The 55,839-nt window shown below is 67.4% G+C and carries 53 protein-coding genes and 1 riboswitch (2 of these 54 running past the window's edge); of the genes, 27 read left to right on the forward strand and 26 right to left on the reverse strand.

Translation table 11 applies throughout. The features are described 5' to 3' along the window. From G474_RS0102310 to G474_RS0102360, 11 genes are all read right to left on the reverse strand, one after another. Nucleotides 1-75, reverse strand: the 5' portion of a protein-coding gene (locus G474_RS0102310; protein WP_043462972.1) for a GNAT family N-acetyltransferase. Its footprint begins 771 nt before the window's first position; 75 of the gene's 846 nt are visible here — the first part of the coding sequence; its start codon is at nt 73-75; the stop codon falls past the left edge of the window. Nucleotides 76-169: 94 nt separating this feature from the next. Further along, the gene (locus tag G474_RS0102315) at nt 170-769 is read right to left on the reverse strand and encodes a NapC/NirT family cytochrome c (protein WP_026685575.1); all 600 of its coding nucleotides are present in this window, start codon (nt 767-769) and stop codon (nt 170-172) included. Between the two features lie 51 nt (nt 770-820). Then, nucleotides 821-1,267 carry a nitrate reductase cytochrome c-type subunit gene (locus tag G474_RS0102320; protein ID WP_026685576.1) on the reverse strand — a complete coding sequence of 149 codons (447 nt, stop codon included), beginning with the start codon at nt 1,265-1,267 and terminating at the stop codon, nt 821-823. Beyond that, nucleotides 1,264-2,127 (reverse strand): quinol dehydrogenase ferredoxin subunit NapH, encoded by an 864-nt coding sequence (gene napH, locus G474_RS0102325; RefSeq protein WP_026685577.1) that lies wholly within the window; start codon nt 2,125-2,127, stop codon nt 1,264-1,266. Before napH ends, G474_RS0102320 begins: the two co-directional genes overlap by 4 nt. Beyond that, nucleotides 2,124-2,921: a ferredoxin-type protein NapG gene (gene napG, locus G474_RS19155; RefSeq protein WP_245589296.1), complete on the reverse strand. Its 798-nt coding sequence runs from the start codon at nt 2,919-2,921 to the stop codon at nt 2,124-2,126. Before napG ends, napH begins: the two co-directional genes overlap by 4 nt. 114 nt (nt 2,922-3,035) lie before the next feature. Beyond that, a complete protein-coding gene (gene napA / locus G474_RS0102335; protein WP_026685578.1) occupies nt 3,036-5,576 on the reverse strand; it encodes a nitrate reductase catalytic subunit NapA in 2,541 nt (846 codons plus the stop codon). After that, nucleotides 5,573-5,830 (reverse strand): chaperone NapD, encoded by a 258-nt coding sequence (locus tag G474_RS0102340; protein WP_026685579.1) that lies wholly within the window; start codon nt 5,828-5,830, stop codon nt 5,573-5,575. The genes napA and G474_RS0102340 overlap by 4 nt, the downstream gene beginning before the upstream one ends. A gap of 2 nt (nt 5,831-5,832) precedes the next feature. After that, the gene (gene napF, locus G474_RS0102345; protein WP_026685580.1) at nt 5,833-6,351 is read right to left on the reverse strand and encodes a ferredoxin-type protein NapF; all 519 of its coding nucleotides are present in this window, start codon (nt 6,349-6,351) and stop codon (nt 5,833-5,835) included. Between the two features lie 179 nt (nt 6,352-6,530). Continuing rightward, nucleotides 6,531-7,217, reverse strand: coding sequence for a Crp/Fnr family transcriptional regulator (locus tag G474_RS0102350; protein ID WP_026685581.1), 687 nt, complete (start codon nt 7,215-7,217; stop codon nt 6,531-6,533). Between the two features lie 86 nt (nt 7,218-7,303). After that, on the reverse strand, nt 7,304-8,950 hold the full coding sequence (locus G474_RS0102355) for a bifunctional diguanylate cyclase/phosphodiesterase (RefSeq protein ID WP_026685582.1): 1,647 nt from the start codon (nt 8,948-8,950) through the stop codon (nt 7,304-7,306). 29 nt (nt 8,951-8,979) lie between these two features. Then, nucleotides 8,980-9,312 carry a hypothetical protein gene (locus G474_RS0102360; RefSeq protein WP_026685583.1) on the reverse strand — a complete coding sequence of 111 codons (333 nt, stop codon included), beginning with the start codon at nt 9,310-9,312 and terminating at the stop codon, nt 8,980-8,982. Nucleotides 9,313-9,473: 161 nt separating this feature from the next. Here G474_RS0102360 and G474_RS24365 point away from each other — a divergent pair, with 161 nt between their 5' ends. After that, entirely contained in the window at nt 9,474-12,014 is a 2,541-nt protein-coding gene (locus tag G474_RS24365; protein ID WP_051281705.1) for a C13 family peptidase, read from the forward strand. Between the two features lie 40 nt (nt 12,015-12,054). Here the strand turns inward: G474_RS24365 and mutL are convergent, their stop codons facing one another. After that, nucleotides 12,055-13,971 (reverse strand): DNA mismatch repair endonuclease MutL, encoded by a 1,917-nt coding sequence (gene mutL, locus G474_RS0102370; protein WP_245589289.1) that lies wholly within the window; start codon nt 13,969-13,971, stop codon nt 12,055-12,057. 54 nt (nt 13,972-14,025) lie between these two features. Here mutL and G474_RS0102375 point away from each other — a divergent pair, with 54 nt between their 5' ends. The 8 genes from G474_RS0102375 to G474_RS0102410 all read left to right on the forward strand — a co-directional run bounded on the left by G474_RS0102375 (nt 14,026) and on the right by G474_RS0102410 (nt 21,347). Next, entirely contained in the window at nt 14,026-14,676 is a 651-nt protein-coding gene (locus tag G474_RS0102375) for a DedA family protein (RefSeq protein WP_043463046.1), read from the forward strand. Then, nucleotides 14,661-15,380: a hypothetical protein gene (locus G474_RS0102380; protein WP_156919113.1), complete on the forward strand. Its 720-nt coding sequence runs from the start codon at nt 14,661-14,663 to the stop codon at nt 15,378-15,380. Before G474_RS0102375 ends, G474_RS0102380 begins: the two co-directional genes overlap by 16 nt. Continuing rightward, complete coding sequence (gene purN, locus G474_RS0102385) at nt 15,377-16,027, forward strand: phosphoribosylglycinamide formyltransferase (protein ID WP_026685587.1); 651 nt, start codon at nt 15,377-15,379, stop codon at nt 16,025-16,027. Before G474_RS0102380 ends, purN begins: the two co-directional genes overlap by 4 nt. Before the next feature lie 6 nt (nt 16,028-16,033). Further along, the gene (locus G474_RS0102390) at nt 16,034-17,071 is read left to right on the forward strand and encodes a DUF3108 domain-containing protein (protein WP_026685588.1); all 1,038 of its coding nucleotides are present in this window, start codon (nt 16,034-16,036) and stop codon (nt 17,069-17,071) included. Nucleotides 17,072-17,090: 19 nt separating this feature from the next. Next, nucleotides 17,091-18,359: an RsmB/NOP family class I SAM-dependent RNA methyltransferase gene (locus tag G474_RS0102395; protein WP_026685589.1), complete on the forward strand. Its 1,269-nt coding sequence runs from the start codon at nt 17,091-17,093 to the stop codon at nt 18,357-18,359. A gap of 2 nt (nt 18,360-18,361) precedes the next feature. Next, nucleotides 18,362-19,657, forward strand: coding sequence for a mechanosensitive ion channel family protein (locus G474_RS19165; protein ID WP_043463048.1), 1,296 nt, complete (start codon nt 18,362-18,364; stop codon nt 19,655-19,657). 186 nt (nt 19,658-19,843) lie between these two features. Next, nucleotides 19,844-20,614, forward strand: coding sequence for a helix-turn-helix transcriptional regulator (locus G474_RS0102405; RefSeq protein ID WP_156919114.1), 771 nt, complete (start codon nt 19,844-19,846; stop codon nt 20,612-20,614). A 91-nt stretch (nt 20,615-20,705) separates the two neighbouring features. Further along, nucleotides 20,706-21,347: a LysE family translocator gene (locus G474_RS0102410; RefSeq protein WP_026685591.1), complete on the forward strand. Its 642-nt coding sequence runs from the start codon at nt 20,706-20,708 to the stop codon at nt 21,345-21,347. 92 nt (nt 21,348-21,439) lie between these two features. Here the strand turns inward: G474_RS0102410 and G474_RS23110 are convergent, their stop codons facing one another. From G474_RS23110 to G474_RS0102425, 3 genes are all read right to left on the reverse strand, one after another. Next, nucleotides 21,440-21,589: a hypothetical protein gene (locus G474_RS23110; protein ID WP_156919115.1), complete on the reverse strand. Its 150-nt coding sequence runs from the start codon at nt 21,587-21,589 to the stop codon at nt 21,440-21,442. A 121-nt stretch (nt 21,590-21,710) separates the two neighbouring features. Further along, nucleotides 21,711-23,135: an ATP-binding protein gene (locus G474_RS19170; RefSeq protein WP_043462977.1), complete on the reverse strand. Its 1,425-nt coding sequence runs from the start codon at nt 23,133-23,135 to the stop codon at nt 21,711-21,713. Continuing rightward, nucleotides 23,122-23,826 (reverse strand): winged helix-turn-helix domain-containing protein, encoded by a 705-nt coding sequence (locus tag G474_RS0102425; RefSeq protein WP_026685592.1) that lies wholly within the window; start codon nt 23,824-23,826, stop codon nt 23,122-23,124. The genes G474_RS19170 and G474_RS0102425 overlap by 14 nt, the downstream gene beginning before the upstream one ends. A gap of 172 nt (nt 23,827-23,998) precedes the next feature. Here G474_RS0102425 and G474_RS0102430 point away from each other — a divergent pair, with 172 nt between their 5' ends. The 3 genes from G474_RS0102430 (at nt 23,999) to dnaB (ending at nt 27,148) form a co-directional block, all read left to right on the forward strand. Then, nucleotides 23,999-25,162 carry a DesA family fatty acid desaturase gene (locus tag G474_RS0102430; protein ID WP_043462981.1) on the forward strand — a complete coding sequence of 388 codons (1,164 nt, stop codon included), beginning with the start codon at nt 23,999-24,001 and terminating at the stop codon, nt 25,160-25,162. Further along, the gene (locus G474_RS19175) at nt 25,149-25,670 is read left to right on the forward strand and encodes a disulfide bond formation protein B (protein ID WP_043462982.1); all 522 of its coding nucleotides are present in this window, start codon (nt 25,149-25,151) and stop codon (nt 25,668-25,670) included. Before G474_RS0102430 ends, G474_RS19175 begins: the two co-directional genes overlap by 14 nt. A gap of 65 nt (nt 25,671-25,735) precedes the next feature. Further along, nucleotides 25,736-27,148: a replicative DNA helicase gene (dnaB, locus tag G474_RS0102440; RefSeq protein ID WP_026685594.1), complete on the forward strand. Its 1,413-nt coding sequence runs from the start codon at nt 25,736-25,738 to the stop codon at nt 27,146-27,148. Between the two features lie 15 nt (nt 27,149-27,163). Here dnaB and G474_RS0102445 read toward each other — a convergent pair whose 3' ends face one another. From G474_RS0102445 to G474_RS0102465, 5 genes are all read right to left on the reverse strand, one after another. Beyond that, complete coding sequence (locus G474_RS0102445; RefSeq protein WP_051281707.1) at nt 27,164-28,420, reverse strand: transglutaminase-like domain-containing protein; 1,257 nt, start codon at nt 28,418-28,420, stop codon at nt 27,164-27,166. Between the two features lie 81 nt (nt 28,421-28,501). Then, nucleotides 28,502-29,920, reverse strand: a complete 1,419-nt coding sequence (locus G474_RS0102450) for a PhoH family protein (protein ID WP_026685596.1) — start codon at nt 29,918-29,920, stop codon at nt 28,502-28,504. A gap of 20 nt (nt 29,921-29,940) precedes the next feature. Then, on the reverse strand, nt 29,941-30,396 hold the full coding sequence (locus G474_RS0102455; protein WP_026685597.1) for a peroxiredoxin: 456 nt from the start codon (nt 30,394-30,396) through the stop codon (nt 29,941-29,943). A gap of 65 nt (nt 30,397-30,461) precedes the next feature. Beyond that, complete coding sequence (locus G474_RS0102460) at nt 30,462-31,337, reverse strand: polysaccharide deacetylase family protein (RefSeq protein WP_026685598.1); 876 nt, start codon at nt 31,335-31,337, stop codon at nt 30,462-30,464. Next, on the reverse strand, nt 31,334-31,711 hold the full coding sequence (locus tag G474_RS0102465; protein ID WP_026685599.1) for an Mth938-like domain-containing protein: 378 nt from the start codon (nt 31,709-31,711) through the stop codon (nt 31,334-31,336). The genes G474_RS0102460 and G474_RS0102465 overlap by 4 nt, the downstream gene beginning before the upstream one ends. Nucleotides 31,712-31,915: 204 nt before the next feature. Here G474_RS0102465 and G474_RS0102470 point away from each other — a divergent pair, with 204 nt between their 5' ends. From G474_RS0102470 to G474_RS0102490, 5 genes are all read left to right on the forward strand, one after another. Continuing rightward, a complete protein-coding gene (locus G474_RS0102470) occupies nt 31,916-33,148 on the forward strand; it encodes a pyridoxal phosphate-dependent aminotransferase (RefSeq protein ID WP_026685600.1) in 1,233 nt (410 codons plus the stop codon). Nucleotides 33,149-33,199: 51 nt separating this feature from the next. After that, nucleotides 33,200-34,510, forward strand: coding sequence for a homoserine dehydrogenase (locus G474_RS0102475; protein ID WP_026685601.1), 1,311 nt, complete (start codon nt 33,200-33,202; stop codon nt 34,508-34,510). Between the two features lie 229 nt (nt 34,511-34,739). Further along, nucleotides 34,740-35,903, forward strand: a complete 1,164-nt coding sequence (locus G474_RS19180; protein ID WP_156919117.1) for a hypothetical protein — start codon at nt 34,740-34,742, stop codon at nt 35,901-35,903. A gap of 33 nt (nt 35,904-35,936) precedes the next feature. Further along, a complete protein-coding gene (gene thrC, locus G474_RS0102485; protein ID WP_026685602.1) occupies nt 35,937-37,370 on the forward strand; it encodes a threonine synthase in 1,434 nt (477 codons plus the stop codon). 116 nt (nt 37,371-37,486) lie between these two features. Beyond that, nucleotides 37,487-37,582: riboswitch (cyclic di-GMP riboswitch) on the forward strand. 66 nt (nt 37,583-37,648) lie between these two features. Continuing rightward, nucleotides 37,649-38,572 (forward strand): HDOD domain-containing protein, encoded by a 924-nt coding sequence (locus G474_RS0102490; protein ID WP_026685603.1) that lies wholly within the window; start codon nt 37,649-37,651, stop codon nt 38,570-38,572. A 62-nt stretch (nt 38,573-38,634) separates the two neighbouring features. On the opposite strand, the gene G474_RS0102495 is transcribed toward G474_RS0102490, so the two are convergent. Next, on the reverse strand, nt 38,635-39,342 hold the full coding sequence (locus tag G474_RS0102495; protein WP_026685604.1) for a Crp/Fnr family transcriptional regulator: 708 nt from the start codon (nt 39,340-39,342) through the stop codon (nt 38,635-38,637). Between the two features lie 64 nt (nt 39,343-39,406). On the opposite strand from G474_RS0102495, the gene G474_RS19185 reads away from it, so the two are divergent. The 7 genes from G474_RS19185 to G474_RS0102530 all read left to right on the forward strand — a co-directional run bounded on the left by G474_RS19185 (nt 39,407) and on the right by G474_RS0102530 (nt 46,375). Further along, complete coding sequence (locus tag G474_RS19185) at nt 39,407-41,560, forward strand: TonB-dependent receptor (RefSeq protein ID WP_051281711.1); 2,154 nt, start codon at nt 39,407-39,409, stop codon at nt 41,558-41,560. Between the two features lies 1 nt (nt 41,561). Next, entirely contained in the window at nt 41,562-42,641 is a 1,080-nt protein-coding gene (locus G474_RS0102505) for an ABC transporter substrate-binding protein (RefSeq protein ID WP_026685605.1), read from the forward strand. After that, nucleotides 42,641-43,657, forward strand: a complete 1,017-nt coding sequence (locus G474_RS19190) for a FecCD family ABC transporter permease (RefSeq protein ID WP_051281713.1) — start codon at nt 42,641-42,643, stop codon at nt 43,655-43,657. The genes G474_RS0102505 and G474_RS19190 overlap by 1 nt, the downstream gene beginning before the upstream one ends. 1 nt (nt 43,658) lies before the next feature. Further along, a complete protein-coding gene (locus G474_RS19195; protein ID WP_051281716.1) occupies nt 43,659-44,447 on the forward strand; it encodes an ABC transporter ATP-binding protein in 789 nt (262 codons plus the stop codon). Then, nucleotides 44,444-45,055 carry a hypothetical protein gene (locus G474_RS0102520; RefSeq protein ID WP_026685606.1) on the forward strand — a complete coding sequence of 204 codons (612 nt, stop codon included), beginning with the start codon at nt 44,444-44,446 and terminating at the stop codon, nt 45,053-45,055. The genes G474_RS19195 and G474_RS0102520 overlap by 4 nt, the downstream gene beginning before the upstream one ends. A 3-nt stretch (nt 45,056-45,058) precedes the next feature. After that, nucleotides 45,059-45,667, forward strand: a complete 609-nt coding sequence (locus tag G474_RS0102525; RefSeq protein WP_026685607.1) for a hypothetical protein — start codon at nt 45,059-45,061, stop codon at nt 45,665-45,667. A gap of 69 nt (nt 45,668-45,736) precedes the next feature. Further along, on the forward strand, nt 45,737-46,375 hold the full coding sequence (locus G474_RS0102530) for an SAM-dependent methyltransferase (protein ID WP_026685608.1): 639 nt from the start codon (nt 45,737-45,739) through the stop codon (nt 46,373-46,375). Nucleotides 46,376-46,381: 6 nt separating this feature from the next. On the opposite strand, the gene G474_RS23735 is transcribed toward G474_RS0102530, so the two are convergent. Then, the gene (locus G474_RS23735; protein ID WP_169729483.1) at nt 46,382-46,519 is read right to left on the reverse strand and encodes a hypothetical protein; all 138 of its coding nucleotides are present in this window, start codon (nt 46,517-46,519) and stop codon (nt 46,382-46,384) included. A gap of 134 nt (nt 46,520-46,653) precedes the next feature. Then, the gene (gene nadC, locus G474_RS0102540) at nt 46,654-47,517 is read right to left on the reverse strand and encodes a carboxylating nicotinate-nucleotide diphosphorylase (RefSeq protein ID WP_043462985.1); all 864 of its coding nucleotides are present in this window, start codon (nt 47,515-47,517) and stop codon (nt 46,654-46,656) included. Between the two features lie 54 nt (nt 47,518-47,571). Between nadC and G474_RS0102545 the strand changes: the two genes are divergently transcribed. Then, nucleotides 47,572-49,056, forward strand: coding sequence for an FMN-binding glutamate synthase family protein (locus G474_RS0102545; RefSeq protein WP_026685610.1), 1,485 nt, complete (start codon nt 47,572-47,574; stop codon nt 49,054-49,056). Nucleotides 49,057-49,092: 36 nt separating this feature from the next. Here the strand turns inward: G474_RS0102545 and G474_RS0102550 are convergent, their stop codons facing one another. From G474_RS0102550 to G474_RS0102560, 3 genes are read right to left on the reverse strand one after another with little or no spacing between them, the layout of a single operon-like run. Beyond that, the gene (locus G474_RS0102550; RefSeq protein WP_026685611.1) at nt 49,093-50,439 is read right to left on the reverse strand and encodes a Vgb family protein; all 1,347 of its coding nucleotides are present in this window, start codon (nt 50,437-50,439) and stop codon (nt 49,093-49,095) included. A gap of 11 nt (nt 50,440-50,450) precedes the next feature. Further along, nucleotides 50,451-52,397: a TonB-dependent receptor gene (locus G474_RS0102555; protein WP_026685612.1), complete on the reverse strand. Its 1,947-nt coding sequence runs from the start codon at nt 52,395-52,397 to the stop codon at nt 50,451-50,453. 24 nt (nt 52,398-52,421) lie between these two features. Further along, nucleotides 52,422-54,677 carry a TonB-dependent receptor gene (locus G474_RS0102560; RefSeq protein WP_026685613.1) on the reverse strand — a complete coding sequence of 752 codons (2,256 nt, stop codon included), beginning with the start codon at nt 54,675-54,677 and terminating at the stop codon, nt 52,422-52,424. A 166-nt stretch (nt 54,678-54,843) separates the two neighbouring features. Here G474_RS0102560 and G474_RS0102565 point away from each other — a divergent pair, with 166 nt between their 5' ends. Further along, the gene (locus G474_RS0102565; protein WP_026685614.1) at nt 54,844-55,350 is read left to right on the forward strand and encodes an RNA polymerase sigma factor; all 507 of its coding nucleotides are present in this window, start codon (nt 54,844-54,846) and stop codon (nt 55,348-55,350) included. 10 nt (nt 55,351-55,360) lie between these two features. Beyond that, nucleotides 55,361-55,839 carry the 5' portion of a FecR family protein gene (locus G474_RS0102570; RefSeq protein ID WP_169729484.1) on the forward strand. It continues 463 nt past the right edge of the window, so the window shows 479 of its 942 coding nt (coding positions 1-479); the start codon lies at nt 55,361-55,363; its stop codon lies beyond the right edge, outside the window.

The following is a 55,839-nucleotide window of genomic DNA, read 5'->3' on the forward strand; positions in this document are numbered from 1 at the left end:
GCCTTCCCGGGCGGCCTGTTCGATGGCCCATTCCACCTGGGCCGGGGTCATGGTCTGGATCTGCAGGGCGGACATGGAAGGCTCCCGGAGCATGGGGGCCCCATGAGAGCAGAGAAACTACCGGGGAGCAAGGGCGGCTGCCCCGGTCCGGGAGCCGCCGCCCTGGCCGTCAGGGTTTGGCGGCGGGGGGATGGAAGGTTTCCGGCGTGGTGCCGTCCTGATTCACGTAGCCGATGTGCTGATCCACCCGGGGCAGGTTGTGGGCGATGCCCTTGTGGCAGTCGATGCAGGTCTTGCCCTCGTTCAGGCCGGTCTGGTGCATGTGGCTGGAGCGGCGGCCCTGGACGGCGTAGTCGAAATACTCGAAGTTGTGGCAGTTGCGGCACTCCTGGGAGTTGTTGGCCTTCATCCGCCGCCACTCGTTCTCGGCCAGTTTCTGGCGCTTGGCGTTGAACTTTTCCGGGGTGTCGATGGAGCCCAGGATCTTGTGCCAGACCTCGTTGGAAGCCTGGATCTTGCGGATCATCTTGGGGCCCCACTCCTTGGGCACGTGGCAGTCGGGGCAGGTGGCCCGGACGCCGGAACGGTTCGAGTAGTGGATGGTGTTCTGGTATTCCCGGTACACGTTGTCCTTCATCTCGTGGCAGGAGATGCAGAAGTCTTCCCGGTTGGTCCACTCCATGACCGTGTTGAAGCTGCCCCAGAACAGGATGCCGGCGGCGAACAGGCCGACCAGAAGCAGGGGCCCGGCCAGTTTCAGGCGGTCCATGAAGTTGGCGGGCTTTCTTGTCTTTTCCATGATGGCTCTCCCCGTTTCGGCTTACTGCAGGCCCTGGGCGCGCTGGAAGGTGTTACCCACCAGGGGCTTGGCGTCGGCCTGGGGCACGTGGCACTGGAGGCAGAAGTAGCGGCGCGGCGAGATGTTGGAGAGTTCCTGGCCGTCCCGGGTCTTGAAGTGGGTCAGGGAAACCTTGGTGGCGCCGCTCTCCTTGTAACGGGTCCAGGAGTGGCAATCCATGCACTTGTTGAAGTTCTTGGTGATGGCGTAGCCCTCCACCTTGTGGGGTACCAGGGGCGGCTGCTGCACGTAATCCCTGGGGATAGGGGCGCTCTCCTTGCTCATCTTGAAGGCGTCGTTGGACTCGGTCTCGCTCCCCTGGATGGGGGCGCCGCGCAGGGTGTTGAGGCCGTCGCCGCTGGCGAAGCCGGGCAGGGAAACCAGCATCAGGCTGGCCAACAGGGCGGCCGGGAGGAAGCGGCTTTTCATGATGTACTCCTTTGATCAAACCGGTGGGTCAACTTGAAGACCTGCTTGCCGCAGACATCGATGCAGCGGCCGCAGGTGGTGCAATCGGGGCTGTAGATCACCGGGCTTTCCTGACCCACGCCCTTGAGGGCGGGGCGGATCACCTGGGGTTCGGGACAGACGTTGAAACAGTCCATGCAATCGTCGCAGGCCGCTCGGCGGGGTGCGGCGACACGCAGCAGGGCGGTGCGGCCGAGCAGGCCGTAGAAGGCGCCCATGGGGCAGAGATGGCCGCACCAGCCCCGGCTCACCAGCAGCAGGTCGTAGAGGAAGATGCCGAGCAGCAGCCAGATTCCGGCGCCCATGCCGAAGATCAGACCCCGGTGGGCCAGGGAGACGGGGTTCACCCATTCCCAGGCCAGGGTGCCCGTGGCAGCGGCGGCCACCAGGGTGCCGGCCAGGAACCCGTAGCGGCTGCGGGAATCCGGACTGCGGCCGGACTTGAGGCCCAGCCGGCGGCGGCCCCAGGCGGCCAGGTCGGTGATGAGGTTCACCGGGCAGACCCAGGCGCAGAACACCCGGCCGCCCACCAGCAGGTAGAAGCCCAGGACGATGGCGGCGCCCAGCAGGGCGGTGCCGGCCGGAAGGATGCCGGCGGCCAGGGACTGGAGCAGCAGGTAGGGATCGGTGAGGGGCAGCACCCCCAGGGTCAGGCTGGAGGACAGGTTGCCCTTGACGAGCCACAGGCCGAACCAGGGGCCGGCCAGGAACAGGGCCAGGATGCCGCTCTGGCAGAGGCGGCGCAGCAGCAGCCATTGGTGGGCGCGCAGCCAGCCCTTGACGGCGATGGCATCCTGGCCGGGACGGGTAGGCTGGCTCATGGCTTCCACCTCGAGTTGAGGCCGCCGGGAGCGTTGTCCGGGGCGGGGGCGGTTTCCGCCGGGGGCGGCGGCGTGCTGACCCGGGAATCCCCGTAGGCCTTGCCTTCCAGACCGCGCACGGGCATTTCCACCTGTTCCCCGATCAGGGAGCCCCCGTGTTTTTCCTTTTCTTCCCAGCCCTTGCGGTAGTGTTCCGGCAGCCGGCCCTGGGCCAGCCCCTGGGGCAGCACCTTGATGGCCGCTTCGGGCAGGACGCAGGCGGCCTCGCATTTGCCGCAGCCGGTACAGTGCTCCGAATGCACCGTGGGCAGCAGCATGGCGTGCCGGTCGGAGCGGGGGTTGTGCAGCTTTTCCAGGGTGATGGCCTGGTCGATCACCGGGCAGACCCGGTAGCAGACGTCGCAGCGCAGACCCAGGAAATTGAGGCAGGTTTCGTGGTCGATGAGCACCGCCAGGCCCATGCGCGCCTGGTGGATGTCGGTGAGTTTCGGGTCCAGGGCCCCCGTGGGGCAGGCCTTGAGGCAGGGAATGTCCTCGCACATTTCGCAGGGAATGGCGCGGGCGTTGAAATAGGGGGTGCCCGTGGGCACCGGGTCCCCGAGGGGGGCAAGCTTCAGGGTGTCGTAGGGGCAGTCCCGCACGCACAGGCCGCAACGGATGCAGGCCGCCAGAAAATCCGCCTCGGCCAGGGCGCCGGGCGGGCGCAGGGCCTGACCGGGCAGGGCCCGGGCCTGGCCGGCGTAGAGGCCCATCCCCAGGGCCAGCAGACAGCCGCTGCCGGCGGCGCCGGCCATCCCGGCGAGGAACTTCCGGCGCGCCTGGGAGGTTTTATCTCCCGAGGGCGCACCGGGGTTCCCGGGGGGCTGCTTGGCGGTGGGGTGGCGGACCATGGCGGTGTTCCCTCAGGCTCAGGCCCTGACGATCTTGACGGCGCACTTCTTGTAGTCCGTCTCCTTGGAGATCGGACAGGTGGCGTCCAGGGTCAGCTTGTTGACCAGCTTGCCTTCATCGAAGAAGGGGATGAACACCAGACCCACCGGCGGCTTGTTGCGGCCCTTGGTTTCCACCCGCAGCTGGATTTCGCCCCGGCGGGACGCCACCTTGACCTTCATGCCCCGCTGGATGCCGCGTTTTTTGGCATCGTCGGGGTGCATGAACACCACGGCTTCCGGCACGGCCCGGTGCAGTTCCGGCACCCGGCGGGTCATGGAGCCCGTGTGCCAGTGTTCCAGCACCCGGCCGGTGCACAGCCACAGGTCGAACTCCTTGTCCGGCATTTCCGGGGGATCCTGGTAGGGCAGGGCGAAGATCACCGCCTTGCCATCCTTGTGGCCGTAGAACCGGAAGTCCTCGCCCTTCTTCACATAGGGGTCGTAACCTTCCCGGAAGCGCCACAGGGTTTCCTTGCCATCCACCACCGGCCAGCGCAGGCCCCGGGCCTTGTGATAGGTCTCGAAGGGGGCCAGGTCATGGCCGTGGCCGCGGCCGAACAGGGCGTATTCCTCGAACAGGCCCTTCTGCACGTAGAAGCCGAAATACTCCGACTCGTCGTTGCTGTAGCCCTTGATGGCGTGTTCGTTGGCCTTGGCCAGATCAGCCTTGGAGAACTTGTTCACCACCTTGTTGGCGTAGAGCACGTCGTAGAGGGTCTTGCCCTTGTACTCGGGCTTCCTGGCGATCAGCTCGGCGGGCCAGACCTCCTCCACCTTGAAGCGCTTGGAGAATTCCAGGTATTGCCACAGGTCGGACCTGGCCTCGCCGGGGGCCTTGACCTGCTGGCGCCAGAACTGGGTGCGGCGCTCGGCGTTGCCGTAGGCCCCTTCCTTTTCCGTCCACATGGCGGAGGGCAGGATCAGGTCGGCGGCCAGGGCGGAGACCGTCGGGTAGGCGTCGGAAACCACCACGAAGGCGGCGGGATTGCGCCAGCCCGGGTAGATTTCCTCGTTCACGTTCGGGCCCGCCTGCATGTTGTTGGTGGTGCTGGTCCAGTAGCACTTCAGCTTGCCGTCCTTCAGGGCGCGGCTCTGGGCCACCGCATGCAGGCCGATCTTGTCGGGAATGGTGCCTTCCGGCAGCTGCCAGAGTTCTTCCGTGTGCTTCCGGTGTTCCGGGTTGGTGACCACCATGTCGGCGGGCAGCCGGTGGGAGAAGGTGCCCACTTCCCGGGCGGTGCCGCAGGCGGAGGGTTGGCCGGTGAGGGAGAAGGGGCCGGTGCCGGGGGTGGAGATCTTGCCCGTGAGCAGATGCACGTTGTAGATCATGTTGTTCACCCAGGTGCCCCGGGTGTGCTGGTTGAAGCCCATGGTCCAGAAACTGACCACCTTCTTCTTCGGGTCGGCGTACAGCTCGGCCATGCGCTTCAGCCGTTCGGCGGGCACGCCGGAGAGCTTGGCAGTCTTCTCCAGGGTGTATTCGGAGACGAACCTGGCGAACTCCTCGAAGCTGATCACCTCGGCCTTGCCCGTGTCGCCCTTGGGCTTGCCGTCGGCCCCCGGGTAGCCGTTGCTGGCAGCCTTGGCTTCCAGGGGGTTGTTGGGCCGCAGGCCGAAGCCGATGTCGGTTTCACCCTTCTTGAAGTTCACGTGCTTCTTGACGAAGTCCGTGTTCACCTTCTTGTTCTGGATGATGTAGTTGCAGATGTAGTTGAGGATGGCCAGGTCGGTCTGGGGCACGAACACCATGGGGTTGTCGGCCAGCTCGTAGGAGCGGTGCTCGAAGGTGGACAGCACATGCACCTCGCAGCCCTCGTGGGTCAGGCGCCGGTCGGTGATGCGCGACCACAGGATCGGGTGCATCTCGGCCATGTTGGAGCCCCAGAGCACGAAGGCATCGGCGTTCTCGATGTCGTCATAGCAGCCCATGGGCTCGTCGATACCGAAGGTGCGCATGAAGCCGGCCACGGCGGAAGCCATGCAGTGGCGGGCATTGGGGTCCAGGTTGTTGGAGCGGAAGCCGGCCTTCCACAGCTTGGAAGCTGCGTAGCCCTCCCAGATCGTCCACTGGCCCGAGCCGAACATGGCGATGGAAGCGGGCCCGGTGGTCTTCAGGGCCTCCTTCCACTTCTGTTCCATGATGTCGAAGGCCTGGGTCCAGCTGATCGGGGTGAACTCCCCGTTCTTGTCGTACTTGCCGCCCTTCATGCGCAGCAGGGGCTGGGTGAGCCGGTCTTCCCCGTACATGATCTTGGAGAGGAAGTAGCCCTTGATGCAGTTCAGGCCCCGGTTCACCGGCGCATCCGGGTCCCCCTGGGTGGCCACCACCTTGCCGTTCTGCACCCCCACCAGCACCGAGCAGCCGGTGCCGCAGAAACGGCAGGCCGCCTTGTCCCAGCGGATGTCGGTGCCGCCGCCCTTGGCCGGGGCCGCCACCACGGGTATGGAAATCCCGGCGGTGGCAGCGGCGGCCGCCACGGCCTGGGTCTTCAGGAAATCACGTCGATTCATGGTCATGCTGATGCCTCCTCAAGCGCGTGCGCTTCATCCGAGTATTCGTAGGAAAGGGTGACGGACATCACGTGGGCCACCCGGTGGACTTGCAGAATGGCGTCGGAAACGGCGTAACCGGGGCCGTCCTCCAGGAGGACGATCATGCGTCCGTCGCCGGTGTCCAGGGCGACGCTGGCGCCCGGCACCGCCTCCACGCCGGCCCGGACGGCGGCGGCATGGAGGGGCAGGAATTTGAGGACGAGGCTGACGATCTTCATGGTCAGTTTCCTTGCAGGGGGGAAGAAGAAGGAGGGGCCAGGCGGATGGCCCGGGTCGGGCAGTCGGCGACACAGGCGCCGCAGCCGTTGCATTGCAGGCTGTCCACCCAGGGCAGGGCGGGGCCGCCCAGGCGGGGAGAGAAACGGATGGCCCCGACCTCGCAGCGTTCCTCGCAGCTGCGGCAGAGCACGCCCTGGCGGGGTAGGCAGTCCTCGCCCATGTGGGCCAGCAGCTGCCAGGGGCGTTCCTGGCGTCGTGGGTTCAGGGCCAGGGGCTTGCAGGCCCTGGCGCAGTCAGCGCAGAAGTTGCAGTAGCCGGCCAGGAAGTCGGCTTCGGGATAGTTGCCGGAACCCGGGCTCAGGAGGCCGGTGGGACAGGCGGCGACGCAATCGCCGCAGCGGCTGCAGAGATCCAGGAACTCAGCCTCCGCCACGGCCCAGGGCGGCCGGAAGGGCTGGGGCAGGGTACGGGCCCGGGATGGGCTTTGCCCCAGCAGAAAGGCTCTGCGACCTGTCTCCACGATCTCTCCCCATGTCCATTGCTGTTGTGGGGGATTCTAGGAATTGCCCCGGGCCGGGGATTTGATGTGTGCAAAAAAATGAAAATATGACCAAAGGCGGGGAGGCGGCATGGCCTCCAGGGGGGATGTTTGCCTGTGATCATCCCGGGTGGCCGGTCGGAACCGGGCCCGCCGGGCCCTCAGTCGAAGCGCAGCAGCCGTTCCAGGTCGGGGATGTGGATCTGGCGGCCGTCCACCCGGATCAGGCCGGCGTCGGAGAGCTCGTGCAGGATGCGGGAGAAGTGTTCCTGGGTCAGGTTGAGGCGGGAGGCGATGGTGCCCTTGCTGGTGGGCAGGCTGACCACGACGCTGTTGCAGCCTTCCTGGGGTTCCGGCGCCTCGCGCAGCAGGTAGCCGATGATGCGCTGCTTGCCCGAGTGCAGGGAATAGGATTCCACGTCGGCAATCAGGTGGTGCAGGCGGCTGGAGAGGCTGGCAATCATCTTGCGGCACAGGCCCTGGTCCCGCTCCAGTTCGGAGAAGATCACGGTTTTGGAGATCAGCAGCAGCTGGCTGTCGGCCAGGGTTTGGGCGAACACCGGGTAGGGGCGCTCCATGAACATCACCGCTTCGCCAAAACTCTGGCCGGGGCGGATGATCTCCACCACCTTCTCGTTGCCCTGGGGGGAGGTGAAGGCCAGCTTGACCTGGCCGTAGAGCACCAGATGCATGCCCGGGCAGGGGTCCCCCTTGTTGAACAGCACCTCTCCCTTGGCGGCGGCAAAGAGCTTGCTGGCCTGGCTCAGGCGTTCCAGCTCCCCGGGTTCCAGGCCGCTGAACAGGGGCAGGCGGCTCAACAGGGCTTCGATGTTCAGGTTCAATTCCATGGGTGGGCTCAGGCGTGGGGTTCGGACGGATTCTTCCGGCAGTCTAGCAGCCTGCCGGACTTGATGAGGGGCTCAGCTCCGGGGGGCTAAGCCGGGCCAGGAGGTTCCTGGTAGAAGGCGAGCCCGTTCTTGCCGGCCCGTTTGGCCTGGTACATGGCCATGTCGGCCTGGGACAGCAGATGGGAAACGGACACCTCGCCGCCCCCATGCACGGTGATGCCGATGGAGATGCCCAGATGCAGCTCCAGGGCCTGGACCGGGAAGGGACGGCGGATGCCGGCCAGGCATTGCTCGGCCACGGCCCGGGCTGCCTGTTCTGGCCGCTCCAGGCCGGTGAGCAACAGCACGAATTCGTCGCCCCCCAGCCGGGCCACGGTGTCGCCGCTGCGCCGGCCGTCCAGGAGGCGTTCCGCCACCTGGATCAGGATGCTGTCCCCCACCTCGTGTCCGTACTGGTCGTTGATGGCCTTGAAGCCGTCCAGGTCGCAGAACAGCAGGGCTAGCCGGTGGCCCGGCCGGGCCGACTGGGCCACCGCCAGCTGCAGGCGGGTTTCCAGCAGGGTCCGGTTGGGCAGTCGGGTGAGGGGATCATGGTGGGCCATGAAAGCCAGATGGGCTTCGCTGGCCTTGAGGGCGGCCTCCTGGGTCTGCAGGCGGTCCACCAGCAGGTTGAAGCCGCGCACCAGCTGGCCCACCTCGTCCTGGCGTTCCAGGGGCAGGGGCGCCAGAGGCTGGCGGCCGTCGGCCATGGCGCGGATGGCGGAGCTGGCCTGGTCCAGGGGGCGCAGCAGGCGCGGCAGGAGCAGCATGAACAGGACGGAGAGCAACACCAGCACCACCAGGCTGGTGCGCAGGGAATACTGCCGCAGGGCGGTGGCCGGCTTCAGGGCCTCGGCCATGGGGATGCGGGCCACCACGAACCAGCCGGTGTGGGGGACTTCCACCATGGTCGCCAGTTCTTCCACCCCTTGGGCATTGACGCTGACCCCGGAGCCCCGGAAACCCATCATGGCCCGGTCGTGCAGGGCGTCCAGGCCCGGGGCCGGGGTGGGCTGCAGCACCAGCTCCGGGTCGCTGGCGGCGATGATCAGCTTGTCTGCCGGGGAAACCAGGGCGTAGCCGCCGCTGTCGCCCAGGCGGGCCTCCATGAACTGGTCCAGGAAGCCCCGGGTGTTGAGCAGGGACACCCCGGCCAGGATGGCCCGGGGGTTGCCCCGGTCGTCGCGCACGGCGGCGGCCATGATGATCAGGGGGTCGCCGCTGGCGCGGCCCCGGGCGGGCCTGCCCAGCACCGCCCCATGGGCCCGCCAGGCCCCGGCAAACCAGTCGGAGTGGCGGTAGTCCAGGCCCGCCCGGCCCGGGATCACGGGAAACTCCCCAAGCAGGCCCCGGCCTTCCGGATGCACCACCATCAGGCCGCTGTTGAACAGGGGGCTGCTGCGTTGCCGTTCCTGTATCCAGTGCTGCAGCCGGGCCGGATCGGCCAGCAGGGCCGGGGGCAGCTGCTGGGCCAGCGCTTCGATGTTGTTCAGCCGCATGTGGATGTGCTGATCCACGTCCCGGGCGATGTAGCTGGCGATGGAATGCTGCTGGGCCGCGATCAGCTCCTGCACCTGGGCGCTCACCACCGGCGGCCCCAGGATCAGGCGGGCCACCAGGCCGATCAGCACCAGCCCTATGCCCAGGGCGGTGAACCGGAACTTGATGCTGTGGGGGTTGAGAAAGGCGATCATGGCGGGCCCGGGCGCGGTGCTTCCCGGAATCAGGCGGACGGTTTGTCCTTGTCGTCCAGCTCGTAGGCGTCGGCCACGTAGGCCGGGCCCTTCATCACCATGACGATGAAGGCGCCGATGGCCAGGGTGAACACCACGGTCCAGTGCAGCACTCCCAGGCTGATGGCGTAGATGTCCACCAACCCCAGCTTGGCGGCGATTTCCGTCTCACTGCCGCTCCAGGGCAGCAGGCGGGCCAGGGCCGCCAGCAGGACCAGGGCCAGGGTGCCCAGCACCAGGATGCGGGGCAGGCGGCGCAGCAGGACGCGTTCCTGGCCGGCGGGGGTTTTCCGGTGACCAGGGAGTTTGTTGAACCAGTTCATGGCAGGTCTCCAGGGCGGGGGGTGGGGCATTTTCCCACGCTTTTGCAGGCCCGGGAGGGCGGGGGCCGGCGCGGATTTGCCGGGCTCCAGGCCCATGACATAATCCCTGCCGCCGCCCCGGGGCAGATGCCAGGCCGGGTGGGGCTTGTGAGGGGAACGGCATGACAGATAGCAAAATCGATTACGTGTTGGACGAACAGGTGGCCCGGGCTGCTTTCCTGTTCCAGAGCCGGCGCCAGCAGCAGTACCTGGGGCGCAGCCTGCCCCTGACCCTGTTGCAATGGTTGATGGGCGGAGCCCTGGGGGGACTGGTGCTCATCGCCGCCTTGGCCGGCCATGGGGCACTGGCCGCTAGTTTCGGCGTCCTGCTGCTCTTTTACCTGAGCCTGCTCGCTTATCGCCATCTGATGTGTGTCCTGCTGGGCCGCAAACTGGCTGCTGCGGCCGGAGCCTGCAGCCTGAGCCTGAGCCCCGAGGGACTGGGCAGCCGTTCCGCCATAGGGGAGGCCCGCTATCCCTGGTCCCAGGTCAGGGAGGTGAGCCAGCAGCCCGGCTGGCTAGCCATCTGCCTCGGCCCCCAGGGGTTGGTGCTGGCCCTGCCGGAACGGGCACTGGGCGATGCCGGGCAGCGTCAGGCCCTGCTTGATGCCTTGAACGAGGGCATGGCCCTGGGGCGGCAGCTGGCCGTCTCTGCGGCCGAGCATGTCGAGGCGAGCGGTTCCAGGTCGGGGGATAGCGGGAGTCCCCCCGCCGTGGCGCCGGCGGAGGCCGCTCCCCAGGCAGAGGCACCCGCCGCAAGGAGCTCCCTGCCCGGGGACCTGCTGCAGCTGGGGCGCATCCTCTGCCTGCGGGCGCCCCGTCCCGGAACCCTGATGCCCGATCCCCTCAGGCTGCTGCTGCCGGTGCTGTGCTTTGCCCTGCTCACCCTGGGCCTGCAGGTGCTGAGCCAGGGGCTCCAGGGCGAACTGGTGGGGTACGACGCCAGCCTGCTCCTCTCTCCCTTTGCCGCCGTGGCCCTGGTCACGGCCCTGGTGCTCCTGGTGGGCGGCGGGCGCCGGGAGGGCGGGCGCCTGGGCCTCGCCCTGGTGCTGTTGATGATGCTCCTGCCCCTGGCCCACGGATGGAACCAGGAACTGGCCATGGCGGTGATCGAATCCCTGGGCCTGGAGGGGGAGGAGGGCCCCGGCATGGTCCTGCTGATCCTGATCTATTACCTGCCCCAGTGCTGGCTGATCCTGGCCGGCAGCCGGGTGATCTGGCTGCTGGCCGGGGAGACCCGGCTGCGGCGCTGGGCGGCGGCCGGGGTCGGTTTCCTGGCCCTGACCAGCGTCTTCTGGATGCATCTGGAAGCCCCCACCCTGTGGTACGCCCAGGACCCGGAAGCCCAGGCCCGGCCTCAGCTGCGCATCGACGAAGGGGTTCTGTACGGCCAGCCCCGGCTGCTGGAGCGGCATCTGGCCGGGGTCAAGCCCGGGGTGCCCGGCGTGCCCGAGGTGTTTTTCCTGGGGGTGGGCGGTTACGGGGAGCAGGATGTCTTCCTGCGCGAGGTGCGCTCGGTGGAGCAGCTGTTCGCCGAACGCTACGCCACCGCCGGCCATTCCCTGGTGCTGGTGAATAACCAGGCCACCATCCATGAGCTGCCCACCGCCAATGAGGAATCCCTGCGCCGGGCCCTGGCGCGGCTGGGGGAGCAGATGAACGGGGAGGAAGACCTGCTGTTCCTGTTCCTCACTTCCCACGGCTCCCGGGAGCATCGCTTCTCCCTGTCCTTCTGGCCCTTCAGCTTCACCGACATCACCCCGGCCATGCTGCGCCGGGCCCTGGACGATGCGGGCATCCAGCGCCGGGTGGTGGTGGTTTCCGCCTGCTATTCCGGGGGCTTCATTCCTGCCCTGGCCGATGCGCGCACCCTGGTGATCAGCGCCTCGGCGGCGGACCGCAATTCCTTCGGCTGCAGCGATGGCAACGATTTCACCGATTTCGGCCGGGCTTATTTCGACCAGGCCCTGCGCCAGACCCGCTCCTTCAGCGAGGCCTTCGGCCTGGCGGCCAGCCAGGTGGCGGCCTGGGAGCAGGCGGACGGGCTGAAGGCCTCCCTGCCCCAGATGCGCGGGGGCGCCGCCCTGGAAGCGCAGCTGCTGGCCCTGGCCCGGGAGGAACCGGCGGCCGTTCCCGAGCTTCCACCTGCCCCAGCGCCGGAGCCCGTCTACCGGCGCATCGCCGAAATCCTGGCCCCGGCGCCGGAGGAGCGGCGCTACCGGGAAATCTGCCTGGAAGGCTTGGGGGAATCCTCGCCCCAGCGGCTGCTGGCCCGGGACCCGAGCTACTTCAACGGGCTGGAGCAGGACCCGGAACACTGGCACCGCTACCTGGCGGCCTGGGAAAACTATGCGGGGGACTACTGCCAGTCAGTGGGAGACCCGGCCCTGATCCGCGAACAGCTGGCCCGGGCCTGGCAGCGCACCCTGCCGGCGGGGCAGGCGGCCTCCCTGGCCCAGTGGCTGGAAAGTTCCCAGGGCCAGGAGTTCCGCCGTTTCTACCGGGGCGCCCTGGTGGAGGAATACCGGCTGCTCTGGGCCCATTCCGTGGATGTGCAGCGGCGCGGCGAGGCGCGCATGGGGCAGGTGCTGCAGGACATCCGTGCCGCCTACGCGGCCAGGGAAGCGGCGGCGGCTCGGGAAGGGAAGGCGGCCGCACGCTGAGGCCCCAGCAAGGGGGCGCCCGGGGTTGCCGGGTCGGCTCTTAGCGGCCGCGCAGGAACAGCCGGTCCAGGTCGTCCAGGGAGAGCTCGGTCCAGGTGGGGCGGCCGTGGTTGCACTGGCCGGCCCGCTCGGTTTCTTCCATCTGGCGCAGCAGGGCGTTCATTTCCGGCAGGGTCAGCTGGCGCCGGGCGCGCACGGCCCCGTGGCAGGCCATGGTGGCCAGGAGTTCGTTGCGGCGGGCGGTGACGAGCTGGGACAGGCCATGTTCCTGGAGCTCCGCCAGCAGGGCCCGGGCCAGGGTCACCGGGTCGCCCCCCTGGAGCAGGCTGGGTACGGCCCTTAGGGCCAGCTGGCCGGGGCCGGCCAGGCTGAGCTCGAAACCCAGGTCTCCCAGGGCTTCCCCCTGTTCCTCCACGGCGGCGATTTCCAGGGGTTGGGCGCTGAACACGGCCGGGATCAGCAGGGCCTGACGGCTCATCTGGCGCTGGTCTAGGGCCTGTTTCAGCTTTTCGTAAAGGATGCGTTCGTGGGCCGCGTGCATGTCCACCAGCACCAGGCCCTTGCTGTTCTGGGCCAGGACGTAGATGCCGTGCAGCTGACCCAGGGCATAGCCCAGGGGCGGGCCGGCATCGCTTCCCGGGGCGGCCGTGAATTCCGGGCGCGGCCCGGGACCGGCACTGGGGCGGGCGGCGGGGATGGCGCTCTGGAAACTGCCCAGCCCCGGCGGTTCCGCAACCGGCGGGCGGGCGCTCCGGGCGAATTCCAGGTAGGCGCTAGTGGCGGGCTCGGCCATGCCCAGGCCAGGCTGGTGCCGGGGCATGGGGGCGGCCCGGTAGGCGGCTTCGGTCCGGGAGGCGGCCGGGAAGGCGGTGCTGTGCGGGGGCACACCGGGGCCGGCGGCAGCTGCAACTGCTACAGGCCGGGTGCCCTCCCTGTCCGGGCTTTCGTCCCGGATCGGCGCCGCCAGGGTGCGTTGCACCCCGTGGAAGACGAACTGGTGCACCGCCCGGGAATCCCGGAAGCGCACCTCGGTCTTGGCCGGGTGCACATTGACATCCACGGCGGCCGGGTCGATTTGCAGAAACAGGCACAGGGCCGGCTGGCGGCTGCCGTGCAGCACGTCCCGGTAGGCTTCCCGCAGGGCGTGGCTGAGCACCTTGTCGCGCACGAAGCGGCCGTTCACGAAGGTGTATTGGGCATCCTTGCTCTGGGTGGCCCAGGTGGGGTCGATGATCAGGCCGGCGAGGGCGAGGGGCCCGGCCTCCACCTGCAGGGGGCGGGACTGGGCCAGGAAATCGTCGCCCAGGATGGCGCGGATGCGCTCCGCCAGACTGGCCCGGGGCAGTTGCAGGGCGGTGCGGCCGTTATGGACCAGGGTGAAGGCCACCTGGGGATGGGCCAGGGCGATGCGCTTGAAGTATTCGGCGCAGTGGCCGTATTCGGTGCCCTCGGACTTGAGGAACTTGCGCCGGGCCGGGGTGTTGAAATAGAGGTCGCGCATCTCCACCACGGTGCCGGCCATCAGGGCGGCGGGTTCGGGTTCGGCGCCCGGTTCGGCTTTGAGTTTCCAGGCGTGCTCGCTGCCCCGGGCACGGCTGGTGAGGCTGAGCCGGGCCACCGAGGCCACCGAGGCCAGGGCCTCGCCGCGAAAGCCCATGCTCGCCACCCCTTCCAGGTCGGCCAGGGTCTTGATCTTGGAGGTGGCGTGCCGGGTCAGGGCCAGGGCCAGGTCGTCCCGGGCGATGCCGCAGCCGTCGTCGCTGATGCGGATCAGCTTCACCCCGCCTTCTTCCAGATGCACCTGGATGGCGGTGCTGCCCGCGTCCAGGGCGTTTTCCAGCAGTTCCTTGAGGACCGAGGCGGGCCTTTCCACCACCTCGCCAGCGGCGATCTGGCTGATCAACAGGTCAGGCAGGGCCTGGATGCGGGGCAGGGAAGAAGCGGTATCGGCGGACATGGGCGGATTATACCTTGGGGTAGAATGCCGTTTTTCCTGCCGCCGGCCATCCCCATGGAATTCCTCGCCCAGTTCATCGACATCATCCTGCACCTGGACAAGCACCTGGCGCTCATGGTGGAGCAGTACGGCACCTGGATCTACGCCATCCTGTTCTTCATCATCTTCGCCGAGACCGGTTTTGTGGTGACCCCCTTCCTGCCCGGGGATTCCCTGCTGTTCGTGGCCGGCGCCCTGGCCGCCCTGGGCGGCATGGATATCTGGATTCTGGTGGCGGTGCTGTCCAGCGGCGCTGTCCTGGGCAACATGCTCAATTACCAGATCGGCCGCTACCTGGGACCCAAGGTGTTCCAGTGGGAGAACTCCCGCATCTTCAACAAGGCGGCACTCTTGAAGACCCACGCCTTCTACGAGCAGCACGGGGGCAAGACCCTGGTGCTGTCCCGCTTCCTGCCCCTGTTCCGCACCTTTGCCCCCTTCGTGGCGGGCATGGGGGCCATGCCCTACGGGCGCTTCACCTTCTTCAACCTGGTCGGCGGGCTGGGTTGGGTGTTCTCCCTCTGCTTTGCCGGCTACTGGTTCGGCAACCTGCCCTGGATCCGCCAGAACCTGTCCGTGGTGATCGTGGCCATCGTGGTCATTTCCCTGCTGCCGGCCCTGATCGGTTACCTGAAGCATCGCAAGGCTCCATGCGGCGCCGCCTGATCCTGGCTGCGGCCCTCCTGCCCTGGGGGCTGCTGGGCGCCTGTGCCACCAAGCCCGGGCCCCAGGGGCGCTCCGAGACCCACTTCGACCCCAAGTACCTGGTCAAGACTGACATCGACCGGGTGGTGGATACCAGTCGGGAACAGGTCATGGAGGGCCTGCTGCGTATCGCCGACAAGCTCTACCGGCGCAATCCCCGGGAGTGGAAGAAGGCCGGCCTGGCGGACCGGGAGGCGGCCCTGGCCCGGCTCGGGCGCTACCGGGACGAGGCGCCGCCGGAGCTGGCCGGGCGTCGGGAAGGGCCGGCCGCCCTGCAGGCCTTCAGTCCCGACTATGCCGGGGACCGGATTCAGGCCCTGCTGTACGGCCTGTTGACCATGGTGGATGCGGCCTATGAGCACAAGGACGAGTTTTTCGTGCTCGATTCCCTGGACGAGCAGAAGCTCTACAACTGCGCCCGCAACATGGAGATCGCCGTGTGGAAGCTGGCGGCGGCGCGCAGCGACAGCGGCGAGCCCCTGCTGCTCGCCAATGAACTGGACGGGGGCAGCCGCAACCTGTCCTTCGAGCGGGAGTTCGGTCGCGTGATCGGGCTCCTGGATTTCATGTCCAAAGTCGTGGCCGACAAGAACGGGCGCACCATCACCCGGGTGACCCATTCCCTGGCCACATCCTTGTTTCTTCCTGTGGGGTTGTTGAAATGAAGCGCATCGTCATCCTGATTTCCGGTCGTGGCAGCAACATGGAGGCCATGCTCCGGGTCCGGGATCAGGGCGGATTGGGGCCGGCAGAGATCGTCGCCGTGCTCGCCAACCGGCCCGACGCCGGCGGACTGGCCACGGCCGCCGCCGCCGGCATCGCCACCCAGGTCCTGGACCACAAGGCCTATGGGGACCGGGAATCCTTCGACCAGGCCCTGGCGGCGGCCATCGACGCCTACCGTCCCGACCTGGTGGTGCTGGCCGGTTTCATGCGCATCCTCAGCGAAGGGTTCGTGCGCCATTACGAGGGGCGGCTGCTCAACATCCATCCCTCCCTGCTGCCCGCCTTCCCGGGGCTGCACACCCACCAGCGGGCCCTGGAGGAAGGGGTGCGCCTGCACGGCTGCACCGTGCATTTCGTCACCCCGGCCCTGGATCATGGTCCCGTGGTGCTGCAGGCCGCCGTGCCGGTCCTGGACGGGGACGACGAAGCCAGCCTGGCTGCCCGGGTCCTGGCCCAGGAGCACCAGATCTATCCCCGCGCCGTGCGCTGGTTCGTGGAAGGGCGCCTGCGCCTGGAGGCGGGCCGGGTACGGGTGAGCGGCGCCCACCAGGACGGGGCTCTGATCGCCCCCCGCTGCGACGCCTGAGTTTCCATGCCCCTGGTCCTCGTTGCGGCCCTGGTCGCTTCCCTGGTCCTGCACGGCATGTTGTTGTTCCTGCCGGAGCTGCATCTGGGCGACTGGCAAAAGTCTCCCGAACCCCAGCTGCTCCAGGCCCGTTTGCGGCCAGTGCCGGTGCCCCCGGCCGCTGCCAGCCCCCCTGCTGCGCAGCCCCAACCCCGGCCTGCTGCCCAGCCGCCAGCGCCGCGCCGGGAGCCGCCCCGGCCAGTGCCCGTCACCCCGGCGCCGCTCGCTGCCCCGGTGTCTGTGCCGCCGTCCCCGGCTGTGCCGACCCCTGCCCCTATCCGCGAGACTCCCCCGGCCACGCACCGCTGGACCCTGGGGCCTCCGGATGAGCTGGAGGCCGGCACACCCCGGGAAGCGGTGGCCGGGGAGGTCTTCCCGCCTGCCGGGGAGCTGCGCTACCAGGTCTACCGGGGCGAGCGGGGCCTGATGGTGGGCGAGGCCAGGCAGCGCTGGGAAATGGGCGACGGGCGCTACCATCTCTGGTCGGTGATCGAGACCACGGGCCTGGCGGCCCTGTTCCGGCCGGTGCGGGTGGAGATGGAAAGCCACGGCAATGTGGGGCCCGACGGCCTGCGGCCGGAACAGTTCCTGGTGCGCCGCAACGGCGGCGGCGGTGAAGGAGCGGATTTCGACTGGGAGGCGGGGCAGGTTAGAATCGGCGACCGCAGCCCCGAGCCCCTGGGCCCGGGCAGCCAGGACCTGCTCAGCTTCCATTACCAACTGGCCTACCTGCCGGATCTGGAAGGCGGAGCGGCTTTCCCGGTGGCTACCGGTCGCAAGTACGAGCGCTATGAGTTCGATGCCCTGGGCGAGGAGCAGCTGGAACTGCCGGCCGGGTCGTTCCGCACCCTGCACCTGCAGTCCCTGGGCAGCAGCCGCACCGAGCTGTGGCTGGCTTTGGACCAGTTGCTGCTGCCGGTGAAGATCCGCCACACGGACAAGAAAGGCGAGATCTTCGAGCAGGTGCTCACCCAGATGATCCTGGGGCCATCCCCGGCCCCTTAAATTTTTTCCGGAAGTTTTCATGACACGAGTTGCCCGCCTGACGCCCGCCCTGTTCACCCACGGGGAAACCGTGCTGGCCCAGTTGCTGACCTTTGCCCATCCCGCCGACGGGGTGCTGTCCCACTATTTCCGCGAGCACCGCAATCTGGGCCACGGGGACCGGGGCTTCATCGCCGAGGCGGTGTTTGCCGTGCTGCGTCGGCGGCGCAGCCTGGAGGCCCGCTGCGGCGCGGAGATCACGCCCCGGCGCCTGCTGCTGGCGGCCCTGGTGCAGCAGGGCCGCAATCTGCGCGAGCTGGAGCCGGTGCTCCGGGACGGAGAAGCGGCCTGGCTGGGGCAGGTCAAGGGCTTCGACGATGCCGGCCTGAGCCCGGCCCAGCGCCTGGACCTGCCCGACTGGCTGTACGAGCGTCTGGCGGCCCAGTTCGGTGCCGAGGAAACCGTCGCCCTGGCCCGGGCCCTGAACCAGCCGGCACCCCTGGACCTGCGCGTCAATGAACTGAAGACCAACCGCCCGGCGGTGCTGGAGCGCCTGGCCGCCGACGGCATCGCTGCCCGGGAAGGGAGCCTGTCGCCCCTGGCCATCCGCCTGGCGGAAAAGCCGGCCCTGGCCCGCCACCCCTTGTTCCTGGAAGGGGCCTTCGAGGTCCAGGACGAGGGCAGCCAGCTCCTGGGCCTGCTGCTGGCCCCCCGGCGCGGCGAGATGGTGGCCGACTTCTGCGCCGGCGCTGGCGGCAAGACCCTGTTGCTGGGGGCACTGATGCGCAATACCGGGCGCCTCTACGCCTTCGACGTGTCGGAAAAGCGGCTCGCCAACCTGAAGCCCCGGCTGGCCCGCTCCGGCCTTTCCAACGTGCACCCGGTGCGCATCGAGCATGAGCGGGATGCCAAGGTGAAACGCCTGGCCGGCAAGCTGGACCGGGTGCTGGTGGACGCGCCCTGTTCCGGGCTCGGCACCCTGCGCCGCAATCCCGACCTGAAATGGCGCCAGACTCCGGCAGCCGTGGCGGAACTGAACGACAAGCAGGCTTCCATCCTGGCGGCCGCCGCCACCCTGGTGCGTCCCGGCGGGCGCCTGGTCTACGCCACCTGCAGCCTGCTGGCCGAGGAGAACGACCAGGTGGTGGATGCCTTCCTGGCCGCTCATCCGGATTTCGAACTGCTGCCCGTGGGCCGGGAACTGGAGCGCCTGGGCTGGCCGGATAGTGCCCCCCGCCTGCAACTCCTGCCCCATCGGCAGGGTACGGACGGCTTTTACGCCGCCCTGCTGGAACGCCGCAAGGGATGATCATGAGTAACGCCGCCACCGCCCAACAGACCACCCGCCTGCTCATGGAGCTGTGGGATGACTTCCAGCATCCCGATTTCTACTGGCAGATCCTGATCCTGCTGGGCTGCCTGGGGCTGGCCTGGCTCATCTCCCGACGCCTGCGCCAGCACCTGGAGGGGCTGCCCGACCGGATGGGGCTGGTCCAGGCCCTGGTGGGCCAGGCCTTTCCCCTGCTGGCGGTGCTGCTCTTGGTCCTGTCCAAGGCGGTGGCCCAAGAGTTCCTGCCCGTGCACATGCTCAAGGTGGCCGTGCCCCTGCTGCTCTCCCTGGCCGTGGTCCGGGCCGTGCACCACATGCTGCAGCGCAGTTTCCCCCGGGCCCGCTGGTTGGGCAGCATCGGCCGCCTGTTCTCCATCCTGATCTGGGGCTGGCTGGCCCTCTACCTGTCCGGGGCTGCCGACGAGGTGATCCGCACCCTGGAAATGGTGGGTTTCACCATCGGCAAGCAGCAGATCAACCTGTGGATGATCCTCAACGGCCTGGTGGTGGTGATGCTCACCCTGCTGGCTTCCCTCTGGGCCGCCAGCCTGGTGGAAGCCCGGCTGATGGGGGCGACGGAGATGGATTCCTCCCTGCGCATCGTCCTGGTGCGGGTGAGCAAGGCCCTGTTCGTCCTGGTTTCGGTGCTGCTCAGCTTTTCCCTGGTGGGCATCGACATCACCGCCCTGTCGGTGTTCACCGGCGCCCTGGGGGTGGGCCTGGGGCTGGGTTTGCAGAAGATCGCCAGCAACTATGTGTCCGGCTTCATCATCCTCCTGGACCGTTCCATCCGCCTGGGCAACATTATCCAGCTCGACGCCCAGACCAGCGGCACGGTGACCCAGATCACCACCCGCTACACGGTGCTGAAGAACATGGTGGGTCAGGAGTTCATCGTTCCCAACGAGGCCCTGGTGGCCAACATCGTGCTGAACCAGACCTACTCGGATACCCGGGTGCGGGTGACCACCAGCGTCTCGGTGGCCTACGACGCGGACCTGGACAAGGTGGTGGCCCTCCTTGAGGACATCGCCCGGGCCCAGCCCCGGGTGCTCCAGGACCCGCCGCCCCGGGCCCTGGTGACCCTGTTTGCCGACAGCGGCATCAACATCGACCTGGGCTTCTGGATCAACGATCCCGACCAGGGCAGCGGCGCCCTGCGCTCGGACATCAACATGGAAATCTGGCGCCGTTTCCGCGAACAGGGCATAGAAATTCCCTATCCCCAGCGGGAGGTGCGGGTCCTGGGGCCGGCGGCCGTGGCGGGGGTTTCCTGATCCTGGCGCTGCCGTGGCAGGCGGGAGTCTGGGGCGGTTTTGTCCTTGCTGCCCGCCACATTTCCTGGCGCGGGAGCACCATGGACAAACGGTGCCCCCTGGAGGCCGGGGAGCCGCCTGTCAGGCTGAGCTTCTCAGCGCATGTCAGCTAGCGATTCTGTCCAGGCATTCTGGCGCGATCCGGCCATGCCTTTTGCCGAAAGCCGCCGGGCTTGCGAGAGCAGGGCCTGCTACAGGCCCCACCATCACCCGACCTTCTCCATCGGTGCCGTTGACGGGGGGCAGAGCGTCTTTACCGGTGCAGAAGCCGGCCCGGTAAGCCTGTTTCCCGGCACCCTGGTATTTGTCCCGGCTGCCCGAGTGCATGCCTGCAACCCCTTCCCGGGCAAGGCCTGGAGCTACCAGATGCTGCATCTGGATGCGGACTGGCTCCATGCCGTACGGCAGGAATATGCAGGTGCGGAGCCTGCGGCGCCCGAGCCGGTGCGCGTCATCACCGATCAGGAAGCCTATGGGCGTTTCTGCCGACTGAACGCCCTGCTGTTTTCCGGGACGGAGCGGTGTGACAAGGAGGCGGCGCTGATCGAGTTCATCGGGGATTTCGATACTGAGCAAGGCCTGCGCCTGGCCGCGCCAGGCATACCCTCGCATCTGGCCGGGCAGATCCGCCCCGCCCTGGAGTGCCTGCGTGCCGCGCCTTCGTCCAGCGTCACCTTGGATGAGCTGGCCCGGCTGACTGCCATGAGCCGCTACCAGATGATCCGGGCCTTTCGCGCCGTCACCGGGATGACGCCCCATGCCTGGCAACTGAACCTGCGCATCAATCTGGCCAGAGCCCGGCTCCGGGATGGGCAAGCCATCTCGGCCGTAGCCCAGCACCTGGGTTTTGCCGATCAGGCGCACTTTCAGCGGGTGTTCAAGGCCCATGTGGGGGTGACCCCGGGCCGCTACCGCTAGAGCGGCGCGGAATCGGCTGCAATTCCGTTCAATACAGGGAATGCCGGGCGCAGCACACTCGGGGGCTCACAGATATGCTCCCGGATAGCCCATGGAACAGTTCCTGATCGTCGCCGCAGCGCATTTTCTCGCCCTTCTTTCTCCCGGGCCGGATTTCTTCCTGATCGCCCGTACTTCCCTGTCTGCCGGCTGGCGCACGGCCAGCGGCGCCTGTCTGGGCATTGCGCTGGCCAATGGGGTGTTCATCGTCGCCGCGTTTGCCGGAACCGCTGCGCTGCGCCCTGATGGCATCCTGTTCGCCGTTCTGCAACTGGCGGGCGGTGTCTATCTCTTTTACCTTGGCCTGTTGTTCATCCGTCACGCGGGTCATGGTGGGCTGCAGGTAATGGTTGCAGGCCGCGCAGGCCAGAAGCCGGCCCATGGGTTCAGGGCCTGGTGCCGTGCGGCGGGAATGGGCTTTCTGTCGGGTATCCTCAATCCCAAGAATGGGCTGTTCTACGCCAGCTTGGCCGCAATGCTGACGGCTTCCCATGTCCGCCTGTCCGGACAGCTGTTCTACGGCAGCTGGATGTTTTCCGTTGTGCTGCTGTGGGATCTGCTGGTGGCCGTCCTGATCGGCAATTCTGCCTTGCTGGTACGTTTTGTCCGGGCGTTACCCTGGCTGGAGCGTGTTTCCGGTGTCGTATTGATCCTGCTGGCGTTCGGGGTGATCGCAGCTGTTCTGTCGCGCTGAAGCTTGCGCGAACAAAAAAATCCCCGCCCAGGAGGGGGGGCGGGGAAACAGGGAGGTCTCGAAAGGGGGTTTCGAGAAGGGGGTACAGGGTTTCAGCAGATCTGTTTCGTCTGGCTTTCGGGTTTGGGAAGGCTGGCGCCGGTCTTGTTCAGCAGATATTGACAGGCCTTCTGCAGGAAATTCTGGCGAATGACTTCACTCATTTTTTCTTCTCCGGGGGTTGGGGTGTTGCCTTTGTTCATGGAGCCCATCTTATCGATCCCGACGCCAGCATTCCATGCTGCTTGCGTATTGGCGGGGTAACCGAGGGCAGGGGTTCGGTGACGCTCTGTAACACCGGCCGGCAGGCAGGCGGCGCGGGAATCAGGCCTGGGGAGCGGGCTGCAGGGGCCAGCTCAGGGTGAAGCGGGCGCCCCCCAGGGGGGATTCTCCGGCACTGGCATTGCCGCCGTGCAGTTCCAGCACCCGCCGGGTGATGGCCAGACCCAGACCATAGCCGCCGGTGGCCCGGTCCCGGGAGCGGTCCAGGCGGGTGAAGGCGGAGAAGATGCGTTCCCGCTCCTCGGCGGGAATGCCGATGCCGTCGTCGTCCACGTGCACCAGGATCTGTTCACCCTGGACCTGGCTGCTGATCCGGATCTGGTGCTTGGCGTACTTGATGGCATTGCGCAGCAGGTTGCTGATGGCCTGGGGCATGTGCTTCCGGTCCAGGGACACGCTCAGGTTGTCTGGTAGGGCGCTCAGGTCCAGCTGCAGGTCCATGTCCCGTCCCAGGATGCGCAGGTTGTCCACCTGGTCCTCCAGCCATTCGGCGAAGTCCACGGGGGTCAGGTGCAGTACCGGGGTTTCCCGCTCGAAGCGGGCGTAGGTGAGGCTGGAGTCGATCAGGTTGTCCAGCTCCTCCAGGTCGTTTTCCATCATCTGGCTGAGGCGCTGGCGTTCTTCCGGGGTTTCCGCCTCGGCCACCATCTCGCCGGCGAAGCGCAGCCGGGCGATGGGGGTGCGCAGCTCATGGGAAATGGCGCTGGAGAGTTCCTTCTGGGTGGCGATCAGGCGCTGGATCTGGTCGGCCATGCCGTCCAGGGTGTCGGCCAGGGGGGCAAAGAGCTTGCTCTGGGCCCCCGGGGAGCGGGCGCCCAGGTCCCCTTCACCCAGGGCCCGGGCGGTCTGGCGCAGGGCTTCCAGGTCCCGGGAAATGGGCCTGACCCAGAACCACAGGGCGACCCCGAACAGGATGCTGATGAGCAGCCAGGTGCCCAGGCGCACCCGGATTTCCAGGGGCAGGCCCGGGGTCTGGAGTTCCGGATTGTGGGTGGTGGCGAGGGGGCCGACCACGAGCACCTGACCGGTCTTGCGCAGGGCGTAGTACATGACTTCCCCGTCCCGGTGGATGGCGATGTTGCCTTCGTCCACCTGCTGCAGCAGCCGTTCCGGCAGTTCCAGCTTGTCCCGCTCCTCGATGGCCAGGCGGTAGGCGAACTTCTCGTCCATGAGCTTGATGCGTTTGTCCCAGCTGGCCTTGGGGTAGCGGAACAGCTCGTCTTCGATGAGCAGGATGGTGCCGCGCATGAAGCGCCGGGCGTAGTCGTCGGTGATGCCCTTCAGGGCGCCGGCGATCAGGGCGTCGGCAATGAAGGCGATGGCCACGAAACTGCCCATGGCCAGCAGGTAGAAATTGAGGAAGATCTTCGACAGGCTGTAGCGCCGTCCCCGCCACAGCAGGCGCCGGCGCGGACGGGCGGGACCGCCCGGGGAGGGCAGCTCCGGACCGGTGTCAGTCCCAGTCATGCTGGCTGAAGAGGTAGCCCTTGCCGCGTACGGTCTTGATCCGGGCCGGGTTTTCCGGGTCGTCGCCGATCTTCTTCCGGAGCCGGGAGATGCGGGCGTCGATGGAACGGTCCAGGCCGTCGAAGCCGATGCCGCGCAGTTCCTGCAGCAGGTCGTCCCGGGACAGGATGGTGCCGGCGTGGGTGGCGAGCAGCCAGAGCAGATCGAACTCGGCCGTGGTCAGATCCAGGGGGGTGTCGTCCAGGTGGGCGGTGCGGGTGGCCTGGCTGATGCGGAAGTGGCCGAACACCTGTTCCTTCTTTTCCGTGGGGGCGGGGCCGCCGCTGGGCAGACGGCGCAGCAGGGCCTTGATGCGGGCCAGCAGCACCCGGGGTTGCACGGGTTTGGCGATGTAGTCGTCGGCCCCCAGTTCCAGCCCGAGGATCTGGTCGAAGTCCTCGTCCCGGGCGGTGAGCATCAGGATCACCCCCTTGTAGGAGGGGCGCACGCCCCGGCAGACTTCGAAGCCGTCCTTGCCGGGCAGCATGATGTCCAGGACCACCAGGTCAGGCTGTTCCGACTGGATGCGGGTTTCCGCCGTGTCGCCGCGACCTTCGATGCTGACATCGAAATCGTTGCGGCGCAGGTACTCGGCGGTCAGGTCGGCGAGGCGCTGGTCGTCTTCGACCAGGAGAATGCGGGCTGTACTCATGGAGCGGCAGTTTACCGGTGCTGACGCCGCTTTCCAAATGACAGGGGGTAACGGGCTGTGGCGTTTGCGTAACCATGGCGGATAAGCTGCGGATAACCCTACTGGGACCGGGCTGTTTGGCCCGGGGGCTTTCTCCTACAATGGGCTTCCCTGAATCGAGGAGTGGCCCTGCGTGAGCGTTCTCAACGGTGTTTTCGATCTGCCCTGGTGGGGCTATCTGCTGGTGACCCTGGGGCTGACCCATGTGACCATCGCCGCCGTCACCATCTTCCTGCACCGGCATCAGGCCCACCGGGCCCTGGAGCTGCATCCCCTGCCATCCCATTTCTTCCGCTTCTGGCTCTGGCTCACCACCGGCATGGTGACCCGGGAGTGGGCGGCCATCCACCGCAAGCACCATGCCCGCTGCGAGACCGAGGAGGACCCCCACAGTCCCCAGACCCGGGGCATCTGGAAGGTGCTGCTGGAAGGTGCGGAGCTGTACCGGGCCGAGGCCAGGAACCCGGACACCCTGGCCCGCTTCGGCTATGGCACCCCGGATGACTGGCTGGAGCGCCACGTCTATCGGCACAACCTGCTCGGCATCCTGCTGATGCTGGGCATCGACCTGCTGCTGTTCGGCCCCCTGGGGCTCAGCATCTGGGCCGTGCAGATGCTCTGGATTCCCTTCTGGGCCGCCGGGGTGATCAACGGTCTCGGCCATTTCTGGGGCTACCGGAATTTTGCCAGCGGCGACGCCTCCACCAACCTGCTGCCCTGGGGCATCCTGATCGGCGGCGAGGAGCTGCACAACAATCACCATACCTTCGCCACCTCGGCCAAACTTTCCAACCGCTGGTACGAATTCGACATCGGCTGGCTCTACATCCGCATCCTGGCGGCCCTGGGCCTGGCCCGGGTCAAGCGGGTGGCGCCCACGCCCCGGCTGGGGCAGCCCCGGGCGCAGGTGGACGGCCAGACCCTGGATGCCCTGATCACCCACCGCTACGACCTGCTCGCCCGTTACGGCCGCTCCCTGGCTCAGGCCTACCGGAGCGAGTTGCAGAAGCTCCAGGACCGGGCCCGGTTCGAGGGGCTGAAACAGGCCCTGGCCGGCGACGGGCGGGCCTTGCCCGGGGAGTTGCGGCAACGGCTGGACGAGTTGCTGGCCCGGGCCCCCAGCCTGGCCACCCTGTATGCCATGCGCCAGGAGCTGACGGCCCTGTGGGAGCGTTCCAATGCCAGCCGTGAGCAGGTACTGCAGCAGTTGCAGGAATGGTGCCGCAAGGCCGAAACTTCGGGCGTCCGTCAATTGCAGGAGTTGTCCATGAGGTTGAGAAGTTATGTGCTGGCTTGAACGTCTGTCCCCCCGGCTGGGCTTCCTGCTCCTGGGGCTGGGCGCCTGGGGGCTGGTGGCGGCAGGGTTCGTGATCCAGGAATGGGAGCGCCTCAATCCCTGCCCCCTGTGCATCTTTCAGCGGGTCCTGTACCTGCTATTCGGGGCCCTGGCCCTGCTGGGGGCGCTCCTGCCCCTGGGGCCCCGGGGCCAGAAGGCCTGGGGGCTGGGGCTGGCAGGCATCACCCTGGGCGGTTTCCTGACCGCCCTGTACCAGACCACCATGCAGGCGGTGCCGGGTCTGGTGGCCGAGTGCAGCTACACCGACCAGGGGCCCATAGAGCTGTTTGTGGACTGGCTGGGCATGCAGTATCCCACCCTGTTCATGGCCACCGGCCTGTGCAGCAGCCGCGAGTGGGAGTTCCTGGGCCTGAGCATGGCCAACTGGTCCCTGCTCTGCTTCCTGGGCTTCGGCCTTGCGGCCCTGATCCTGAGCCGTTGCTGGGGCCTGCTGCGCCAACCCGCCTGAGGTTTGCGGCGGTTGCTGAGAAGGCTGCTACGGCAGCCCGGCGGGTAGGGTAAACTGCCGCCCCTATGAGCGAACAACGTCCTTTCAAGAAATTCCGGCAGCCCGTGGACCCCGCCATTGCCCAGCTGCGGGTGCCGCCCCATTCCATCGAGGCGGAACAGTCGGTGCTGGGGGGGCTGCTGCTGGACAACCAGGCCTGGGACCGGATCGGCGACATGATCGCCGACACGGACTTCTACCGGGACGAGCACAAGCGCATCTACCGGCAGATCCGCAGCCTGCTGGAGAAGGGCAAGCCCGCTGACGTGGTGACCGTGGCCGAATCCCTGGATGCGGCCGGCGAGAGCGAGCACACGGGGGGGCTGGCCTACCTGGGGGAGCTGGCCAACAACACCCCCTCCGCCGCCAACATCCGCCGCTATGCGGAAATCGTCCGGGAACGGGCCATCCTGCGCCAGCTGGTGGCGGCCGCTGACGAGATCGCCGGCAACGCCCTGAATCCCCTGGGCCGGGATGCCAAGACCCTGCTCGACGAGGCCGAGGCCAAGGTGTTCGAGATTGCCGAGAAGGGCTCCCGCACCAGCGAGGGCTTCGTGCACATCAATCCTCTGCTGACCCAGGTGGTGGAGCGCATCCAGGAACTCCATGACCGGGACAATCCTTCCGACATCACCGGGGTGCCCACGGGCTTCATCGACCTGGACCAGAAGACCTCGGGCCTGCAGCCCGGGGACCTGATCATCGTGGCCGGCCGTCCCTCCATGGGGAAGACCGCCTTCGCCCTCAACATCGCCGAGAACGTGGCCACCCTGGCCGGGCTGCCGGTGGGGGTGTTCTCCATGGAAATGGGGGGCGCCCAGCTGGCGACGCGGATGATGGCCTCCATTGGCCGGCTCGACTCCCACAAGGTGCGGACCGGCCGCCTCAGCGACGAGGACTGGTCCAACCTCTCCATGGCCCTGGGCAAGCTCCATGAGGCGCCCATCTACATTGACGAGACCGGCGGCCTGAATCCCGTGGACCTGCGCGCCCGGGCCCGGCGCCTGCATCGCCAGTGCGGCAAGCTGGGCCTGATCGTGATCGACTACATCCAGCTGATGGCCTCGGCCCGCCAGAACGAGAACCGGGCCACGGAAGTGTCGGAAATCTCCCGCTCCATCAAGTCCCTGGCCAAGGAGCTGTCGGTCCCCATCATCGCCCTGTCCCAGCTCTCCCGGAAGGTGGAAGAGCGCACCGACAAGCGCCCGATGATGTCCGACTTGCGCGAATCGGGCGCCATCGAGCAGGATGCGGACGTGATCATGATGTTGTACCGGGACGAGTACTACAAGCCCGATTCCCCCGACAAGGGCATCGCCGAGGTGATCATCGGCAAGCAGCGGAACGGCCCCACGGGCACCGTGCGGCTGGCCTTCCTGGGCCAGTTCACCCGCTTCGAGAGCCTGGCCCAGGGCGGTTTCGTGGATACCCAGTACTGATCCGGCGGCGCCGGGTCAGCCCAGCTGCTGGCGGCTCCGGATGCTGTAGACGAAGCTGCCCGGATCGAGGCCGTCCAGGGCGCCCTCCAGGCGTTCCAGGCGGGGCAGGGTGAAGAAGGGCAGGGCAGGACCGTTGGGCAGGGTCAGGTCCTCGGCCACGTTATAGGCCATCCAGTTCATTTCCCAGACCCCGAACAGGATCTTGCGCATGGCTGTCAGCTTGCTGTCGCGCAGGTCCAGGCCTTCCATGGCGATGGTGCGGCGCACGTCGCTGGGGTCCACGGGAATCCAGCTGTAGCCGGGCACGTAGAATTCGGCCCGGCAGTGGGCGGCATGGGTGGCGTCGCCGCGGATGCCCAGGCTGGAGGCGATGCGGGATTGCTCGATGCGCTGGCCGAACACCCGCCGGGCAGGGATGCCGATGGCCCGGCAGAGGGAGACGAACAGGCCGTTGATGTCGGCGGAGCGGCCCCCGAACCGGTGCTGTTCGATCTGCCGGCGCACATCCCCATTGCCGCAGCCGGGCAGGCCGGGGTCGTACTCGGTGTTTTCCACCACCCAGTCGAAAATGGCCCGGGCCTGGGCCACCGGGTCCAGGATGCGGCCGATGATGCGCTGGGCCAGCTTGTGGGCCTCGCCATCATTGGGCAGCAGCCGGGAAGCCTGCAGGTTGCGGCGCAGGATGTCTTCCCGCTCCGGCGGCAGGGTGCGGCGGGAGACGTCGAAGTGCCGGTCGGCGGTGGTGACCGTGGTGAGCAGTTCGAGCCGCGGCGTCACCCCTTCCTTCCACTCGCAGTAGAAGGCCTCCAGGTCCCCGTCCGGCAGGCGGCGCAGGCTGCCCAGCTCGAAATTGCCCTGCCAGGTGTGGCCCAGGTTGCGCTGGTACAGGGTGTCCTGGTTCAGGGGCAGGGGCAGCCACAGACGCTGGCGGCCCCGGGAGGGCTGCAGCTGTACCGTGGTGGCCACCTCGAAGGTGCGCCACAGGGCCGGGGGTTCGGGGGCCTTGACCGGCGGCAGCCGGGTGGCGGATGAGCCCGGATGGGCGCTGTCCAGGACCGAGTTTTCCGCCGTGGTCTGGGGCTGGGCCTGGGGGCGGCTGGGCGGTGTCTCTTTGCGGGAGGATGAGGATTTCTTGCTGCTTTTCTTGCTGGAGGACTTGGCGGATTTCTTGGAAGTGTTCTTCTCGGAGTTCTTCTTTTTGGCAGCCAGGGCTTCGGGGGATACGAACAGGGGCAGCAGGCTGGCGGCGGCGAGAAAGGCGCGACGTTTCAAGAGGGGGCCTCCGTGCGGATTGAGCTGAAAGACAAACCGCGCCAGGGGCGCGGTCGGTGAGGTCGCGGGATTATACCCGTGTCACAGGACTTCCGCCGCGTGGTCAGCCAGGCGGGAGCGCTCGCCCCGTTGCAGGGTGATGTGGCCCGAGTGGGTCCAGCCCTTGAAGCGGTCCACCACGTAGGTGAGGCCGGAAGAGCCCTCGGTCAGGTAGGGGGTGTCGATCTGGGCGATGTTGCCCAGGCAGACCACCTTGGTGCCCGGGCCGGCCCGGGTGATGAGGGTCTTCATCTGCTTCGGCGTCAGGTTCTGGGCCTCGTCGATGATCAGGAACTTGCTCAGGAAGGTGCGGCCGCGCATGAAGTTCAGGGACTTCACCTTGATGCGGGAACGGATCAGGTCCGTGGTGGCGGCCTTGCTCCATTCGCCGGAAAAGGCGCCGCCCCCTTCCTCCGAGTGGGTCAGCACTTCCAGGTTGTCCTCCAGGGCGCCCATCCAGGGGGCCATCTTTTCCTCCTCGGTGCCGGGCAGGAAGCCGATGTCCTCCCCCACCGGGACGGTCACCCGGGTCATGATGATTTCCGCATAGCGCTTGGTTTCCAGCACCTGGGTCAGGCCGGCGGCCAGGGTCAGCAGGGTCTTGCCGGTACCGGCCTGGCCCAGCAGGGTGACGAAGTCGATTTCCGGGTCCATGAGCAGGTTCAGGGCGAAGTTCTGCTCCCGGTTCCTGGCGTTGATGCCCCATACCGCGTGCTTGGGATGGGAGTAATCCACCAGGGTTTCCAGCACCGCCTTCTTGCCGGCGGCCTCCTTGACCAGGGCGGTGAATTCCGGCTCACCCTCCAGGTACACGAACTCGTTCAGGAGCAGGTCCGGGCAGAGGGGGCCGCTGACCCGGTAGTAGGTCTTGCCGTCCTTCTTCCAGGATTCCATGCCCTGGCCGTGCTTGTCCCAGAAGTCGGCGGGCAGGGCCCGGCTGCCCGCATAGAGCAGGTCCGTGTCTTCCAGCACCTTGTCGTTGAAGTAATCCTCCGCCGGCAGGCCCAGGGAGCGGGCCTTGATGCGCATGTTGATGTCCTTCGACACCAGGATCACCGAGCGCTTCGGGTAGCGGCGCTGCAGGTGGATGACGACGGCCAGGATCTGGTTGTCCACCTTGGAGGTGGGCAGGGCCGGGGGCAGCTCGGAGCTGATCGCTTCGGTCTGCAGCAGCAGCCGGCCCGAGGCCAGGCCCTTGCTGGGCTCGTCCAGGGGAATGCCTTCCTCGATGTCCTCTGCCAGGGCCAGCATCTCGTCCAGGGTGCGGGAGACCTGGCGGGCGTTGCGGGCGATTTCGGACATGCCCTTCTTGTGGTTGTCCAGTTCCTCCAGCGTCATGATGGGGAGGAAGATGTCGTGCTCTTCGAAACGGAACAGGCTGGTGGGGTCGTGCATCAGCACGTTGGTGTCGAGAACGAAAATCTTGGTGGCTTCGGCTTTCTTGCTGGTTTTTCTGGCCATGAGCGGGAGTCTCGGAAAAATTAGAGGGATTTGACGAAATCAAGCACTTCCTGGGCGTGGCCGGGGACCTTGACCCCCCGCCATTCCTTGCGCAGCACGCCCTTCTCGTCGATCACGAAGGTGCTGCGCTCGATGCCCCTTACCTCTTTACCGTACATTTTCTTCATCTTGATGACTTCGAACTGTTGGCAAAGTGTTTCCTCCTTGTCACAGAGCAGTTCGAAGGGGAGTTCCTGCTTCAGCTTGAAATTTTCGTGGGATTTGAGGCTGTCCCGGGAGACGCCCAGCACCAGAGCCCCGGCGGCCAGGAATTCCGGGTACAGGTCGCGGAACTGCTGGGCTTCGGTGGTGCAGCCCGGGGTGCTGTCCTTGGGATAGAAATAGAGCACCACGGTCTTGCCCCGCTGGGCCGAGAGGGTGAAGGACTGGCCGCTGGTGGCCGGCAGGGTGAAGTCTGCGACCTGGGGGTCGGACATGACGATCTCCTTACGGTTGGGGTAAGGGGATTGTCACGGGGGGCCGGCCCCCGGTCAAGGGTTGTTCAGGCCAGGTGATCCCGGCCCTGGAGGAACAGGCTGCCGTTCCGGTTGGGAATGTCGCCGGGCCGGATTTCGGCGTAGGGCAGGGTCTTGGGCTCCAGGTCGGCGGCCAGGTCCCCCAGGCTGGTGAGCAGGTGGCCCTGGTCCTGCCAGCCCTGCCACAGCTGTTCCAGGGCGCCCAGGTGGCCCAGGCCCTCGTGTTCGGCGCGCAGGCTGAAGACCTGGGGCGCCTGGAGGTTTTCCGTGAGTTCCAGCAGCCGCTGCACCGCCTCTTCCTCCTGGCGGCCGCCGTGCATCAGCTCTTCCAGGGTGGGCAGGGTGGTGGGCAACTGGGGGCAGGGCAGCAGCTCTCCCTGCCAGACGGGCAGGAAGGGGTGGCTGCCGCGGCAGTCCGAGGCGCAGGCAAAGCCCAGGCGCTGCAGCAGGCGCAGCTGGTGCCGGCTGGCCTGCCAGTCCGGGGCACCGAAGACTTGCGGGGGATGGCCGTAGAGCCTCTCGAAGGCGTCCATGGCCTGCTTCAGGTCGTTGGCGATCCAGTCGTTGTCGGCGCTGGCCGCCTGTTTTTCCCAGGCGACCCGGTTCCAGGCGGAAATGCCGGCCTCGAAGCCGGCGGCCTCGATCAGGCGCAGGCTGTCGGCGGCCTTGGGGGCGATTTCCCCGGCCGGGATCAGGGTGCCCCGCAGGGGGGTTTTCCAGCCGCAGTGGCGGCGCAGGCGCATGGCCTGGCCAAAGGCCCGGCCGGACTGGTCGGGCCCCAGGCAGAGCAGGAAGGTGGCGCCGGCCAGGTGGGCCTGCAGCCGTTCGACGAGCAGGGGAACCCCGTGGCGGGCGCCCGCCAGGGTCCCCACGTGGATGCGCAGGGCGATCTTCTGGGTCATGGGGTGTCGATGAGGAGGGCGGCGGCGACCTTGCGGCCTTCGCTGGCCAGGATGTTGTAGGTGCGGCAGGCGGCCGCCGTGTCCATCACTTCCAGGCCGATGCCGGCGGCCATCAGGGGCTGCTGCAGGGCCGGATGGGGGAAACGTAGCCGGGGGCCGGTGCCCAGCAGCACGATTTCGGCACCGCAGGCGGCCAGGTGGGCGAAGTCCTGCTGTTCCAGGGCGGCGAAGTCGTGCCGGGTCCAGTCGGGCTCCACCCGGTCCGGCAGGACCAGCAGGTGGGTGGTGTAGCGCTCCAGGTTGACGGCCACATAGCCGTCCCCGTGGCTGGTGAAGAGCTTGAGGCTGGGATTGTTGTCGACGTGGAGTTTCATGTGGGACCGGGCATCGGGGTGGCCGTCAAAATTGCGGTGCACCATGGCTTAAAGTAGGATTATAACTTTTTCGCCGGTCCCCCTGGACCCCCGCCGGGAATCCAGACACCGGGAAAGTGATCCCTTGTGAATGCTCACAAAAAAGCGAGCCGGACCCGCAAGCCCCAAGGGGCGGGTGCGGCGGCTCCTGCCAGGAACGAAGCCATGAAGCCCGTATTGAAGTCCAACAAGCTTGCCGACGTCTGCTACGACATCCGCGGTCCCGTGCTGACCCGGGCCAAGCAGATGGAAGATGAAGGCCACAAGATCATCAAGCTCAACATCGGCAACCTGGCAGCCTTCGGCTTCGACGCGCCCGAGGAGATCCAGCTGGACATGATCCGCAACCTGCCCAACTCGGCCGGCTATTCGGATTCCAAGGGCATCTTCGCGGCCAGGAAGGCGATCATGCACTACACCCAGGAGAAGCACATCAAGGGGGTGGGCATCGAGGACATCTACGTGGGCAACGGGGTGTCCGAGCTGATCGTGATGTCCATGAACGCCCTCCTGAATCCCGGCGACGAGGTGCTGGTGCCGGCGCCCGACTATCCCCTGTGGACTGCCGCCGTCAGCCTTTCCAGCGGTACGCCGGTGCACTACCTGTGCGACGAGGCGAACGGCTGGCTGCCGGACCTGGATGACATCCGCAGCAAGATCACCCCCAACACCCGGGCCCTGGTGATCATCAATCCCAACAACCCCACCGGCGCCCTGTATCCGGACGAGCTGTTGAAGGAACTGGTGGAAATCGCCCGGCAGCACAACTTGATCCTCTGCGCCGACGAGGTGTACGACAAGGTGCTGTACGACGGCAACACCCACACCTCCCTGGCCTCCCTCTCCGAGGACGTGCTGACCCTGGTGTTCAACGGCCTCTCCAAGAATTACCGCTCCTGCGGCTACCGGGCCGGCTGGATGGTGGTGTGCGGCGACAAGCGCCACGCCCAGGATTACATCGAGGGCCTGAACATGCTGGCCTCCATGCGCCTGTGCGCCAACGTGCCCGGCCAGTACGCGATCCAGACCGCCCTGGGCGGCTATCAGAGCATCGACGACCTGGTGGCCCCCACCGGCCGCATGTGCCGCCAGCGGGACCTGGCCCACGAGCTGATCACCGCCATTCCCGGGGTGAGCTGCGTCAAGCCCAAGGCCACCCTGTACATGTTCCCCCGCCTGGACCCCAAGATGTATCCCATCGAGGATGACCAGGCCTTCATCCAGGAGCTGCTGGTGGCCGAGCGGGTGCTGCTGGTCCAGGGCACGGGCTTCAACTGGCCCCAGCCGGACCACTTCCGCCTGGTGTTCCTGCCCCACGAGGACGACCTGCGCGACGCCATCGGCCGCATCGCCCGGTTCCTGGAAGGCTACCGCAAACGCCATGGCAGTGCTTCCTAACCGGAAGTCTCTGCCGCTACACCCCACTTAACCCATAGTGAATCGAACCATATGAAACCCATCAATGTTGGCCTCCTGGGCATCGGTACCGTCGGTGGCGGCACCTTTACCGTTCTCTCCCGCAACGCAGCCGAAATCACCCGCCGGGCGGGCCGGCCCATCCAGATTTCCGTGGTGGCCGACAAGAACCAGGAACTGGCCAGGCAGGTCACTGGCGGCGCCTGCAGGATCACCGACGACGCCTTCGCCGTGGTGAATGACCCGGAAGTGGATGTGGTGGTGGAGCTGATCGGCGGCTACGGCGTCGCCAAGGAACTGGTCATGCAGGCCATCGCCAACGGCAAGCACGTGGTCACCGCCAACAAGGCCCTGCTGGCCGTGCATGGCAATGAAATCTTTGCTGCCGCCCAGGCCAAGGGTGTGATGGTGGCCTTCGAGGCCGCCGTGGCCGGGGGCATCCCCATCATCAAGGCCCTGCGTGAAGGCCTGGCCGCCAACCGCATCGAATGGGTGGCCGGCATCATCAACGGCACCACCAACTTCATCCTCTCCGAGATGCGCGACAAGGGCCTGCCCTTCGCCGACGTCCTGAAGGAAGCCCAGCGCCTGGGCTATGCCGAAGCCGATCCCACCTTCGACATCGAAGGCGTGGACGCGGCCCACAAGGCCACCCTGATCGCCTCCATCGCCTTCGGCATACCGGTCCAGTTCGACAAGGCCTACGTGGAAGGCATCACCAAGCTGGAAGCCGCCGACATCAAGTACGCCGAGCAGCTGGGTTACCGCATCAAGCTCCTGGGTATCGCCCGGCGCCGTGAGGATGGCGTGGAACTGCGCGTGCATCCCACCCTGGTGCCGGCCAAGCGCCTGCTCGCCAACGTGGAAGGCGCCATGAACGCCGTGCTGGTCAAGGGCGACGCCGTGGGCGCCACCCTCTACTACGGCAAGGGCGCCGGGGCCGAGCCCACCGCTTCCGCCGTGATCGCCGACCTGGTGGACGTGGCCCGCACCGCCACCGCCGACCCGGACAACCGGGTGCCCCACCTGGCCTTCCAGCCCGACCAGCTGCACGACCTGCCCATCCTGCCGATCGCCGAGGCCGAAACCGCCTACTACCTGCGCCTGCGGGTGGAGGACAAGCCCGGGGTGCTGGCCGACGTGACCCGCATCCTGGCCGACCAGGCCATCTCCATCGACGCCATGCTGCAGCGGGAGCCGGAAGAGGGCGAGGCCCAGACCGACATCATCATCCTCACCCACAAGTGCAAGGAAAAGGGTGCCGACGCCGCCATCGCCAAGGTGGAATCCCTGGCCGCCGTGCAGGGCAAGGTCACCAAGCTGCGCCTGGAAGAGCTGCAGTAAACCTAAAAACCTCACCACAGAGACACAGAGGCACAGAGAAGTTCAAAAAAACAATGGCTTGCACTATGCTTCTCGCTCACCTAGAAAGTGACTCTGGCCGTGCCTCTGTGGTTTAACTGAGGTTTTAAGGATAAACCCGATGGCGTTCATGCCATAGACTGCGGGAGCCTCCGGGCTCCCGTTTTGTTTCCGCACTGTTTTTTCGCATTTTGTTTCCTGGTGGGCCGTCGTGACATCCCTTGTTTTTGCCGTGCTGGCTGCTTTTGCCCTGGCCCTGATCGCGGGGGCCAGCGGCTGGCTGCCGCCGGTGGCGGCCTTTCACCTGCTGGTGGCGGCGGGCATCATGCCGCTCATCTGCGCGGCCATGCTGCATTTCGTGCCGGTGCTGACCCGCACCGGCTCCCCCCATTCCTTCTTCCGGGCCTTGCCCTGGCTGGTCCAGGCGGGCGGGCTGGGGGTCGCCCTGGTGCTGGGGGGACTGGGGCCCCGCTGGCTGCTGCATCCCCTGGCCCTGGTGCTGGCCCTGGCCGCCCTGGCCCTGATCGTCTGGATGCGGGGCCGGGCCCGGGCCTGCCTGGGGGCGCCCCATCCGGGCTGGCGCTGGTACGGGGCCTCCCTGGCCTGCCTGAGCCTGGCCCTCCTGGCCGTGCCGCCCCTGGTCTCCCTGCCGGCCGCCTACTGGCCCCTGCGCAGCCTGCACCTGCACCTGAACACCCTGGGCTTCGTTGCCCTGGCCGCCCTGGGGACCCTGCCCCTGCTGCTGCCCACGGCCCTGGGGCGCCCCGATCCTGAAGCCGTGCACTGGTTGCGCCGCTACCTGTGGTCCACCCTGGGCAGCGTCGCCATGCTGGTCACCGGTACGGCCCTGGCGGTGCTGGGCGGGCTGCAGCTGATGGGGCCCCTGCTGGCGGCGGGGGGGCTGGCCCTGCTGCTGTACCCGGTGCTGCGTCTGCTGGTGCGCTGGTGGCGCCTGTTCGGCCCGGGCCTGCTGTTCCGGGATGGGGCCGCCGCCAGCCTGGTGGCGGCGCTGCTGGGTTTCATGCTGCTGGCCCTGGCGGGGCTGCTGCACGGTTTTCAGCTGCTCCAGCCCCGGGCCACCATCCTGGCCTTCGGCCTGGGTTTCCTGCTGCCCCTGGTGCTGGGGGCCCTGAGCCAGCTGTTGCCCGTGTGGGCCTGCCCAGGGCCGGTCACGCCCCGGCGCACGGCCTTGCGGGCCCGTCTGGCGACCGGCGGGGCCGGGCGGGGGGCGCTGTTCCTGATGGCGGCCCTGGGGGCCCTGGCCGGGCAGGAACTCCCGGCCCTGGGGCTTGCGGCCCTGGGGCTGGGGCATTTCCTCCTGGCCCTGGGCCGAGGCTGGCGGCAATCCCTGCCCGAGGAGGCCGGAGCGGGTTAGAATCGCGGCTTTTCCGTTTTCCGGTCTGCCGCCATGCGCTACATCTCCACCCGGGGCCAGTCCCCCGCACTTCCCTTCTGCGACATCCTGCTGGGCGGCCTGGCGCCGGACGGCGGCCTCTACCTGCCCGAGACCTATCCCCAGGTGAGCCGGGCCGAGCTGGATGCCTGGCGCCAGCTCTCCTACGCGGACCTGGCTTTTGCCATCCTCTCCAAGTACGTGGATGACATCCCCGCCGCCGACCTGAAGGTCCTGCTGGACAAGACCTACACCGCCGAGACCTACTGCTTCGCCCGGCCTGGCGACAATCCGGCTGACATCACCCCTATCCACTGGCTGGAGAAGGACAAGCTGGCCCTGCAGGAGCTCTCCAACGGCCCCACCCTGGCCTTCAAGGACATGGCCATGCAGCTCCTGGGCAACCTGTTCGAGTACGTGCTGGAGAAGCGCGGCGAGACCATCAACATCCTCGGCGCCACCTCCGGCGACACCGGCTCCGCCGCCGAGTACGCCATGCGCGGCAAGCACAACGTCAAGGTGTTCATGCTCTCGCCGCACGGCAAGATGAGCGCCTTCCAGCGCGCCCAGATGTATTCCCTCCAGGATGCCAACATCTACAACATCGCCGTCACCGGCATGTTCGATGACGCCCAGGACGTGGTGAAGGCTGTCTCCAACGATGCCGAATTCAAGGCCAAGTACAAGATCGGCGCCGTCAATTCCATCAACTGGGCCCGGGTGCTGGCCCAGATCGTCTACTACTTCAAGGGTTACTTCGCCGCCACCGGGAGCAATGACCAGCAGGTTTCCTTCTGCGTGCCTTCCGGCAACTTCGGCAACATCTGCGCCGGCCACATCGCCCGCCAGATGGGGCTGCCCATCGCCCAGCTGGTGCTGGCCACCAACGAAAACGACGTGCTCGACGAGTTCTTCAAGACCGGCGTGTACCGTCCCCGCAGCACGGCGGAAACCAGCGTCACCTCCAGTCCCTCCATGGACATTTCCAAAGCCTCCAACTTCGAACGTTTCGTCTTCGACCTGGTGGGCCGGGATGCGGCCGTGGTGCGGGATCTGTGGAAGCAGGTGGACGGCGGCGGCGCCTTCGACCTGCGCGGCACACCTTACATGGACAAGCTGCCGGGCTTCGCCTTCGTTTCCGGCAAGAGCACCCACGCCGACCGCCTCGCCACCATCAAGGCCGTGCATGAGCAATACGGCGTGATGATCGACACCCACACCGCCGACGGGGTGAAGGTGGCCAAGGAGCATCCGCAACCTGCCGGTGTGCCCCTGGTGGTACTGGAAACCGCCCTGCCGGTGAAGTTCGCCGAGACCATCCGCGAAGCCCTGGGCCGGGAGCCGGAGCGGCCTGCCGCCCTGGAAGGCATCGAGAACCTGCCCCAGCAGGTGGAAGTGATGGCCCCCGACGTGGCGGCCATCAAGGCCTACATGGTGGCACGTATCTGAGCCAGGGCAGTGCCCGGCAGCAGCGGCCTGCGGGCCGCTTTTTTATGACGGCGGCAATTTTACAAACGAGCGCAAATCTTGACCGTCGTAATACGAAGGTGATAATTTGTGCGCTGCAACGAGAAAGGCAAACCTGAGCGAAAGCCAGGGACGCAAAGTTACCGATCTACAGGACTCCAGTGCCGGAGTCCCAGGATGGCGGGACTGCCACAAGCCCAGGGCATGGCCCTGGATTCCGGGCTGCCGGCTTGCCTTTCTGCGAACTTACGGAGCGCGCCGTGTACGCCGAAAAAGCCCTTGATCCCCTGCTGACTGCCGTTCTGGCCCACACCCCGCCCACCCTGGATGCCCGGGCCCTGGGCGACATCATCGGCCGCCTGAGCATTCCGCCCTGTCCCCAGGTGCTGCAGGCCCTGATGACCGAGATCCGGGCCGAGACCGTGGATTTCCAGCGGGTGGTGGGCCTGATCAGCGGCGACGTGAGCCTGGCGGCCGCCATGATCCGGGCGGCCAATTCTCCGGTGTTTGCCCTGCGCCACAAGGTCCAGAACGTGCAGCAAGCGGTGACCATCCTGGGGCTCAAGCAGGTGACCCAGATGGTGGCCGGCATCGAGCTGGAACGCAGCCTGTCCGCCGGCATCTCCATGGAGCGTTTCTGGGAGCGTTCCAACCTCCATGCCGTGGCCTGCGCCACCCTGGCCACCCAGCTGGGGGGCGGCGCGGCGCCGGTGTCCCGGGAGGACGCCCACACCTACGGGCTGTTCCACGATTGCGGCATTCCCATCCTGATGCAGCATTTTCCCGACTACAAGGAAACCCTGGCCCGGGCCAACCACGCGGACCGGCCCATGCCCGAAGTGGAGCACGAACGCCACGGGGTCAGCCATGTGACCGTGGGCGCGCTCCTGGCGGCGGACTGGCAGCTGAGCGACATCATCGTGGAGGCCATCAAGGGGCATCACGACCCCATCCTGCTCGAAGACGAGGAGGAGCCGCCCCTGGTGCGTACCCTGATCGCCCTGTCCATCCTCGCCGACCACCTGGTGGCCCGCTATCTGGAAGTGCCGGAAGAGGCGGAATGGCACGGCTGGGGCAGCCACGTGCTGGACTACCTGGGGCTGGACGACCTGTTCCTGGAGGAACTCTACCCGGACGTGGCCGCCAACCTGGCTGAAGCCCGGGCCACTCGGCGCGGGGGCTGAGTTCCGGTTATCGGGCGGGGTTCTGTCGGGCTCCTGTCCTGTGCTTTCCCCCGCCTTCATCCTCAGGCGCAGCCTCGGGCTATCCTGTCCAGGGCTGCCCCATTCCTGATCTCCCAACTGCGGCGCTTGCCGCCCACATAGCCCTGCTGCAGCCACTCGGACAGCAGCCGGTTCAGGGTTTCCGCCCGCAGCCCCAGGGTGGCGGCCAGCTGCCGCTGGTTCAGGCGCAGTTCGATGCGGGGCCCCTGCAGTTCTTCCTGCTTGAGCAGGTAGGTGGCCAGACGTTGGGCTCCGGTGCTGCGCGCCAGCAGTTCCACCTCGTCGATGCGCCGACACAGGCGCTGGCTGGCCCGGGCCAGCAGGCGCATGGCCACCCGGGGCTCCCGTTCGCACAACTGGTGCAGTTCCTGGCGCTGCATCTGGAACAGCCGGCAGGGAGTGCGGGCCCGGATGCTGACCGGAAAAGCGCCGCAGGGTACGAACATCAGCACCTCCGCCACCAGGTCATGGGGCGAGACCTGGCCGAAGATGCGTTCCTCACCGTCTGTCCCGTGGCGCAGCGACTCCAGTTCCCCTTCCAGCAATAACCACCAGGTCCGGGCCTGTTCCCGCTCCCGGAACAGGAATTCCCCGGGCTCCAGGCTGCGGAACATCCCGTTACCCAGCAGAGGGAGCAGGGATTTTTCGGGAATGTCATTCAAAACAGGGTGTTGCTGCAGCACGGGGATGATTTCGGCGGTCTGGGCGAGGGGCAACTTGAGAAAAGTCATTTTGGTCCTGCAGGAGGGGTGACATCATGGATACATGATAATCATTATTAACTGGTGATCCCAAATGCAGCGTGAAAAGAAAGAAGTGCTTGCCAAGGCAAGCTGTGCCGGAGGCGCCCTGCTGGCGCTGACCCTGGGGGTGGCACAACCCCTGATGGCCGAGGAAACGGGGCGGAATCCGCTCGAGGAAAAGCAGCTCGGCGCCGTGGAAGTGGTCACCGCCACCCGTTCAGGCGGGGCGGTGGAGAACTCGCCCCGCTCGGTGAGCGTGATCAGCAGGGAAACCGTTTCCGAGCGCCCCGGGGCCACCGGGGTCCAGGAGCTGCTGGAGGAGCTGCCGGGCATCCAGTTCGCCCGCTCCGGCGGTCTGGGCGGGCAGATCGTCATGCGCGGCTTCAATTCCAACAATGCCCGTTCCATCGTCACCGTGGATGGGGACCGTTACCGGGGGCGCAGCACCCTGGAGTTCAACATGTTCGACCCCAACGGGGTGGAGCGGATCGAGGTGATCCGGGGGCCGGCTTCCGCCCTGTACGGGGCCGATGCCATGAACGGGGTGGTGAATATCGTCACCCGCCGGGCCCGGGTGGATGCGGACCAGCCCTTCAGCCTGAGCCCCCGTCTGCGCTCCCTGGAGTACGCCAGCGTGAACGATATGTGGGGCGGCCGGGTGGAACTGGTGGGGGGCGGCCAGGGGTTCGACGTGCTGGTTGGTGCTCATTCCCGCTCCGCCAGCGATTACGACACCCCCCTGGGGGAGGCCAGGAACAGCCAGTACGAGAGCAAGGGCCTGGATTTCAACGTGGGCTACCGGCCCACCAGTGAATCCCGCTGGGAGCTCTCGGGGCGCTACCAGGAGGTGGACACGGGCCGGGCCGGCGGTCTGGGCGCTGCCCCCGGGGAACCGGTGCTGAAGGTGAGCGAGACCCCCATCACCGAGCGCTACCTGCGCCTGGGCTACCAGGGCCGCAATTTTGGGGCCCTGGCCGACAGCCTGGATGCTTCCCTGTACATGCGCAAGTTCGATACCGACATCTACCAGACCAGCAAGGCTAATGCGGCCGTCACTGCCGATGTGCACCTGCAGGTGTACTCCCCCACGGTCTGGGGCGGTCACCTGATCGCCATGAAGGGGCTGGGGGAGCATCTGCTCAGTTACGGGGCTGATTTCTTCAATGAGGATTTCGCCGGCCGGGACCGTCAGATCACCCGCAGCAACACCAGTACCGGTGCCGTGACCCAGACCAGCTGGGAACATATCGACCGCCAGTCCGAGCAGACCAACGTGGGGGTGTTCGCCGCCGACGAATGGCAGGCCAGCGAAGCCTGGACCCTGTCCGGCGCCCTGCGGGCTGACTGGGTGAAGGTCAAGATCGGCAGTGCCCTGGCCAATGAAAGTGCCAGTCAGCGGGCCGCTTTCGGTTCCCATCCTGGCAGCACTGAAACCGCCCTGACCGGCAATCTGGGCGCGGTCTACAAGCTGGACCCGGTGTGGAGTCTGGCGGCCAACCTGAGCCGCGGCTTCCGGGCCCCCTCCGGCATGGACCGGACCATCACTTCCACGGCGGGCACCATCACCACCCTGCCGTCTCCCGACCTGGAGCCGGAGGTGAACAAGACACTGGAACTGGGCCTGCGCTGGGGCAGCGATGCGCACCGGGGCAGCCTCACCGCCTACTACAGCAAGTACAGCGACCTGATCACCACGGTGGTCCTGACCTCCACCCTGCGCCAGCGGCAGAACATTGCCGAGGCCGTGATCAAGGGCCTGGAGCTGGAAGGCCAGAGCGTGCTCGCACCCCGCTGGCGCCTGAACTACATGCTCACCGCCACCCACGGGACCGATGAGTCCTCGGGCCGGCCCCTGCCCACCATCGCCCCCCTGAGCGGCCGCCTGGCCCTGCGCTACGACCCGGGCAGCTGGTATGGGGAAGGGGTGCTGCGCGGCAACAAGGGCAAGTACCGGATCGACAGCACCCAGGAGCGCAAGAGTTCCAGCTATGCCATGGTGGATATCTATGCCGGCAGTCGTCTCGACCGTCTGCTGGGCGAACAGTGGCGGGGCTGGAAGGTGGTGGCCGGGGTGGAAAACCTGTTCGACCGTCTGGGCCGCAATCCCGCCGTGGCCGAGGACATCGCCTATCCCTACGGCAGCATCGGCAACCCGTTGGTGGAGCCGGGCCGCAACTTCGTGGTCAAGCTGAGCTCGGATTTCTGACATGAAGGCCCTGCAGCGATACCTTTTCCTGGGACTCCTGGCCCTGGGATGTGCCGCCCCGGTACTGGCCGCCGGCCAGGTTACGGACCAGAACGGCAAGGAAGTGCAGCTCCCGGCCCGGGTCCAGCGCCTGGTGGCCATTCCCATTCCCCTGGCTTCCATGGTGATGGCGGTGGATGGCGGGGTGGGGCGCCTGAGCGGCATCAACGCCGCGGCCCGCAGCGACATTGACGAGGGGCTCCTGGGGCGGATGTTCCCGGCGGCGGTGAAAGTGCCGACCCAGGTGGCGGGGGAGAACTTCGTGCCCAACGGGGAAGCCCTGGCGATGGCCCGGCCGGACCTGGTGATCCAGTGGGGCGACCGGGGCGATGCCATCGTGGCCCCGATCCGCAACCTGGGTCTGCCGGTGCTGACCCTGCGCTACGGCGACAGTCTGCTGGCGGCCGGCTGGCTGCGCCTCACCGGCCAGGCCCTGGGCAAGCCGGAGCGGGGCGAGGCCCTGGCCCGCTGGTTCGAAGGGCGGGTGGCGGAACTGGAACGCCGGGGGGCTGCGATCCCCGAAGCCCGGCGGCCCCGGGTGCTGTACCTGATGCGGGCCCGCTCGGCCCTGCAGGTGGCGGGCAAGGGCACCAGCATGGATGGGGACATCCGCCGGGCCGGGGGCATCAACCCGGCGGCCGGACTGCCGGGCTTCGCCCAGGTGGGCGTGGAACAGATCCTGGCCTGGAACCCGGACGTGATCCTGCTCAACAATTTCGAGCCGGGGCTGAATCCGGAAACCCTGTTCCGGGACAGCCGCTTCACCGGGGTCAAGGCCCTGAGCGAACGCCGGGTCTATCTCTATCCCCGGGGCGGCTTCCGCTGGGACCCCCCCAGCCAGGAAACGCCCCTGGCCGTGGACTGGCTCTTCAGCGTGCTGCATCCGGGGCAGGGCGAGCCCGGCCTGCGCCAGCGGATCGTGGCGGCCTACCGGGAGCTGTACGGCTACCCGCTCAGCGAAGTGGACCTGGATCAGCTGCTGCGGCTGAAGGAAAACGGCAGCAGCGCCCGCTATCGGGAACTCCTCGGGCAGGGCCGCTGATGGGCGCCCATTCCCAAACCTGGCGGGCCAGCGCCGGCCTGCTCGCGCTGCTCTGCCTGTGCCTGCTGGCGGGCCTGAGCCTGGGGCGCTATGCCATTGCCCCGGGCCAGGTGGCGGACATCCTCCTGAGCGGCGGCAACGGGGCCGATCCCGTCGCCGTCCGGGTCATCGAGGCCGTGCGTTTGCCCCGGGTGCTGCTGGCCGCCCTGATCGGGGCCGGGCTGGCGGCAGCGGGCGCCGCCCTGCAGAGCCTGTTCCGCAATCCCCTGGCCGAACCCCAGCTGCTGGGCGTGTCCTCCGGCGCCGCTTTTGGCGGGGTGCTGGCCATGCTGCTCCTGAGCGATGGTCCGCCGGTGGTGGCCGGGGCCCTGATCTGGGGGCTCCTGGCCCTGCTGGCCGTGTTCTGGCTAGCCGGCAGCCAGGCCGCCGGACGCACCAGCGGCACGGTACTCCTGATACTGGCGGGCATCGTGGTGAGCGGGGTGTTCGCCGCCGGGGTCTCCCTGGTGAAGCTGGTGGCCGATCCCCAGAACCAGCTGCCTGCCATCGTCTTCTGGCTCATGGGCAGTCTGGCCAGCGCCAACCAGGAACGGGTGCTGCTGGCGCTTCCCTGCATCGGCCTGAGCCTGGCCCTGCTCTACGGGCTGCGCTTCCAACTGATGGCCCTGTCCCTGGGAGAAGAGGATGCCCGCAGCCTGGGCATCCGGGTGGGGCGGGCCCGCTTCCTGGCCCTGGCTGCCGTGGGCCTGATCACCGCCGCCAGCGTCGCCGTGTGCGGCGTGGTGGGCTGGGTCGGGCTGGTGGTGCCGCATCTGGTGCGCATGGGCATCGGCACCGACCATCGCAGTTTTCTGGTGAATGTGATGCTGGGCGGCGCCGCCTATCTGATTCTGGTGGACACCCTGTCGCGCACCGTGGCCGAGGTGGAAATTCCCCTGGGGGTACTCACGGCCCTGCTCGGGGCCCCCCTGTTTGCCTTCCTGGTGCGTCGCATCGGGCGCGGGCTGGAGCACTAGGATGGGGGAACACAAGGAAATCATCCTGGGCGCCCGGGGACTGGGCTATCGCTTGCCCAGGGAGCAGCGCTGGATTCTCCGGGACCTGTCCCTGGAACTGGCCCGGGGCGAGCTCTGTGCCGTACTGGGCCCCAACGGGGTGGGCAAATCCACCCTGCTGCGCCTCCTGGTGGGAGCCCAGACCCCCTCCGCCGGTCAGGTGGAACAGCGGGGCCGGGTTGGTTATGTGCCCCAGTCCGTGCATCCGGCCCTGTCCCTGAGCGCCCTGGAAATGGTGCTGCTCGGCCGGGCCGGAGGGATCGGCCTGCTGGGGGCGCCGCGCCGCAAGGATTACGCCGCCGCCCAGGCCGCCCTGGAACGGGTGGAGGCCGGGCATCTGGCCAGCCGGCCTTTTCCCGCCCTTTCCGGCGGCGAGCGGCAGCTGGTGCTGATGGCCCGGGCCCTGGCCGCAGAGGCCGACATCCTGGTCCTGGATGAGCCCACGGCGGCTCTGGACTGGCATAACCAGGCCCTGCTCATGGGCTTGCTGGCCGAGCTGGCGGCCCAGGGCATCACCGTGCTGGTGAGTACCCATGCCCCCCAGCACGCTCTGGATTTCGCCAGTCAGGCCCTGCTCCTCTTCGCGGGGGAGCGCCATGCTTTCGGCAGCCCCGGCCAGGTGATGGACGAGGCGGCCCTTTCCGACCTGTACCGGCTGCCTGTCTGCCGCGTACCCCTGGCAGCCGTGGCGGGCGGCGTGGCTGCCATTCCCGTGTTCAGGCCGCCCATCAACGAGGTGAGTCATCCATGACTTCCATACTGTATCTGCGTGCCATCGGGCACGAGTTTCCTTCCTTCCTGGCCCTGCCCGAGGCAGAGGGCGTCATCGCCAGACATGTGCGCGAGCTGGGCGAGGCGGATTTCGACCGCTTCGACGCCATCCTGGTGCCGGCCCACATCGATCAGCGGGCCCTGGCCAGCCATAGCGCCGGGCTGACCCGCTTCCTCAACCGGGGCGGCACCCTGGTGTTCAACGGCCACCTGGTGTACCCGGTGCTGCCGGAGCTCGAATCCTTCGTGCCGGCTCCCGGGGGCCACCTGGACGACCTGATCGTGGAGCGGGTGGGCGAACACCCGGTCTTCGCCGGGGTGGAGGTCCAGGACCTGAGCTTCCGCCGGGGCGTGGCCGGTTTCTACGGTCGGGGCGCCAATCCGCCTCCCGCCGGGGCGGTCGTGCTGCACCGGCTGAAGGCCGACGGCTCGCCTCTGGACTGGTACTGGGAGCGGCCCCAGGGGGGGCGCATCCTGATGCATGGGGGCAACACCCTGTGGATGTACGTGGACGACGACACCAGCGCCGCCCGCATCGGACCGCAACTGCTGTGCTGGCTCAAGGCCGGCATTCACCAAGGAGCTTGAGAGATGTCCATGGCCTTCATCGATGGTGGCACCTATTATCACCACGCCACCCGCAACGATCCCCAGTTTGCCCCCTGCTTCGATGCCTGCATCTACGCGCCGGAGCTGGACAGTACGGACCTGAGCCCCTTCGACTGCATCTATGTGGCCAGTCGCCAGGACCCGGAATACCTGCTGCGCGCCAGGCCTCGTTTCGAAGCCTTCCTGGCCGCCGGCAAGACCCTGGTGGTCATGGGCGACAATCAGGCCCAGGACTGGGTGCCCGGGGTGTGCTGGGAATCCACCCCGGTCAATTTCTGGTGGTGGCTGACCCCGGGCGCCGACAGCGGTCTGCGCCTGGGGGCTCCGGAACATCCCCTGGTCAAGGCCGTGGGGCTGGACGCCTTCACCTGGCACCGCCACGGGCAGCTGCAAGTGCCGGCGGGCGCCACTTCCCTGGTGAATACGGTGGAAGGCGGTTCGGTGTTCTACGACGACCGGGTCAGTACCCCGGGCCGCATCCTGGTGACCACCCTGGATCCCTGCTACCACCACGGCAGCCGCTTCATGCCTTCCACCACCCGCTTCCTGCGCGGCTTCCTGCCCTGGCTCGCGGCCGGGGCTCCGGATTGATGGGGTAAAATAAGCACTTCCTTAAATAGCCAGGGTCAGCCCTGGCTTTTTTCACTGGAGGACCCATTCATGAACAGTTCCGACCACGAAGCTTTCTGGTCTGCCCGTTACCGGGATGCCGGCGAGGATTACCTGTACGGCACCGCCCCCAACGCCTTCCTGGCCAGTCAGCTGGAGCGCCTGCAGCAGGCGAGCCGGGTCCTGTCCCTGGCGGACGGGGAGGGGCGTAATTCCGTCTGGGCGGCCCAGCAGGGCCTGGAGGTGGTGGCCACGGAGATTTCCCCGGTGGCCCTGGAGAAGGCCCGCAAGCTGGCCCGGGGCCGGGGCGTGCAGGTGGATTTCCGCTGCCAGGACATCCTGGTCTCGGACTGGCCGCCGGCCGAGTTCCACCAGGGCTTCGATGCGGTGCTGGCCATCTTCATCCAGTTCATGGGGGCCGCCCAGCGGCAGCGCCTGTTCCAGCGCCTGGCGACGCTGCTGCGTCCGGGGGGCTGCCTGTTCCTGCAAGGCTACGGGTTGCGCCAGCTGGAGCTCCGGACCGGAGGGCCGGGGGCGGCGGAGAACCTCTATACGGCCCGGCTTCTCGAACAGGAGTTTCCCGGCTGGGAATTCCTGCTGCTCCGGGAGCATGAGGGTTTGATCGAGGAGGGCGCCGGCCACCGGGGCATGTCGGCCCTGGTGGACGCGGTGCTGCGGCGCCCCGCCTGAGCGGCTTCAGAGGAAGAACACCGCCGGGAAGACCGCTGCCGCCAGGACGAACAGCAGCCACTCCAGATTGTGGCGGTCCAGGAAGCCGGTGAAGTGCAGCACCAGGATGGCAATGGCCAGGATGTAGAACAGCCCGAACAGCATTTTTCCCTCCCTTCCGGGGCCGGAAGTGACCCTTGCCCCCAGTATAGGCGGCCGGAAGGAAGTTGTTATGACTTTTGGCCTAATTGCCTCTGGCCGGGGTCCTGGTTTCGGGCCCGCCCAGCAGAAGTGCTGGGTCAGATGGAAAAGCGCATGGACAGGTCCAGGGCCTGGACGTCCTTGGTCAGGGTACCGATGGAAATGCGGTCCACCCCGGTTTCGGCGATGGCCCGCAGGCCTTCCATGGTGACGCCGCCGGACGCTTCCAGGATGGCTCGGCCCTGGTTCAGGGCCACGGCCTGGCGCAGCATTTCCAGGTTGAAGTTGTCGAGCAGGACCATGGGGGCGCCGGCCTGCAGGGCTTCTTCCAGCTCCGCCAGGTTTTCCACTTCCACCTGGATGAAGCGGCAGCGGCCGCCGGACTGTGCTGCCACCTGAAAGGCGGCGGCCATGGCGGCGGTGATGCTGCCGGCGGCCATGATGTGGTTCTCCTTGATCAGGATGGCGTCCCACAGGGCCAGCCGGTGGTTGCCGCCGCCGCCCACCCGCACCGCGTACTTCTGGGCCAGACGCAGGCCGGGGAGGGTTTTCCGGGTATCCACCACCTGGGCCCGGGTGCCGGCCACCACCTGGGCGTACTGGCGGGTCTTGGTGGCCACCCCGGAGAGGAGCTGCAGGAAGTTGAGGGCCGTGCGTTCCCCGGTGAGCAGCACCCGGGCCTCACCCTCCAGTTCGCACAGCAGCTGTTCCGGGGCGATGGCATCGCCCTCGGCGGCGTGCCAGGTGATGGAGAGGCCCGGGTCCAGCTGGCGGAAGCATTCGGTGAACCAGGCGGTGCCGCACAGCACCGCGGCCTCCCGGGAAATGACCCGGGCCCGGCCGGGCTTGCCGGCGGGAATCAGGGCGGCGGTCAGGTCGCCGGGCCCCACGTCCTCGCTCAGGGCGGCATCCACGTTGGCGGCAATCTCGGCGTCCAGGGGCAGGGGGAAATCAATGGGCATGGGCAACTCGGTATGCTAGATTGAGCCCGGATTCTACCGTCTGGGAGGGGCGCCGTGTCTGGCCTGCAGAGCGTATTTCACATCGGCATCGGGGTGATCGCGGCCCTGGCCCTGTTCCTGGGACTGCTGTTCTGGTACCTGCGCGACATCACCCAGAAGCGCCACACGGTGCTGCGCAATTTTCCGGTGATCGGCCACCTGCGCTTCTTCTTCGAGCGCCTGGGCGAATATTTCCGCCAGTACTTCTTCCTGAACGACCGGGAAGAAATGCCCTTCAACCGGGCCACCCGGGGCTGGATCTACCGCCTGGCCAAGGACGAGGGGGGCATCATCGGCTTCGGTTCCACCTACAACAACCAGGAAAACGGGGCCATCATCTTCGTCAATGACCCGTTTCCGGTGCTGGAGGAGGACAAGCTGCCCACCCCGCCCCTGGTGATCGGCGAGGGCTGGTGCCGCCAGCCCTTTACCGCCACCTCCCTGGTGAATGTGAGCGCCATGAGTTACGGCGCCATTTCCCGGCCGGCGGTCCAGGCCCTGTCCCGGGGCGCCGCCATGGCCGGCTGCTGGGTGGACACCGGCGAGGGCGGGCTTTCCCCCTATCACCTGGAAGGGGGCTGCGACATCATCTTCCAGATCGGCACCGCCAAGTACGGGGTGCGGGACGGGGCCGGGGCCCTGGATCCGGAGAAGTTGCGGCAGATGGCGGCCCACGAGCAGGTGCGGGCCTTCGAGATCAAGCTTTCCCAGGGGGCCAAGCCGGGCAAGGGCGGCGTCCTGCCGGCGGGCAAGGTGACCCCGGAAATCGCCCTGATCCGGGGTATCCCGGTGGGCCAGGACTCCCTCTCCCCGAACCGGCATCCGGACATCGCCGACGTGGAGCAGCTGCTCGACCGGATCGAGTGGGTGCGGGATCTGACCGGCAAGCCCGTGGGCATCAAGACCGCCATCGGCGGCTGGAGCTTCCTGCATGATCTGGCCGAGGCGGTCCAGCGCCGGGGCCTCGCCTCCGCCCCGGATTTTCTCGTCATCGACGGGGGCGAGGGGGGCTCCGGGGCGGCGCCCCAGGCCCTGGCCGACCACATGTCCCTGTCCATCATGGAAGGCCTGCCCCGGGTGGTGGATGCCCTGGTGGAAAGCGGCCTGCGGCAGCGCATCCGGCTGGTGGCGGCGGGCAAGCTGGTGACCCCGGCCAAGGCTGCCTGGGCCCTGGCTTGCGGTGCCGATTTCGTCAATACCGCCCGGGGCTTCATGTTCTCCCTGGGCTGCATCCAGGCCCTGCGCTGCCACACCAACACCTGTCCCACCGGCATCGCCACCCACAATCCCCGCCTGCAGCGGGGCCTGGTGGTGGAGGACAAGGCCGAGCGGGTGGCCCACTACGCCCGCAACATGAACCGGGAGATCGCCATGATCGCCCACTCCTGTGGCCTCAAGCACCCCCGGGAACTGCGCCGGGAACATGTGCGCATGGTCCAGCCCAACGGGCTCAGCATCGCCCTCTCCAGCCTCTACCCGATGCAGCCGCCGGGTGGCTGAATCCCTGCCGCCCGGTCACCGCCACCCCGGCCGGGATTACTGGATCAGCCCGTAGTAGGTGTTGAAATAGCGCACCAGACGCTGGGTTTCCTCCGGGCTCAGGGCCTGTACGCCGCGCAGGTTGCGGTAGTCGTGCATGCGCGTGAGGCTCGGCGTCCAGTCGCTGCGGCGCGACAGCAGCAGGCGGCGGCTGTCGTGGCAGGTCAGGCACTTCTGTTCCACCAGCTTCTCGGTCCCCTGGCCGTCCGGCTTGAAGCGGCCGTTGCGCACTTCTTCCGCCCGTTTGGCGTCCATTTCTGCCTTGGCGGCGATGCGGGCACCGAACTGGACGTAGCAGACCTCGCCCTCCCTGGCCTCCTGGGCCTGGTGGCGCTCATCCACGTTGATCAGGTGTTCCACGTACTCGCCGCTTTGCTTCAGGCGGTTGATGTTGTAGTTGTAAAACTCCGAGAACACCACATCGCCCTGGCGCGTCACCAGCAGGGCCATGGTCTGGTCGCCGTTTTCCGGGCGTTCCAGATAGCTGACCCGGCCACTCAGGTCGATGCGCCCCAAGCGGCTCTTCTCGTCGCCGGTAAACCACAGGCTGCCGTCCCTGCCCGCCGCCAGTTGCTGGATGTAGGTGCCGGCGGGCAGTTTCTGTGCCTGCTGGCGGCCATCGGGGGCCAGCCGGGTGAGGACGTTGCGGCAATGGTCGGAAAAGGCGAGCCCGCCATCGGGCAGCCGGGCCAGGTTGCTGGGGCAGCTGTTGTCCCAGGCGGCGGCGATCTGCCATTGCCCGTCGCGCGACAGGCGGGCCAGGCGTCCCTGGGGCTTGCCGCCGTCGCGGCCGGGCACCAGCAGGGTGACCCAGGCCTGGTGGCGGCCATCGAAGGCGAGCGAGGTGGGCCAGCCCTCGGGCGTTGGGTAGTCATGCATCCGGCCCTGCCGGTCGATACGGCCGACCTTGGCGATATTGGCGTGGTCGTGCTCGCCATGGGCGCTGCCATTCTCGTGCCCCGACATCTGGGTGAACCAGGCTTCGCCCCGTTCATCCACCGCCACCTGGCCGGGATGGCCGTTTGGCGTCGGGTACTCGGTGATCCGTCCGTTCTTGCCGAGGCGGCCGATGCGGCCGGCGCCCATCTCCACGAACCAGAGCTGGCCCTTGCCGTCCAGGGCCAGGGAAGACGGCTCGGCCGCCCGGGTCGGCAGTTTGTAGGCCTTGACGCTGCCGTCCGGCGCCAGCCGCGAGACGGCGTTGTTGTCCCCTTCGGTGAACCAGATGCCGCCCGTCCTGTCCTCGACGAACTGGTAGGAACCGAAAGGGCGGCAGGCCCAGGCCGGTGTGGCAAGGCAGGCGGCCAGGGTGATGGCCGTCAGAAGAAAACGCTGGGTTTGCATGGAAGCCTCCATCAGAAACGCAAAGTCAGTTCGCCGCGCCAAGTGCGCGGTTCGCCGTGCCAGAAGAAGCCCTGGACGTAATCCCGGTCGAGGGCGTTGTCGACGGCCAGGGTGAATTCCCAGGCCGGTTGCCGCCAGCTGGCGGCCAGATCGAGAACCCCGTAGCCGGCCTTCCGCCAGCGATAACCCTGGGCATCGACAACGGTGTTGGCGTCGTCGGTGAAGGCGCTGCCGGCCGCCCGCAGTTTCAGACGTGCGGTGAAGTCGGCGGCGGGGCTGTAGTTGAGGGAAAGGTTGGCCTTGTGGCGCGGCATGTCGGGCAGCTCCTTGCCGACCACCGCAGGATCGGCATCGTTCTTCACCACCCGGGTCCGGTTGTAGGTGTAGTTGGCCGCCAGCGACCAGGCGGGGGTCAGGCTCCGGGACCAGCTGGCTTCCAGCCCATGGGAGCGCACTTCGCCGACGTTCTGGGGTTGCGAGATGTTCGGCATGCCGTAGCTGACGATGCGCGTGGCGATCTTGTCCTGCCAGCGGGTGGCGAACAGGGTGAGCCCCCAGCTGCCCGCTGCGTCGGTATGGGAGAGGGCGAGATCGGCAGTGGTGGACAGCTCGGGCTTGAGCGCCGGATTGGCGAGGGTGACGCTGCCGGTACTGACATAACCGTTGTAGAGCTGGGACGCCTGGGGTGGGGAGAAGCCGGTGCCCAGACTGGCGCGCAGGCGGTAGTGGTCGCTTACCGGCAGGGCGTAGGCGATTTTCGGGCTGGTGGCGGTTTTCAGCATGCCGCCCCCTGCCGTTTCCTGGGCCGGCGGCCCGGCAGCGTAGACCCGCGAGGACAGGTAGCGCTGCAGATCCCGGCGCAGCCCCAGTTCCAGCCGGCCTGGACCCAGGGGCAGTTCCGCCGAGGCAAACCAGGCCTCCTTGCGGATGCGCGAATCGGCGCTGCGGGTCGGGCTGCGGCTGGCGTAATCGGCATTGACGAAGGACTCGACCAGCTCGACCACATTCACGCCGCTGCGGGCCTGCCATCCTTCGCCCTGCCAGACCAGGGCCAGATTCCCTTCGCGCTGCCGGGAATGGCCGGTCAGCCAGTTTTCGGCGGCCAGGCCAGCGGCATCGGTGCCGGTACCCCGGTCCCTTACGCCAGCGGAACGGTAGCGCTCTTCGCCAAGGGCCCCCTCCAGACTCAGCAGAGGACCGGCCTGCCAGCGCACGCGGGAACGGACGTTGTCGGTCCGGGTATCGAAGGCCCAGTTGGGGCGGCCGAAGAAGGAATAGCCCTTATCCCGTTTCAGGTTGAGGGAAAGTTCCAGGTCTTCGCCCCGCCAGCCCAGCTTGCTGTCGACCAGCCAGGACTGGCCGGACTCGTCATCCACGGTGATCTGGTAGGGGAAAGGCGAGTCGGGCACGCTGCGAAAGCCGTGCTCCCAGGCCTTTTCCGCCAGCAGGGACCAGCCGAGGCCACCACGGTCGTAGCCGCCATCGACACGGGTGAAATGGCCGCGCCGGGAATCCACCCCCTGGGTCAGGCTGCCGTGCACCTGGTGCGCATCGCGGGTGGTGATGGCGATGGCGCCGCCCATCGCCTCCGCACCGAAACGGGCGGAGGCGGCACCGCGCAGGATTTCGATCCGCTCGATCTGCTCCGGCCGCAGGCGGGAGAACTCGGCCGCCGACGAGGCAAAACCATCCACGAAGACGGCGATCCCCTGCACCCCCCGCATGCTGACGACGCTGTTGCTGACGTCAAGCCCGACCCGGCTGCGCAGCATTTCCACCAGGTCGGCCGGTTTTTCCCGGGCAATGTCGGCCGCCGTGATGAGCGAGACTTCATCCCCTTCCGCCCAGGCGGCGGTCACCAGCAACAGCAGGGCCCAGCCGAGCAGGCGCCGGAAACCCTTGCCGGAAAAGGGGGCCGGCCGGCCATGTCTGCGTGAAGCGGAGCCATGGCGCGGCAAGCCCGCAGCTTTACTGGGCAGCACCTAGAAGCGGGTGGACAGGTTCAGCCAGACATTGCGGCCATCCGCGTACTCGTACTGCTGTTCGCGGTAGTGCCGGTCGAAGAGGTTGTTGATCGCCAGGCTGAGTTCGGCCTTGCGCATCTGGCTCAGCCAGGGCAGTTGCCAGCCGATCTTGGCGTCGGCGACGAAATGGGCGGGATTGCGGGCGACAGCGGTGTTGCGGTCGTTGAAGTAGTAGCTATCCACGTAGCGGCCTGCAAGCCGGACATAAAGCTGGCTGGAGGGGGCGTAGGTCACGCCCAGGTTGAACTTGTGGGGTGCGATCCGCTGCACCTCCTTGCCTTCGGTCAGGGGATCGCTGGGATTCTTCTTGATGCGCGAATCCGTGTAGCTGTAGTTGGCGTAGGGATACCAGTTCCCCAGCTGGCCTTCCACGGCCAGTTCCAGCCCGTCTATGGCCACTTTGCCAATGTTCTGGAATTGCCAGCGCTTGCCCTGCACCTGGATTGAGGAAATCTTGTCCTCGTAATCGGTATGGAACAGGGCGGCGCGCATGGACCAGCTGCCCTGGCGGTGATTGGCGCCGATTTCATAGGAGGTGGAGGTTTCCGGCTTCAGCCCCGGGTTGTCGATCCAGTTGGGGTTGCCACGGAATTTCAGGAAGTTGAGGGCGGGCACATAGGCGCTGCCGGCGGTCACGTAGAGGGAGGTATCGTCGCTCAGCTTGTAGCGGGCCCCCAGGCGCGGATTGAAGACCCGGTCGCTGGAATCCTTGCCCGTGGGTTCGCCGTCCTGGGTATCCCCTTCGAACTTGTAGTGATCCCAGCGGCCGCCCAGCAGCAGGCTGAGCCGGTCGGAAAAGCGGTGTTCGTCCTGGAGGAAGAAGCCGGTCAGCCGGCTTTTCGAGACGCTTTCGCTACCGCCGCCCCAGATCACGTCCTCCCAGCGGGTGGTGTACTTGCCCTGGCTGTAGGCGTAACCCAGGGTCAGGGTGTTGGCCGGATGCAGGCGCAGATCGGCCTGCAGGTCAAGATAGTCGTTGTCCTCGACCCGGTCGTCCACTTCTGCCAGGTCCAGACTGCCCGTGTTGCCGTTGACCTGTTCATCGTCGAAGCGGATGCGGGTTTTCTGGCGGGAATGGCGGTAGCGCGCCTTGAGGACGCCGCCATTCTCCATTTCGTAGCGGTAGCCCAGGTCGTAGCTCTCGGTGTCGTTGTTAAACCGGTAGTTGGGGTGGCCGCCCAGCCAGTCGGAGCTGCTGTCGCTGTTGCGGACGGCAAAGGTGAGTTCCTGGTTCTGGGCCGGACGCAAGGCCATGCTCAGGCCCAGCTTCCGTTGCTTGCCGTCCCGGGAATCCAGGTCCCGGGAGCCCCAGGGGTCAGCCTCGGGCTGGGGCGTGTAGCCGTCGGTCCGGTAGGTGCTGCCGGAGAGGCGGAAGTCGAACACATCCCAGGCCCCGCCCACGGCGGCGGCAAGCTGGGTGGCCCCGTGGGAGCCGGCGCCCAGGTTGAATTCGGCACCCGGGGCGCCCTGCCAGCGTTTGGGAATGAAGTTCACCACGCCGCCCACGGCGCTGGGGCCGTAGAGGGCCGAGGCGGGCCCCCGCAGGATTTCCACCTTGTCCAGATCCTGGAGGTCCAGGGCCTGCAGGCCCAGGTGGATGCCGGCCACCGGGGATTCCATGGGCAGCCCGTCGATGAGCGTCTGGCTGGTCTGGCCCCCGAAGGAGCCGCCCACCCCCCGCAGGATCACGTTGGGGAGGGTAGCCGGGGAGCCGTAACCGGCCACATCCACCCCTTCCACGTTGCGCAGCAGATCGGCCGCATGCCGGGGCTGCTGGGTGGCGATGTCCCGGGACCCGATCACCGTGACGCTGGCGGGCACGTCTTCCACCCGGCGTTCCGTCCGGGTGGCGGTCACCGTGGTTTCCGGCAGGGCCAGCGCCCGGCCCGGACTGCTCCGCTCCACCAGCAGGTAGCTGCGCTCCCCATCCTGTCTGAATTCCAGGGTGCTCTGGGCGAGCAGGCGGGTGAAGGCGGCATCGACGCTCATTTCGCCCTGGAGGGCCGGGCTTTGCCCGGTGCCCACCTGTTCCGGCGTGAACACCAGCTGGATGCCCGCCTGGCTGGCCAGGCTGCGCAAGGCCGAGGCCAGGGGCTGGGCCGGGATGTCGAACTGGACGGCAGGTCCGGCCAGGACGGCACCGGCCTGGAGGGCGAGGATCAGCGTGGCGGCGAGCCGGGTTAGCGGCAGCTTGGCCGATCGGCGTGATGACATGTTTTTCTCCCTGTGTTGATGAGTGTTGGCAACGAGGCCTTTTCCCTCATGACGGAAGTGGCGGCGTTTTCCCCATGCGTCTTCAGCTTGCTGCGACAACTTGTCGCAGCCTGGGGCAGGGGGTGCGGCATTAGCATCCGGGCATGTCCGCAACGCCTGCCTCCCCGTGTCATCTGCCATCAACTCTGATCTGACCCGCCTCTACCGGGAGCATGCAGGGGCCGTGCGCGCCTACCTGGTGCGCCGCCTGGGTTGCCCCGAAGCCGGGCGGGAAGCCACCCAGGACCTGTTCCTGAAACTCCTGCTGCGGCCCCGGGAGGCGGTGATCGACAATCCCCGGGGCTTTCTCATCCAGGCCGCCCGCAATCTCGCCATCGACCTGCAGCGGGCGGAGCGCAGCCGGCCGGCCCCGGAATCCCTGGAGGAATATGGCGATATCCTGCTCGATCCCGTTTCCGACCCGGGCCGCATCGTCGCCGCCCGGCAGCGGCTCCAGGCCGTGGCCGAGGGCCTGGACGCCCTGCCGCCCAAGTGCCGCCAGGTGTTCTTCCTGTTCCGCTTCGAAGGTCTGAAGCAGCGGGAAATCGCCGGGCAGCTGGCCATCTCGGCAAAGATGGTCGAAGCCCACCTGGCCCGGGCCATGCTGCAATTGCGGCGCTGCTGGGTGGAGTAAGGGAGTGCCCGTGACGCTCCATGCCCCAGACGATGCTGCTGACCTGGCGGCCATCCAGGAGGAAGCCGCCAGCTGGTTCGCCCGGTTGCGGGGCGAGCAGCTCACCGACAGGGAGCGGGCCGCCTTTGCCCGCTGGCGCCAGGCGGACCCCCGGCATCAGCGGGAGTACGCGATTCTGGAGGAGTTGTGGACCCTGTCGGCAGGACTGGGCCCCCGGGCCCGCCCCCGCACCCGGCGTCGGCGGCTGCTGGGGGCAGCGGCCGGGGTGGCCGGCATGCTCCTATGCGCCGCCTGGCTGGGCTGGGCCACCCTGGCGGGGCGGATCGAGACGGCGCCGGGGGAGCGCCAGCATCTGCGCCTGGCCGATGGCAGCGAGCTGGACCTGGGGCCGGATACCCGGCTGCGGGTGCGCCAGGACGGCCGTCAGCGCCAGCTGGAGCTGGAGCGGGGCGAGATCCTGGTGGCGGTGGCCGCCGATCCGGCGCGGCC

Source organism: Azovibrio restrictus DSM 23866, assembly GCF_000429665.1.
Taxonomy (GTDB): domain Bacteria; phylum Pseudomonadota; class Gammaproteobacteria; order Burkholderiales; family Rhodocyclaceae; genus Azovibrio; species Azovibrio restrictus.

Excerpts from the sequence above, each read along its gene's own strand:
- G474_RS0102315 (WP_026685575.1), bottom strand. The coding sequence starts at position 769 with ATGGACCGCCTGAAACTGGCCGGGCCCCTGCTTCTGGTCGGCCTGTTC.
- G474_RS0102320 (WP_026685576.1), bottom strand. The coding sequence starts at position 1,267 with ATGAAAAGCCGCTTCCTCCCGGCCGCCCTGTTGGCCAGCCTGATGCTG.
- napH (WP_026685577.1), bottom strand. The coding sequence starts at position 2,127 with ATGAGCCAGCCTACCCGTCCCGGCCAGGATGCCATCGCCGTCAAGGGC.
- napG (WP_245589296.1), bottom strand. The coding sequence starts at position 2,921 with ATGGCCGGCGCCGCCGGCAGCGGCTGTCTGCTGGCCCTGGGGATGGGC.
- napA (WP_026685578.1), bottom strand. The coding sequence starts at position 5,576 with ATGACCATGAATCGACGTGATTTCCTGAAGACCCAGGCCGTGGCGGCC.
- G474_RS0102340 (WP_026685579.1), bottom strand. The coding sequence starts at position 5,830 with ATGAAGATCGTCAGCCTCGTCCTCAAATTCCTGCCCCTCCATGCCGCC.
- G474_RS0102350 (WP_026685581.1), bottom strand. The coding sequence starts at position 7,217 with ATGGAATTGAACCTGAACATCGAAGCCCTGTTGAGCCGCCTGCCCCTG.
- G474_RS0102355 (WP_026685582.1), bottom strand. The coding sequence starts at position 8,950 with ATGATCGCCTTTCTCAACCCCCACAGCATCAAGTTCCGGTTCACCGCC.
- G474_RS0102360 (WP_026685583.1), bottom strand. The coding sequence starts at position 9,312 with ATGAACTGGTTCAACAAACTCCCTGGTCACCGGAAAACCCCCGCCGGC.
- G474_RS24365 (WP_051281705.1), top strand. The coding sequence starts at position 9,474 with ATGACAGATAGCAAAATCGATTACGTGTTGGACGAACAGGTGGCCCGG.
- mutL (WP_245589289.1), bottom strand. The coding sequence starts at position 13,971 with ATGTCCGCCGATACCGCTTCTTCCCTGCCCCGCATCCAGGCCCTGCCT.
- G474_RS0102375 (WP_043463046.1), top strand. The coding sequence starts at position 14,026 with ATGGAATTCCTCGCCCAGTTCATCGACATCATCCTGCACCTGGACAAG.
- G474_RS0102380 (WP_156919113.1), top strand. The coding sequence starts at position 14,661 with ATGCGGCGCCGCCTGATCCTGGCTGCGGCCCTCCTGCCCTGGGGGCTG.
- purN (WP_026685587.1), top strand. The coding sequence starts at position 15,377 with ATGAAGCGCATCGTCATCCTGATTTCCGGTCGTGGCAGCAACATGGAG.
- G474_RS0102390 (WP_026685588.1), top strand. The coding sequence starts at position 16,034 with ATGCCCCTGGTCCTCGTTGCGGCCCTGGTCGCTTCCCTGGTCCTGCAC.
- G474_RS0102395 (WP_026685589.1), top strand. The coding sequence starts at position 17,091 with ATGACACGAGTTGCCCGCCTGACGCCCGCCCTGTTCACCCACGGGGAA.
- G474_RS19165 (WP_043463048.1), top strand. The coding sequence starts at position 18,362 with ATGAGTAACGCCGCCACCGCCCAACAGACCACCCGCCTGCTCATGGAG.
- G474_RS0102405 (WP_156919114.1), top strand. The coding sequence starts at position 19,844 with ATGCCTTTTGCCGAAAGCCGCCGGGCTTGCGAGAGCAGGGCCTGCTAC.
- G474_RS0102410 (WP_026685591.1), top strand. The coding sequence starts at position 20,706 with ATGGAACAGTTCCTGATCGTCGCCGCAGCGCATTTTCTCGCCCTTCTT.
- G474_RS23110 (WP_156919115.1), bottom strand. The coding sequence starts at position 21,589 with ATGAACAAAGGCAACACCCCAACCCCCGGAGAAGAAAAAATGAGTGAA.
- G474_RS19170 (WP_043462977.1), bottom strand. The coding sequence starts at position 23,135 with ATGACTGGGACTGACACCGGTCCGGAGCTGCCCTCCCCGGGCGGTCCC.
- G474_RS0102425 (WP_026685592.1), bottom strand. The coding sequence starts at position 23,826 with ATGAGTACAGCCCGCATTCTCCTGGTCGAAGACGACCAGCGCCTCGCC.
- G474_RS19175 (WP_043462982.1), top strand. The coding sequence starts at position 25,149 with ATGTGCTGGCTTGAACGTCTGTCCCCCCGGCTGGGCTTCCTGCTCCTG.
- dnaB (WP_026685594.1), top strand. The coding sequence starts at position 25,736 with ATGAGCGAACAACGTCCTTTCAAGAAATTCCGGCAGCCCGTGGACCCC.
- G474_RS0102450 (WP_026685596.1), bottom strand. The coding sequence starts at position 29,920 with ATGGCCAGAAAAACCAGCAAGAAAGCCGAAGCCACCAAGATTTTCGTT.
- G474_RS0102455 (WP_026685597.1), bottom strand. The coding sequence starts at position 30,396 with ATGTCCGACCCCCAGGTCGCAGACTTCACCCTGCCGGCCACCAGCGGC.
- G474_RS0102460 (WP_026685598.1), bottom strand. The coding sequence starts at position 31,337 with ATGACCCAGAAGATCGCCCTGCGCATCCACGTGGGGACCCTGGCGGGC.
- G474_RS0102465 (WP_026685599.1), bottom strand. The coding sequence starts at position 31,711 with ATGAAACTCCACGTCGACAACAATCCCAGCCTCAAGCTCTTCACCAGC.
- G474_RS0102470 (WP_026685600.1), top strand. The coding sequence starts at position 31,916 with ATGAAGCCCGTATTGAAGTCCAACAAGCTTGCCGACGTCTGCTACGAC.
- G474_RS0102475 (WP_026685601.1), top strand. The coding sequence starts at position 33,200 with ATGAAACCCATCAATGTTGGCCTCCTGGGCATCGGTACCGTCGGTGGC.
- thrC (WP_026685602.1), top strand. The coding sequence starts at position 35,937 with ATGCGCTACATCTCCACCCGGGGCCAGTCCCCCGCACTTCCCTTCTGC.
- G474_RS0102495 (WP_026685604.1), bottom strand. The coding sequence starts at position 39,342 with ATGACTTTTCTCAAGTTGCCCCTCGCCCAGACCGCCGAAATCATCCCC.
- G474_RS19185 (WP_051281711.1), top strand. The coding sequence starts at position 39,407 with ATGCAGCGTGAAAAGAAAGAAGTGCTTGCCAAGGCAAGCTGTGCCGGA.
- G474_RS0102505 (WP_026685605.1), top strand. The coding sequence starts at position 41,562 with ATGAAGGCCCTGCAGCGATACCTTTTCCTGGGACTCCTGGCCCTGGGA.
- G474_RS19190 (WP_051281713.1), top strand. The coding sequence starts at position 42,641 with ATGGGCGCCCATTCCCAAACCTGGCGGGCCAGCGCCGGCCTGCTCGCG.
- G474_RS19195 (WP_051281716.1), top strand. The coding sequence starts at position 43,659 with ATGGGGGAACACAAGGAAATCATCCTGGGCGCCCGGGGACTGGGCTAT.
- G474_RS0102520 (WP_026685606.1), top strand. The coding sequence starts at position 44,444 with ATGACTTCCATACTGTATCTGCGTGCCATCGGGCACGAGTTTCCTTCC.
- G474_RS0102525 (WP_026685607.1), top strand. The coding sequence starts at position 45,059 with ATGTCCATGGCCTTCATCGATGGTGGCACCTATTATCACCACGCCACC.
- G474_RS0102530 (WP_026685608.1), top strand. The coding sequence starts at position 45,737 with ATGAACAGTTCCGACCACGAAGCTTTCTGGTCTGCCCGTTACCGGGAT.
- G474_RS23735 (WP_169729483.1), bottom strand. The coding sequence starts at position 46,519 with ATGCTGTTCGGGCTGTTCTACATCCTGGCCATTGCCATCCTGGTGCTG.
- nadC (WP_043462985.1), bottom strand. The coding sequence starts at position 47,517 with ATGCCCATTGATTTCCCCCTGCCCCTGGACGCCGAGATTGCCGCCAAC.
- G474_RS0102550 (WP_026685611.1), bottom strand. The coding sequence starts at position 50,439 with ATGCAAACCCAGCGTTTTCTTCTGACGGCCATCACCCTGGCCGCCTGC.
- G474_RS0102560 (WP_026685613.1), bottom strand. The coding sequence starts at position 54,677 with ATGTCATCACGCCGATCGGCCAAGCTGCCGCTAACCCGGCTCGCCGCC.